General features: G+C 49.7%; 50 protein-coding genes, 2 tRNA genes, 4 rRNA genes and 1 pseudogene (2 of these 57 running past the window's edge). 30 read left to right on the forward strand and 27 right to left on the reverse strand.

The features are described from left to right. Nucleotides 1–1,134 carry the 3' portion of an AtzE family amidohydrolase gene (locus E2566_RS16515; protein WP_107171010.1) on the forward strand. The gene continues 357 nt to the left of window position 1, outside the view, so 1,134 of the gene's 1,491 nt are visible here — the last part of the coding sequence; its start codon lies beyond the left edge, outside the window; its stop codon occupies nucleotides 1,132–1,134. A 43-nt stretch (nucleotides 1,135–1,177) separates the two neighbouring features. After that, complete coding sequence (hpxZ, locus tag E2566_RS16520) at nucleotides 1,178–1,564, forward strand: oxalurate catabolism protein HpxZ (protein WP_107171011.1); 387 nt, start codon at nucleotides 1,178–1,180, stop codon at nucleotides 1,562–1,564. Nucleotides 1,565–1,602: 38 nt separating this feature from the next. Here the strand turns inward: hpxZ and E2566_RS16525 are convergent, their stop codons facing one another. Together E2566_RS16525 and E2566_RS16530 are read right to left on the reverse strand one after the other, a co-directional pair. After that, nucleotides 1,603–1,800 (reverse strand): hypothetical protein, encoded by a 198-nt coding sequence (locus E2566_RS16525; RefSeq protein ID WP_107171012.1) that lies wholly within the window; start codon nucleotides 1,798–1,800, stop codon nucleotides 1,603–1,605. A gap of 322 nt (nucleotides 1,801–2,122) precedes the next feature. After that, the gene (locus E2566_RS16530) at nucleotides 2,123–2,296 is read right to left on the reverse strand and encodes a hypothetical protein (RefSeq protein WP_165800682.1); all 174 of its coding nucleotides are present in this window, start codon (nucleotides 2,294–2,296) and stop codon (nucleotides 2,123–2,125) included. A 657-nt stretch (nucleotides 2,297–2,953) separates the two neighbouring features. Here E2566_RS16530 and proV point away from each other — a divergent pair. Genes proV through proX form a run of 3 tightly spaced genes read left to right on the forward strand, consistent with a single transcriptional unit; the run spans nucleotide 2,954 to nucleotide 6,464 of the window. Next, complete coding sequence (gene proV / locus E2566_RS16535) at nucleotides 2,954–4,156, forward strand: glycine betaine/L-proline ABC transporter ATP-binding protein ProV (protein ID WP_107171013.1); 1,203 nt, start codon at nucleotides 2,954–2,956, stop codon at nucleotides 4,154–4,156. After that, a complete protein-coding gene (gene proW / locus E2566_RS16540; RefSeq protein ID WP_107171014.1) occupies nucleotides 4,149–5,432 on the forward strand; it encodes a glycine betaine/L-proline ABC transporter permease ProW in 1,284 nt (427 codons plus the stop codon). The genes proV and proW overlap by 8 nt, the downstream gene beginning before the upstream one ends. A 27-nt stretch (nucleotides 5,433–5,459) precedes the next feature. Further along, complete coding sequence (gene proX / locus E2566_RS16545) at nucleotides 5,460–6,464, forward strand: glycine betaine/L-proline ABC transporter substrate-binding protein ProX (RefSeq protein ID WP_107171015.1); 1,005 nt, start codon at nucleotides 5,460–5,462, stop codon at nucleotides 6,462–6,464. 59 nt (nucleotides 6,465–6,523) lie between these two features. Here the strand turns inward: proX and E2566_RS16550 are convergent, their stop codons facing one another. Continuing rightward, nucleotides 6,524–7,684, reverse strand: a complete 1,161-nt coding sequence (locus E2566_RS16550; protein WP_107171016.1) for a lactonase family protein — start codon at nucleotides 7,682–7,684, stop codon at nucleotides 6,524–6,526. Nucleotides 7,685–7,984: 300 nt separating this feature from the next. Here E2566_RS16550 and E2566_RS16555 point away from each other — a divergent pair, with 300 nt between their 5' ends. The 13 genes from E2566_RS16555 to E2566_RS16615 all read left to right on the forward strand — a co-directional run bounded on the left by E2566_RS16555 (nucleotide 7,985) and on the right by E2566_RS16615 (nucleotide 22,361). Further along, a complete protein-coding gene (locus E2566_RS16555) occupies nucleotides 7,985–8,590 on the forward strand; it encodes a GTP cyclohydrolase II (RefSeq protein ID WP_240618667.1) in 606 nt (201 codons plus the stop codon). A 12-nt stretch (nucleotides 8,591–8,602) separates the two neighbouring features. Further along, complete coding sequence (locus tag E2566_RS16560) at nucleotides 8,603–10,273, forward strand: WD40 repeat domain-containing protein (RefSeq protein ID WP_107171018.1); 1,671 nt, start codon at nucleotides 8,603–8,605, stop codon at nucleotides 10,271–10,273. Nucleotides 10,274–10,280: 7 nt separating this feature from the next. After that, on the forward strand, nucleotides 10,281–11,315 hold the full coding sequence (locus E2566_RS16565) for a formylglycine-generating enzyme family protein (RefSeq protein WP_240618666.1): 1,035 nt from the start codon (nucleotides 10,281–10,283) through the stop codon (nucleotides 11,313–11,315). Nucleotides 11,316–11,328: 13 nt separating this feature from the next. Beyond that, a complete protein-coding gene (locus E2566_RS16570) occupies nucleotides 11,329–13,170 on the forward strand; it encodes a WD40 repeat domain-containing protein (RefSeq protein WP_107171019.1) in 1,842 nt (613 codons plus the stop codon). Between the two features lie 179 nt (nucleotides 13,171–13,349). Next, complete coding sequence (locus E2566_RS16575) at nucleotides 13,350–14,585, forward strand: MFS transporter (RefSeq protein ID WP_107171020.1); 1,236 nt, start codon at nucleotides 13,350–13,352, stop codon at nucleotides 14,583–14,585. Further along, nucleotides 14,578–15,177, forward strand: coding sequence for an NADPH-dependent FMN reductase (locus E2566_RS16580; protein WP_107171021.1), 600 nt, complete (start codon nucleotides 14,578–14,580; stop codon nucleotides 15,175–15,177). Before E2566_RS16575 ends, E2566_RS16580 begins: the two co-directional genes overlap by 8 nt. Before the next feature lie 4 nt (nucleotides 15,178–15,181). Then, nucleotides 15,182–15,799: a class I SAM-dependent methyltransferase gene (locus E2566_RS16585; RefSeq protein ID WP_165800683.1), complete on the forward strand. Its 618-nt coding sequence runs from the start codon at nucleotides 15,182–15,184 to the stop codon at nucleotides 15,797–15,799. Between the two features lie 415 nt (nucleotides 15,800–16,214). Continuing rightward, a complete protein-coding gene (locus tag E2566_RS16590; protein WP_107171023.1) occupies nucleotides 16,215–16,946 on the forward strand; it encodes an AzlC family ABC transporter permease in 732 nt (243 codons plus the stop codon). Further along, nucleotides 16,943–17,272, forward strand: coding sequence for an L-valine transporter subunit YgaH (ygaH, locus tag E2566_RS16595; protein ID WP_107171024.1), 330 nt, complete (start codon nucleotides 16,943–16,945; stop codon nucleotides 17,270–17,272). Before E2566_RS16590 ends, ygaH begins: the two co-directional genes overlap by 4 nt. Nucleotides 17,273–17,461: 189 nt before the next feature. Then, a complete protein-coding gene (gene mprA, locus E2566_RS16600) occupies nucleotides 17,462–17,977 on the forward strand; it encodes a transcriptional repressor MprA (RefSeq protein ID WP_107171025.1) in 516 nt (171 codons plus the stop codon). Nucleotides 17,978–18,243: 266 nt separating this feature from the next. Beyond that, nucleotides 18,244–19,419, forward strand: coding sequence for a multidrug efflux MFS transporter periplasmic adaptor subunit EmrA (gene emrA / locus E2566_RS16605; RefSeq protein WP_107171026.1), 1,176 nt, complete (start codon nucleotides 18,244–18,246; stop codon nucleotides 19,417–19,419). 17 nt (nucleotides 19,420–19,436) lie between these two features. Further along, the gene (gene emrB, locus E2566_RS16610; protein ID WP_107171027.1) at nucleotides 19,437–20,972 is read left to right on the forward strand and encodes a multidrug efflux MFS transporter permease subunit EmrB; all 1,536 of its coding nucleotides are present in this window, start codon (nucleotides 19,437–19,439) and stop codon (nucleotides 20,970–20,972) included. A gap of 204 nt (nucleotides 20,973–21,176) precedes the next feature. Continuing rightward, nucleotides 21,177–22,361, forward strand: coding sequence for a NupC/NupG family nucleoside CNT transporter (locus tag E2566_RS16615; protein ID WP_107171028.1), 1,185 nt, complete (start codon nucleotides 21,177–21,179; stop codon nucleotides 22,359–22,361). A 183-nt stretch (nucleotides 22,362–22,544) separates the two neighbouring features. Here E2566_RS16615 and E2566_RS16620 read toward each other — a convergent pair whose 3' ends face one another. Both E2566_RS16620 and E2566_RS16625 read right to left on the reverse strand, forming a co-directional pair. After that, nucleotides 22,545–22,994: a DUF3574 domain-containing protein gene (locus tag E2566_RS16620; protein ID WP_107171029.1), complete on the reverse strand. Its 450-nt coding sequence runs from the start codon at nucleotides 22,992–22,994 to the stop codon at nucleotides 22,545–22,547. 69 nt (nucleotides 22,995–23,063) lie between these two features. Further along, a complete protein-coding gene (locus E2566_RS16625; protein ID WP_107171030.1) occupies nucleotides 23,064–24,215 on the reverse strand; it encodes a tRNA/rRNA methyltransferase in 1,152 nt (383 codons plus the stop codon). A gap of 249 nt (nucleotides 24,216–24,464) precedes the next feature. Here E2566_RS16625 and trxC point away from each other — a divergent pair, with 249 nt between their 5' ends. The 5 genes from trxC (at nucleotide 24,465) to E2566_RS16650 (ending at nucleotide 30,372) form a co-directional block, all read left to right on the forward strand. Further along, complete coding sequence (trxC, locus tag E2566_RS16630; RefSeq protein WP_107171031.1) at nucleotides 24,465–24,884, forward strand: thioredoxin TrxC; 420 nt, start codon at nucleotides 24,465–24,467, stop codon at nucleotides 24,882–24,884. A gap of 135 nt (nucleotides 24,885–25,019) precedes the next feature. After that, entirely contained in the window at nucleotides 25,020–25,754 is a 735-nt protein-coding gene (locus tag E2566_RS16635; RefSeq protein WP_107171032.1) for a tRNA-uridine aminocarboxypropyltransferase, read from the forward strand. 32 nt (nucleotides 25,755–25,786) lie between these two features. Next, nucleotides 25,787–28,435 (forward strand): bifunctional acetate--CoA ligase family protein/GNAT family N-acetyltransferase, encoded by a 2,649-nt coding sequence (locus E2566_RS16640; protein WP_107171033.1) that lies wholly within the window; start codon nucleotides 25,787–25,789, stop codon nucleotides 28,433–28,435. A gap of 198 nt (nucleotides 28,436–28,633) precedes the next feature. Next, complete coding sequence (pssA, locus tag E2566_RS16645) at nucleotides 28,634–29,989, forward strand: CDP-diacylglycerol--serine O-phosphatidyltransferase (RefSeq protein ID WP_107171034.1); 1,356 nt, start codon at nucleotides 28,634–28,636, stop codon at nucleotides 29,987–29,989. Between the two features lie 59 nt (nucleotides 29,990–30,048). Next, on the forward strand, nucleotides 30,049–30,372 hold the full coding sequence (locus E2566_RS16650) for a YfiM family lipoprotein (RefSeq protein WP_107171038.1): 324 nt from the start codon (nucleotides 30,049–30,051) through the stop codon (nucleotides 30,370–30,372). Here E2566_RS16650 and E2566_RS16655 read toward each other — a convergent pair. From E2566_RS16655 to gmhB, 8 genes are all read right to left on the reverse strand, one after another. Further along, on the reverse strand, nucleotides 30,369–31,649 hold the full coding sequence (locus E2566_RS16655) for an MFS transporter (RefSeq protein ID WP_107171035.1): 1,281 nt from the start codon (nucleotides 31,647–31,649) through the stop codon (nucleotides 30,369–30,371). The genes E2566_RS16650 and E2566_RS16655 overlap by 4 nt on opposite strands. A gap of 300 nt (nucleotides 31,650–31,949) precedes the next feature. Continuing rightward, nucleotides 31,950–32,065 (reverse strand): 5S ribosomal RNA (rrf, locus tag E2566_RS16660). A 37-nt stretch (nucleotides 32,066–32,102) separates the two neighbouring features. Beyond that, nucleotides 32,103–32,178, reverse strand: a tRNA-Thr gene (locus E2566_RS16665). A gap of 18 nt (nucleotides 32,179–32,196) precedes the next feature. Then, a 5S ribosomal RNA gene (gene rrf / locus E2566_RS16670) occupies nucleotides 32,197–32,312 on the reverse strand. Nucleotides 32,313–32,446: 134 nt separating this feature from the next. Then, nucleotides 32,447–35,345, reverse strand: a 23S ribosomal RNA gene (locus tag E2566_RS16675). A gap of 227 nt (nucleotides 35,346–35,572) precedes the next feature. Then, nucleotides 35,573–35,647 (reverse strand) — tRNA-Glu (locus E2566_RS16680). A gap of 140 nt (nucleotides 35,648–35,787) precedes the next feature. Continuing rightward, nucleotides 35,788–37,320 (reverse strand): 16S ribosomal RNA (locus E2566_RS16685). The 16S, 23S and 5S rRNA genes sit together here with 2 tRNA genes alongside, the layout of an rRNA operon. 381 nt (nucleotides 37,321–37,701) lie before the next feature. Further along, nucleotides 37,702–38,265, reverse strand: coding sequence for a D-glycero-beta-D-manno-heptose 1,7-bisphosphate 7-phosphatase (gmhB, locus tag E2566_RS16690; RefSeq protein ID WP_107169056.1), 564 nt, complete (start codon nucleotides 38,263–38,265; stop codon nucleotides 37,702–37,704). A gap of 180 nt (nucleotides 38,266–38,445) precedes the next feature. Here gmhB and metN point away from each other — a divergent pair, with 180 nt between their 5' ends. The 6 genes from metN to proS all read left to right on the forward strand — a co-directional run bounded on the left by metN (nucleotide 38,446) and on the right by proS (nucleotide 44,106). Next, nucleotides 38,446–39,477, forward strand: a complete 1,032-nt coding sequence (gene metN / locus E2566_RS16695; protein ID WP_107169055.1) for a methionine ABC transporter ATP-binding protein MetN — start codon at nucleotides 38,446–38,448, stop codon at nucleotides 39,475–39,477. Next, entirely contained in the window at nucleotides 39,470–40,123 is a 654-nt protein-coding gene (locus tag E2566_RS16700; protein WP_107169054.1) for a methionine ABC transporter permease MetI, read from the forward strand. The genes metN and E2566_RS16700 overlap by 8 nt, the downstream gene beginning before the upstream one ends. A 61-nt stretch (nucleotides 40,124–40,184) precedes the next feature. Continuing rightward, a complete protein-coding gene (locus E2566_RS16705; RefSeq protein WP_107169053.1) occupies nucleotides 40,185–41,000 on the forward strand; it encodes a MetQ/NlpA family lipoprotein in 816 nt (271 codons plus the stop codon). A 119-nt stretch (nucleotides 41,001–41,119) separates the two neighbouring features. Beyond that, the gene (gene rcsF / locus E2566_RS16710) at nucleotides 41,120–41,530 is read left to right on the forward strand and encodes an Rcs stress response system protein RcsF (RefSeq protein WP_107169052.1); all 411 of its coding nucleotides are present in this window, start codon (nucleotides 41,120–41,122) and stop codon (nucleotides 41,528–41,530) included. Continuing rightward, the gene (gene tsaA / locus E2566_RS16715) at nucleotides 41,527–42,243 is read left to right on the forward strand and encodes a tRNA (N6-threonylcarbamoyladenosine(37)-N6)-methyltransferase TrmO (RefSeq protein ID WP_107169051.1); all 717 of its coding nucleotides are present in this window, start codon (nucleotides 41,527–41,529) and stop codon (nucleotides 42,241–42,243) included. Before rcsF ends, tsaA begins: the two co-directional genes overlap by 4 nt. Before the next feature lie 144 nt (nucleotides 42,244–42,387). Continuing rightward, nucleotides 42,388–44,106 carry a proline--tRNA ligase gene (gene proS, locus E2566_RS16720; RefSeq protein WP_107169050.1) on the forward strand — a complete coding sequence of 573 codons (1,719 nt, stop codon included), beginning with the start codon at nucleotides 42,388–42,390 and terminating at the stop codon, nucleotides 44,104–44,106. Between the two features lie 103 nt (nucleotides 44,107–44,209). Here proS and rpoS read toward each other — a convergent pair whose 3' ends face one another. From rpoS to ftsB, 7 genes are all read right to left on the reverse strand, one after another. Then, entirely contained in the window at nucleotides 44,210–45,202 is a 993-nt protein-coding gene (rpoS, locus tag E2566_RS16725; RefSeq protein ID WP_107169049.1) for an RNA polymerase sigma factor RpoS, read from the reverse strand. Between the two features lie 53 nt (nucleotides 45,203–45,255). Then, nucleotides 45,256–46,278 carry a murein hydrolase activator NlpD gene (gene nlpD, locus E2566_RS16730; protein ID WP_205942473.1) on the reverse strand — a complete coding sequence of 341 codons (1,023 nt, stop codon included), beginning with the start codon at nucleotides 46,276–46,278 and terminating at the stop codon, nucleotides 45,256–45,258. A 472-nt stretch (nucleotides 46,279–46,750) separates the two neighbouring features. Then, the gene (locus tag E2566_RS16735; RefSeq protein WP_107169047.1) at nucleotides 46,751–47,377 is read right to left on the reverse strand and encodes a protein-L-isoaspartate(D-aspartate) O-methyltransferase; all 627 of its coding nucleotides are present in this window, start codon (nucleotides 47,375–47,377) and stop codon (nucleotides 46,751–46,753) included. A gap of 140 nt (nucleotides 47,378–47,517) precedes the next feature. Then, entirely contained in the window at nucleotides 47,518–48,564 is a 1,047-nt protein-coding gene (gene truD / locus E2566_RS16740; protein WP_107169046.1) for a tRNA pseudouridine(13) synthase TruD, read from the reverse strand. A 117-nt stretch (nucleotides 48,565–48,681) separates the two neighbouring features. After that, nucleotides 48,682–49,179, reverse strand: coding sequence for a 2-C-methyl-D-erythritol 2,4-cyclodiphosphate synthase (gene ispF / locus E2566_RS16745; RefSeq protein ID WP_107169045.1), 498 nt, complete (start codon nucleotides 49,177–49,179; stop codon nucleotides 48,682–48,684). Nucleotides 49,180–49,219: 40 nt separating this feature from the next. Continuing rightward, nucleotides 49,220–49,933, reverse strand: a complete 714-nt coding sequence (gene ispD / locus E2566_RS16750) for a 2-C-methyl-D-erythritol 4-phosphate cytidylyltransferase (RefSeq protein ID WP_107169044.1) — start codon at nucleotides 49,931–49,933, stop codon at nucleotides 49,220–49,222. Between the two features lie 3 nt (nucleotides 49,934–49,936). After that, complete coding sequence (gene ftsB / locus E2566_RS16755) at nucleotides 49,937–50,272, reverse strand: cell division protein FtsB (RefSeq protein WP_107169043.1); 336 nt, start codon at nucleotides 50,270–50,272, stop codon at nucleotides 49,937–49,939. A gap of 224 nt (nucleotides 50,273–50,496) precedes the next feature. Here ftsB and E2566_RS16760 point away from each other — a divergent pair. Then, nucleotides 50,497–50,670: pseudogene (locus E2566_RS16760) on the forward strand (polar amino acid ABC transporter ATP-binding protein); the annotation flags it as partial. Nucleotides 50,671–50,726: 56 nt separating this feature from the next. Here E2566_RS16760 and E2566_RS16765 read toward each other — a convergent pair. The 7 genes from E2566_RS16765 to cysI form a co-directional block, all read right to left on the reverse strand. Continuing rightward, nucleotides 50,727–51,059 carry a DUF3561 family protein gene (locus E2566_RS16765; RefSeq protein ID WP_205543196.1) on the reverse strand — a complete coding sequence of 111 codons (333 nt, stop codon included), beginning with the start codon at nucleotides 51,057–51,059 and terminating at the stop codon, nucleotides 50,727–50,729. A gap of 58 nt (nucleotides 51,060–51,117) precedes the next feature. Continuing rightward, nucleotides 51,118–51,798 carry an adenylyl-sulfate kinase gene (cysC, locus tag E2566_RS16770; protein ID WP_205942472.1) on the reverse strand — a complete coding sequence of 227 codons (681 nt, stop codon included), beginning with the start codon at nucleotides 51,796–51,798 and terminating at the stop codon, nucleotides 51,118–51,120. Beyond that, a complete protein-coding gene (cysN, locus tag E2566_RS16775) occupies nucleotides 51,737–53,164 on the reverse strand; it encodes a sulfate adenylyltransferase subunit CysN (RefSeq protein ID WP_107169058.1) in 1,428 nt (475 codons plus the stop codon). Before cysN ends, cysC begins: the two co-directional genes overlap by 62 nt. 74 nt (nucleotides 53,165–53,238) lie before the next feature. Continuing rightward, nucleotides 53,239–54,147 (reverse strand): sulfate adenylyltransferase subunit CysD, encoded by a 909-nt coding sequence (gene cysD, locus E2566_RS16780; protein WP_107169040.1) that lies wholly within the window; start codon nucleotides 54,145–54,147, stop codon nucleotides 53,239–53,241. A 9-nt stretch (nucleotides 54,148–54,156) separates the two neighbouring features. Continuing rightward, entirely contained in the window at nucleotides 54,157–55,599 is a 1,443-nt protein-coding gene (cysG, locus tag E2566_RS16785; RefSeq protein ID WP_107169039.1) for a siroheme synthase CysG, read from the reverse strand. A 310-nt stretch (nucleotides 55,600–55,909) separates the two neighbouring features. Beyond that, complete coding sequence (locus tag E2566_RS16790; protein WP_107169038.1) at nucleotides 55,910–56,644, reverse strand: phosphoadenylyl-sulfate reductase; 735 nt, start codon at nucleotides 56,642–56,644, stop codon at nucleotides 55,910–55,912. Between the two features lie 12 nt (nucleotides 56,645–56,656). Continuing rightward, a protein-coding gene (gene cysI / locus E2566_RS16795) for an assimilatory sulfite reductase (NADPH) hemoprotein subunit (protein WP_107169037.1) crosses the window boundary here: on the reverse strand, nucleotides 56,657–57,671 show its 3' portion. Its footprint extends 719 nt past the window's final position; only the last 1,015 of its 1,734 coding nucleotides appear in the window; its start codon lies off the right edge, out of view; its stop codon occupies nucleotides 56,657–56,659.

The following is a 57,671-nucleotide window of genomic DNA, read 5'->3' on the forward strand; positions in this document are numbered from 1 at the left end:
AGTCAAGGCGCACTGCTATCCGGCATGTTGAATATGGACGCCTATGCCTACGGCTTTACCACCGAAAACAGCCATTACGGCCCCACACGTAATCCGCTCGACACGCAGCGTATTGCCGGCGGGTCGTCTGGCGGATCGGCGTCAGCCGTCGCCGCAGGACTGGTTAACTTTACACTGGGCAGCGACACGAATGGCTCTATCCGCGTGCCGTCGTCGCTCTGCGGCATTTTCGGGCTGAAGCCGACATTTGGCCGTTTATCACGCCACGGTAGCCACCCGTTTGTCGCCAGCCTCGACCACATCGGCCCGCTGGCACGTAGCGCAGACGATCTGGCATTAGTATTCGATGCCTTACGAGGTCGCGATGAACACGATCGTTTTCAGGCCAAGAGGGAAACGCAGCATACCGCCGCACAGTTGGAAGCAGGCAGCGACGGACTGCGCTATGCGGTGCTTGGTGGCTACTTTTCCACATGGAGTAGCGAGGAGGCAAAAACCGCCGTCAGTCAGATCGCACAAGCGCTGGGCGCACAGAGCAGCCTGACACTCACCGATGCCGCACTGGCGCGCAGCGCTGCCTTTATTCTGTCGGCCAGCGAAGGCGGGAACCAGTATTTGCCTGACTTACGTACTCAACCTGAACGCTTCGAGCCACTATCACGCGAGCGGTTGCTGGCTGGCGCGATGATCCCCGCCGCCTGGTATGTACAAGCACAGCGCTTCCGTAACTATTTTCGTCACCAGACGCTGGCGCTGTTTGAACACACCGATCTGCTGATCGCCCCCGCAACCCCCTGCTCTGCCACGCTGATTGGTCAGGAAACCATGCGCATTAATGATACCGACCTGCCCGTGCGCGCCAATATGGGCATGCTGACACAGCCAATCTCCTTCGTCGGACTACCGGTCGTGACGGTACCCGTGGCAACCGCCAGCGGCCTGCCGATAGGTATTCAGATTATTGCCGCGCCGTGGCGCGAGGATCTTTGTTTGCGGACGGCGTGGGCGCTTGAGCAGCAGGGCATCACGTATACCCGTCATACTTCAAGTTGCATGTGCGTTGGCTGCGCTCAGTCACCCGAATCACTTACCAGTGTAAGCTCATCGGGACTCCCTCCCTTGCCGCCTGCCTGAAACTCGAATTATTTAGGGTATATACCTTATGAGGAAAGAAAATATGTTGCCTGAAGATATTAACCAGCCGGATGTGCTGGCCGACGTGACCGCTGCGTTCTATCGCTATGAGAAAGCCTTAACGGGTAATGACGTTGCGGTACTGGATGAACTGTTCTGGCACGATGAAAAAACGGTGCGCTACGGTGCGGGAGAAAATCTGTACGGGATCGAGGAAATCCGTGCCTTTCGCCTCGCTCGCCCCTCTTCCGGTCTGGACAGAACCCTGCGTAATACGGTCATCACCACCTACGGCCATGATATGGCTGTCGCCAGTACCGAATTCACCCGCACAGGCAGCACGAAAGTTGGCCGCCAAATGCAAACCTGGGTAAAAATGCCCAAAGGCTGGCGCGTTGTCGCCGCCCACGTCAGCCTGATGAACGAATGACAATAAAAGACACAAACGATCCGCATGTAGCGTTTGTGTCAGTTGTCAGCCATCGATTTATCTGCTTGTTTCGGTGCGTCTGAAGCCAAATAATATTTGCCATCAATAAGCACATATTCACCTGAAGTCAGCTTACGCTCGATCACCTCACGCGCCGCCATTTGCAGCTTTTTCCCCAAGGCGAAAAATGCCTGTTCCTGAAGACTTAACGTCGTAATATCGTGTGAGGATGACATAGCTTCTCCTATCTGAACCAAGTCGATTAAATGACTGCATACCTGGGATACGAATGTTAAATCTGCTTTTCCCTGCTAACCCCAGTAAGCCATCATATAAATCCGTGAGATCAATTTTCCTTTTCCCCGAAAGGTCGGGGGCGGCGCACCAATAGTAAGCACCCGATCGGGAAACATTGTAGTGGTCAAAAATTGCTCTGGCAACCGATGTAATCACCTTTAGAATTTGCCCAGAATTGAGCTCAACATGCCGATAAGCTTCCAAATGCCCTTGATTCTCAACTTTATCAAAAGCCACCGTCCAAAGACCCGACTGGGGCATTTAAAAACCAGGTATGTTATGTTTCTCATCAATCCCTTTATTAAGCAATTCGTCCGCTGACTGGAGTTTCTGGAAACCAATGGCATATACCATGCCACCAACGATAAACTGACGCATGAGCAACTCACCATTCCCTGTATAGTCTTCGAAATCATGGTATTCCCAAGTGACCACGTTTAGCTTTTCCTTAGCAGAAATCAGATGAGCAGATAACCAAAATACCTTTCTTGTGACAATGTCCTTATTTCTCTTTCTGGTTTTGCTTCGCAATTTTTAAAAACACTCAAAATCCCCACTTACCGATGGTTGTTACTCCCTAAATATGACAGATATATTATTCAGAACACTCTCATTTATTGGTGGGAATTAACGCAATCATTTTACCCGCAATATCTTTGCTATACTGTATAAAATACCGACAGATATCATAAGTAAAAAATGTACCTACGTCGGTCTATTTGAGTGTCTATAACCCAAAAAATGTGATTTATTTATCATATTATTCGATTAGTGAAATTCACTATAAATCGCGGCTTATCCATCATCAGAAAAGGTTATATCAGCCGTTAATTCAGCACGTAAAAACCAACAGCTAACACACTGTTATAAAAAGAATTACACCGTAAAACGAAAATCATAAAGATCACATAAATCATGAAGATAAGACAACAATAATAACGTTGACGATATCGACTATATTGGCTAAAAGAGAAACATCCATGGGGCAATAAAGGGTTGTCTCAGAATCTGAGTATGGTAGGGTAGATTATGTTTAATCATTATCAGGGCTAGGTTATAGAATTATAAACGACACAGGAAAACAATAATTTCATGGCAATTAAACTTGAAGTAAAGAATCTTTATAAGATATTTGGCGAGCACCCAGACAGAGCATTTAAACTGATTGATAAAGGCCTGAGCAAAGATCAGGTATTTGAAAAAACAGGGCTTACTGTCGGGGTAAAAGATGCCAGTCTGGCCATTGAAGAAGGCGAGATATTTGTCATCATGGGATTATCCGGCTCCGGTAAATCCACCATGGTACGCCTTCTCAATCGTCTGATCGAACCCACTCGGGGTCAGGTACTGATCGACGGTGAAGATATCTCCAGAATATCTGATACCGCGCTGCGCGACGTGCGCCGCAAAAAGATCAGTATGGTGTTTCAATCCTTTGCGCTGATGCCGCATCTGAATATTCTTAACAATACCGCGTTTGGTATGGAACTGGCTGGCGTACCGAAAGCAGAGCGTGAGCAAAAAGCGCTGGATGCCTTGCAACAGGTCGGGCTTGAAGCCTACGCGGCGTCTTACCCTGATGAGCTGTCTGGCGGGATGCGGCAGCGTGTCGGTCTGGCGCGTGCGTTAGCGAATGACCCCGATATCCTGTTGATGGATGAGGCATTCTCCGCGCTCGATCCGCTGATCCGTACTGAAATGCAGGATGAATTAGTCAAACTCCAGTCCCGTCATCAACGCACTATCGTCTTTATCTCGCACGATCTGGATGAAGCAATGCGCATCGGTGACCGGATTGCCATCATGCATGGCGGTGAAGTGATTCAGGTCGGTACGCCCGATGAGATCCTGAATAATCCAGCCAATGACTATGTGCGCACCTTTTTCCGCGGTGTCGATATCAGCCACGTGTTTAGCGCCAAAGATATCGCCCGTCGTCGCCCAGTCACCTTAATCCGTAAAACTCCCGGCGTGGGACCGCGTTCCGCGCTGAAAATCCTTCAGGACGAAGACCGTGATTACGGCTACGTACTGGAAGGGGGAAAACGCTTCATTGGCGTCGTGTCTATTGATTCACTGAAGCAGGCGCTGAAAGAACAGCAGCCGCTGGAACAGGCGTTACTGCCTGAACCTGCTCCCGTGCCCGCAGATATGTCACTCAACGAGCTGATTTCTCAGGTCGCACAGGCTCCCTGTGCCGTCCCTGTCGTCGGCGAAAACCATGAGTACATTGGCATCATTTCCAAAGGAATGTTGCTACAGGCACTGGATAAGGAAGGAGTGACCAATGAGTAAATCAACCTCAAATCCGTGGGATACCACCGCGGCACAACATCAGCCTGCCGAGCAAAACGCAACGTCTGAGCAGGGTAATAACACCGCGCAAAACGATCCGTGGGCAACCAGCTCGCAGAACGCGCCAGCCGATCACGGTGCTGATAGTGCTACGTCAGCACAGCACGGTTCGACGCCTGACAGCACATCGCAAAGCGATCCCTGGTCTACCGGCGCACCTGCTCAAGATGCACCGACTAACGGCAGCGACGCCTGGAGCAGCGCTCCAGCTCCCGATGGTTCAACCGATGCCGCTCATCAGGCTGCACAATCCGGCAGTGACTGGTTAAACAGCGCGGCTCCTGCGACACCCGAGCATTTCAACCTGCTCGATCCGTTTAAGGACACGCTGATCCCGCTGGACAGTTGGGTCACCCACGGCATCGACTGGGTTGTGCTGCACTTCAGACCGATCTTCCAGGGCATTCGCGTGCCGGTCGATTTTATTCTGGGCGGCTTCCAGCAATTTCTACTGGGGATGCCTGCGCCGATTGCCATTCTGGTGTTTTCACTGATTGCCTGGCAGATGTCCAGCCTCGGCATGGGCGTGGCAACCCTACTATCTCTGATTGCGATTGGCGCGATTGGTGCCTGGTCGCAGGCCATGATCACGCTGGCATTGGTACTGACCGCGCTGTTCTTCTGCGTACTCATCGGGCTCCCCATGGGGATCTGGCTGGCACGTAGCGAACGAGCCGCGAAGTTTATCCGGCCACTGCTCGATGCCATGCAAACCACGCCAGCGTTCGTTTATCTGGTGCCTATCGTCATGCTGTTCGGTATCGGTAACGTGCCGGGTGTCGTGGTGACCATCATCTTTGCCCTGCCGCCGATTATTCGCTTAACGATTTTGGGTATTCGCCAGGTGCCAGCAGACTTGATTGAAGCCGCAGAGTCATTCGGTGCCAGCCCGCGCCAGATGCTGTTTAAGGTTCAACTGCCGCTGGCCATGCCAACCATCATGGCCGGTGTTAACCAGACGCTGATGCTGGCGCTGTCGATGGTGGTTATCGCCTCGATGATCGCTGTCGGAGGTCTGGGTCAGATGGTACTGCGCGGTATCGGCCGTCTGGATATGGGTCTTGCTGCCGTCGGCGGCGTCGGGATTGTTATTCTGGCCATTATTCTTGACCGTCTTACCCAGTCTCTGGGGCGCGATCGCCGCAGCAAGGGCAACAAAAACTGGTACGCCAGCGGCCCAATTGGCCTGCTGACCCGTCCTTTCATCAAGCAGTAACGCACGATAAAAACAGAGGGAATCATGATGCGTAACACCAAACTTTGGGCCGCCGCCCTGACTACCGCACTGTTGAGTACACACGTTTACGCCGCCGACACCCCCCAACCCGGTAAAGGTATCTCCGTTATTCCAGTGCAAAGCACCATCTCCGAGGAAACGTTCCAGACGCTGTTGGTCAGCCGCGCGTTGGAAAAGCTCGGCTATGACGTGCAACCTCCGCGTGAAGTGGACTACAACGTCGCTTACACCTCGATCGCCTCTGGCGATGCGACGTTTATTGCAGTGAACTGGGACCCGCTGCACGCCGATCAATATAAAGCCGCCGGTGGAGACGAAAAATTTTACCGTCAGGGTGAATATGTCTCCGGTGCTGCACAGGGTTATCTGATCGATAAGAAAACAGCTGAGAAATACAAAATTACCAATATTGCGCAGCTAAAAGATCCGAAAATCGCCAAGCTGTTTGATACCAATGGTGACGGCAAAGCCGATCTGACGGGCTGTACGCCGGGCTGGGGATGTGAAGCCGCTATCAATCATCATCTTCCCGCCTATGGCTTAACCAACACGGTAGAGCATAATCAGGGTAACTATGCGGCGATGATTGCCGATACCATCACCCGTTATAAAGAAGGCAAGCCGATTCTTTACTACACCTGGACGCCGTATTGGGTGAGTGATGTGTTGGTGCCGGGACGTGACGTGGTGTGGTTGCAGGTGCCTTTTTCTTCTCAACCGGGTGAAATGAAGGATGTCAGCACCAAGCTGCCAAACGGTGCCGACTATGGCTTCCCGGTTAATACCATGAAGATTGCCGCGAACAAAGCATGGGCCGAGAAAAACCCCGCAGCCGCGAAGCTATTCGCCATCATGAAGCTGCCGATCGCCGATGTGAATGCGCAGAATCTGCGTATGCATGAAGGTCAGGGTTCACAGAAAGATATCGAACGTCATGTTGATGGCTGGATTAAAGCTCACCAACAGCTGTTTGACGGCTGGGTGAAAACCGCTGCCGATGCCGCGAAATAATCACCAGTAGACGAGCGCCCCTTTCACAAAAAGGGGCGTTTTTTATTGATGAGCGGCAATTACGGCAGTTTAACGATTTCGACCCAATTCGCGCCTTTTCCAGTCGGATAGCGCCCTACTCGCACTAAATCCCCGTTATCCTGATTGATACGATACACTGACAGCGACGTCGATTTTTCACCGCTGGCAATAAGGAATTGCCCGCTTGGATCGATCTGAATACCGCGCGGCTGCGTTTCCGTCGGGTAGCGTGTAATGTATTTCAACTGACCCGTTTTCGGCTCAACCCGCAACAGCGTAATCGTGCTTTTGGTACGTTCCGATATGTACAGAAATTTTCCATTTGGCGTCAAACGCAAATCGGCGCTCCATATCTGCGGCCGACCATCGGCGTTATTTTTATCCGGCGCACTCGTTCCCGCTCTCATCCCAGCCTCAGCAGGAATGGTGTCGGTGTAATCCAACAGCGTAAGCTGCCCTGTCTTTTCATCCAGCGCCAAACGCGCGACTTTACCGGACAATTCGCTGCTCACGTAAAGCGTTTTATTATCGGGCGATAACACCAGATGACGTGGCCCATTTCCTTCGGGCAGTTTAATTTCTGCTGGCTCATTCGGCGTCAACGTTCCCGTTTTCGCATCAAACCGGAACTGCACAATTTGATCGCTGCCTAGATTGCTGGCAAAGACGAACCTATTTTTGCGATCGGCAATAATGCTGTGCGCTTTCTCCCCCGTTGACACCACCGTGACCGCACTCGCGTTCACCTTGCCCTCGTTATCGATACCATTAACCGCGATTTTATTGCCGCCGTAAGACGCACTGAACAACCATTTCCCCGTGAGATCCGTCGAAATGTAAGCCATGCTGTCCGGTAATTCTGCTTTGCCTAACGGGCTCAGCACACCACTCTTGGCGTTGATGTTATAGCTGACCGCCGAGTAAGGAATACCGCGCGTAGCAGCATAGAGGTGCGATTTATCTGGGCTAACGGCCAGCGGCATCACTTTCGCACCAGCGGCTGATTTCCCGATGGCGGTCAATTCGCCGCTTTGCATATTGAGCGTGTAGGCATCGATTGCGCCGTCACCAGCAGCAGAGACATAAACCGCCGTCACCGCCTGCGCGCTCATTGACCACAGCGCCGCTGCTGGCAGAAGTGCACATCCCATTAGCACCGCAATACTTTTTTTCTTAAACACCTGATAATGCTTAAACATACTGTCCCCTGTCGAAAGTGGTATGACGCTGGCGATAAGCTAAATCAATCTCATTAAAAACAAAACAAACTAATCGCGGGATGCAGGAAACGATCTCGCTGTTATAGGCAGTTGTGATTCTTCAATGAAGTAAGTGAACGCGTTGAAATAGGATGGCACCGCCTATTTAGTTCAAAAAACAACCTATTCATGTGATGAAATTAAATACCTTTTATATAAAAATAAATCATGCTTAATTATTGACAACATAATTAATCGTTAGTATAAATGCAACCTGGACGCAACAAATCATTAACAAGGATGTTTAATGTGAATAATCTGTCGATCAGGAACCGCGCGCTAATTCCATTAAAAGGAATCAACAGTAATGTTGAATTTATTACTTTTCATGGTCTATCAGATGGAAAAGAACACATTGCCCTAAAATTCTCCCACTGTGATGGAAATTCAGATCCTTTAGTCAGAATTCATTCTGAGTGTATGACCGGGGATGTATTCCATTCTCTTCGATGTGACTGCGGTGAACAATTGACAGAAGCTCTCTCTTTGATGGATAAAAAGGGAGGGATTTTGCTTTATCTAAGACAAGAAGGCCGTGGTATTGGCTTATACAACAAAATAGACTCTTATCAATTACAACGTTCAGGTATGGATACTTACCAAGCGAATATAGAGCTTGGCTTTCCTCAGGATGTCCGCGACTTTTCAATTGCCGCTCAAATGTTATATGCCTTGGATGTTAAATCAATAAAACTGTTAAGTAATAATCCAGAAAAAAAGATTCAGCTTGAGCTTCATGGAATTTCGGTTTCTCAACTCATCAATACTGGTACTTTTTTAAATGAGTTCAACAAAGATTATTTAACTACAAAAAAGTATAAAACAAACCATATTCTTAACGTATAAAGGCATATATACATGTACAAACATACTGCACCAATCAGTGGGATTGCTACTGCCCAAAATAAATGGGTATTGACAGCAGGATATGATAACCGGGTTATTTTGTGGGATGCCAATACAAAATCCCCGATTAGTCGTGTATTTCATGATCATTTAGTTAACCAGTGTACTTTCAGTCCACGTGGAAATTTTATAGCCACTGTTAGTAGCGATTATAGTTGCAGAATATGGTCTTTTCCTGAAATGGGTTTAACAGGGATCATCAATTCACATAAAGATGATGTAGAGTCTGCCGCATTTCACCCTGAAGAAAATTTAATTGCTACTTGCTCTAGGGATAAAACAATTCTTATTTCCGATTTCCAAGGAAATACCAAACATCATCTTAAAGGCCATAAGGCTGATGTTATTTCTGTAGAGTGGAGTGCAAATAATAATCTGATAAGTTCTAGCGATGATGGAACGATCAGGGTATGGAACACTCAGACAGGAGAGGAAGTTGAGTGCATTGACCTCGATGAGGTCGAGACTGACACTATCGTTATTGCATCTTGCGGAACTATTTATGCTGGCAATGATAACGGCGAAATTATTACTATTTCCCAAGGTAAAATAAAAACCACGCCAGCACATGAAGCGGGGATAAAACGCCTGATATATGATAACAATAGAGAAGTTATTGTTAGCCTGAGTTACGACCGAAAAATGAAACTATGGCGTCGGTATGATGATGGGCTTGAGAATTATCACACAACAGATTTGCCTTCTATCGTTTGGCCACGTTCCTGTGCATTTTTGGATGAAGACAACCTTGTTTTCGCATCATTTGGTGATAGCTATGCTCAATACAATATTTCCGAAAAAAAATGGCAACTGGCACATATCAAGCCGACTCATGGACTGAATGCGGTTCAGTTATTAAACGGGAAGTTATGGAGCGTGGGCGATGCAGGAACTGTTTTCTGTGAAGAGAACAAAGTTGCGGAGATGGGCAGTTTATGCAATTTCCTATGTGAGTTTAAAGGAACACTGCTAACGGGTGGTCAGATGGGAACTTTATTTGATGCAAGAACAGGGGAAGTGGTTTATCAGCACCATTCTCCACTTAATTGTGCATATAGTTCTAGCGGAGATAATTCGTTATGCGTGGTCGGATCTTACACAGGAGAAGGTATTATTCTCCGTGAAGTGAATAATCGTATCCAAGTCACTGATATCGTCAGCCTCCATCATAATGCAATTAAGGGTGTTGCCTTGTCAGACTCACTCATATTTTCTGTCTGTGCAGATTCGGCAGCGGCGTTTCACAAAATATCAGATTTAAGCTGCCATAAATACATTCCCAAAGCGCATGACAAGATAGCTAATGGCTGCGATGGAACGGATTCGGGAACGTTTGTCAGTATAAGCAGAGACCTAAAATTACGTATTTGGAACGATGAGAAAGCAACGATAATTGAGACGCCAAGCCAGAATTCAATCAAGTGTGTAGCACTGAGCAAAAATAATAAATACATAGCCATCGGTAATTATACCGGTTGGGTAGGTATTTATGATTTAACAACAGAAAGATGGTCTTATTGGCATCGACGCTCTTTTTCCGGCATTTCAAGCATTAAATCCACTGCGGATAATTTTATTTTTTCAACATATGAAGGCATATGTGAATATGTAATATCGGAATAATTACGTGATGAGCCAGTTACCGAAAAACCTAACTCTAACGGGAATAGTGACAGAACACGCGGAATTTTTAGATAAGAAAATCAACGCTCTTAATTCCCGAGAAGCAATGGGGTTGCCTTCGCATATCTGTATGAGCGAACTGGATAACCTTGGTTCAGATTATCAATCACTTGCACCAGCAGACAGCTCTTTTCTGGTTGCCATTACTGCGGATAAAAATCGTACCTTTAGAGAAAGGTACGTAGCAGGAAATTTGTTAGCTCTGAAAGGTGATCCACGGATCAGTGTTTATGAGCCAGAAATGATAACGCTGCCTGCAGCAGATGTAGAAATTGGATTGCCTGAAAACATGGTAAAGAGCGTGACAGAACTTTTCAGTCAATATGGTGTGGAAGAGGACTGGATAAGAAAAGAATGCCCCGTACATACCGTTAGACTAGAGCATTTTGCATTAGGAAAATTTTGCGTCACTAACTGGGAATATCATTGCTTTCTTATCGATACTGGCTATGACGAACTACCCGATCGCTGGCCGTTCGGGATATATCCTCACCAGCGTGCAAACTATCCTGTCTTCACCGTTTCGTTTGAAGCAGCAACAGCTTATACAGAATGGTTGAGCCGCAAAACAGGTCGATGTTTTCATTTACCCTCTGAAGCACAATGGGAATATGCAGCTTCAGGTACAGATGGTCGGGAATATCCATGGGGAAACGAGTTCCATGCTGGCTGTTGTAACTCTGTTGAAAGCGGCATTATTGATGCAACACCTGTCGGCATATTTCCTCATGGTACAGGACCATTTGGGCATTTGGACATGGCTGGCAACGTTGAGGAATATACCGCAGGCGGTTACAAACCTTACGGCGGTTATTCAGAAATTAAAGATGATCTCTGGATTACGCAGGGAAGTGATTATCCGGTCTCACGCGGCGGAAGTTTCACCCGATTTCGTGATCTTTGCAGAACACGTAGGCGTCACGGCAGATACGACTCGGAGCTTTACGCAATGGGTTTCCGACTGGCTGAAAAAATAGCATAACAAGGAATGTAAAATGAATATTCAAAACAGACTGTTACGTATTTTTTACTCAGATAATGAAATTATCTGCTCTGATGTTAAGGGACGCTTGCATAAATTCGATGTTGAACTTAACTTGATCTGCTCGTCACCGGCGTTAGGTTTTAATAAACCAATCAATGCTGTTGTATTACATAGTGATTATATTTTTACCAAAGATCGTTTTGGAACTGTCGGAAAATGGGATCGTAGTACCCTAGAACCAATCGATTTTTATCAGGCAGAAAATTTATGCGACAGAGAGAAATTATTTGAAGATGAGGAACCATCCCCATCGCCAAATAGAGCTATCGCTATTTTAAATGATCGTCTTTATACTAACAATGGATATGGTCAAATCGCTGTAATCGACATCCATGATTTTAGTTTGCTAGATATTAGAGAATCACCTTCCTCATCATTTTTCGATGCCATATGTATTGAAAATTCAAGTATACATGCACTTTCTGATGTAGAAGGAAATGTTTATATAGGTAACATTGAAGAAAACAGTTTTCTGATAAAAAGAAAACTCGACAACAATGTTATTCATGGTGTTATCTATGATAAGAAACATGACCGTTTTTGCACCACACAAGATGGTGGATTAGGTGATGATGAATGTGTACATACGGGTATAATATCAATAGATAAAGATGGAGAAAACATCAAGGAATTCAAAATATCTCATGAAGATAACGAATTCATCTGTTTTTCTCATAATTATGAGAAAATATTTATTGGTGGCTTTAACGGTAAAATATCTGTTTTCGATAACAGCGAGAAAGACTTTAAACTTGAAAAAGTATTTGGTCCTTTAGAATTTCAAATAATACATGCATCTGTAGACGAAAAAAATAATATCTATGCATTGCTTCAAACTGGAGATATATTTAAATTAGATTCGAATGGGAAAATCGTCAACCGTACCCATTTTTCTAATAAATGCATCTGGATACTTGAGCCTCATCCAAATGATGAACACTGCCTTTATGCAGGAACCGACGCCGGAGTAGCTATATTCTCGTGGGAAAATGGAAAGTTTGATAGTATTCAAATTCGTCAAAGAATGCATCATCGACACGGTTTTGGCATAGTAAAAGATATTAAGCCGCTAAACGATGGTTCTTATATAGGTATAAGCCGGAAAGGAGATTTTTTCCGTTGTACTCAGGAAGGACACATCATGTGGGTTAAAAAAGTGCATGGTGTTCCTAGAGGCTTGGCTGTCAACTGTCAACAATCTCGATGCATGCTTTCTTCAGATGCCAATGTTGTGTATGAATTTGATGTTAAAACTGGAGACTTATTAGATACTATTAATATTAGCGGCCCTTCTTACGCCTGCGCCTATACAAAAGAAGGTCTGCGAATCTTTACATGTGACTTTCATCAACAGATTATATTTATGCCTGGTGATTCACAAAAAATACTGGGTTCCATTAAATTAGAATCTCGCCTGAAAAGGTTAATTACAGATAAACATGGACATCTCTTCGTCACAGGACCAGGCGGAGTCTTTGAAATTGACACCGCGAATATGACAGTAAAATCGGAAGCTGGAGAGTTCCTTGTTAGCACTAAAGAAACCTGTGTTTATTGTAATGATTATATCTTTGCAGGTGGTTATGGTTATCAGGTTGGTGTTTATCAATATAGCGATGGTGATATTGTCGATCTTGAAGAAAACCTACCTGATTATACTAAAGCTTTTGCAGCCTTTCCCGGTGATAATGAGGAAGTTATATTATTTGTCGGTGGTAGAGGCGGCTTTATAAATACTTATCGAGTTCGCTCTGGAAAATTACATAAAATTAGAGAAACGTATGTTTCCTAATTCACGTCGAGGCCTCGACCTTGACACCCACTGCCAACCTTGTTGGTTCACTTAAATCAGGAGAATATACGATGACTAAGCCTAAGCGCCGCATTGTTCAGTCTAAAGGCTAATTCTTTAGAAACGGTTTATTGACTTTATAGCCGAGGTGGCGAAAGCCACCTCTCAAGGAGACTGTCGTGAATTCAATATTTCACAATTCAAGATTTACGGCATGGGCTATTGGATTAGCTTTTGATCGACTAGGTAATGCAATGTATATGGTGGCTTTGCCTCTTATGGTCTACCATATGACATCGTCCCTTAAGAATATGGCGATCGTAACTGTTTGTCAGTTTTTACCACGAATTTTCCCAGGGATTTATGTCGGAAGCATGGTTGATATATCCAATAAAAAAAATATTTTTTTTATTTCCCTGCTTCTACAATGTTTTATCGGAATTATCATTGCAACTCTTTACAGCATGCAGTTATTGCCATTTATTTTACTATGCATCCTTGGCGCGATTACAAGCGTCTGCTTTGAAATATCGCGTACAACTGAAATGACACTTGTTCCGGTTATATTCGCCAAAGAACGGGTGAAAGCCACCACAGCCTTGGCATCAATCCATACCGCAATGTTCATGGTTGGTCCCTTACTTGGTGCCCTATTACTTAAGTATTTTAGTTATACATCATTGCTACTGCTTAATGCACTCACGTATCTTGCCCCTATAGTCGCTAATTATTGGACGAAAATTCCTTCCCTTCAGTCTGTCCAACACCGGACAAAAGGGCTAAGAGAAAAGCTTGCACTGACTAATCATTCACTCAAAGAATCTCTCGCTACGGTGCGTAGTAGCAAAGCTTTGAAATTGCTTATGATGTTTATCACCTGCATCACACTAGCAACTGGTGGACTGGAGTTATTAATCATCTTTTACATTAAAAACAGGCTCCACGTAAGCGATCAATTCGCCAGCTTGATGTATGCAATAGGGGCTGTCGGAATGTTTCTGGGATCGATCCTTGTTCCTCTATTTAGGAAAATAAAAAGAAAAATTTTCCTTTTTATAACATTGTTAATGATTGCAGGCGGGATCTCACTTTTTCAGATTGGTTCCATACCAGCTCTGATATCAGGTCAATTACTCATATTTATGGGAATATTCGCCTGTAGTGTCACACAGGATCTGATAATTCAAGAAAGTGCACCTCCCACAATGCTGGGAAGAATCAGCGGTATTTTACGTATTATTAATAGTACGATGATATCCCTATCTACGTTTTTTCTTACCTCCCTTACAGCATTTCTAAGTTTTAAATACATAGCCTTGATAGTGATACTCCTGGTTCTGTTAGCACTCATTTTAAGCCAAAATCCGCATTTTTCTTCCACACATTATGAGCACAGTGAGCACCAAAATGAATAACTATGTCATTATCAGCGGAAGTACCCAACAAAAAAGCCAATCATCTCGGCTGTCAAAGGTGATAAAATCACTGATCGATACCATTGATATTGATTCGCACATCGCACTGATTGATTTGGCAGAAATCAAGCATCAGGAATGGAATAAAGAGTTCTGGAGCGACGAGATTCCTTGCCCTGAATGGAAAAAAACATCCTCTATTCTGGCGAAAAGTGATGCTATTATTTTCGTTGTACCAGAGTGGCACGGAATGATTCCACCAGCATTAATGAATCTATTAATTCTATCTGAACGTAACGAGCTTTCACATAAACCAGCCTTAATTGTCAGCGTTTCTGCCGGTAATGGAGGTGCATATACGGTTGCACAACTTAAAGGCTTTTATTCCAAGAATAATAGACTTTGCTTTATCCCCGACCATGTCATCATCCGTAATATTCGAGATAAAGAATTTGATGGTGATAAGAATAGCGCAGAAGACTATGAACGCTTAACGTATTCTCTCAGTGTACTTAAGGCTTACATCCCCGGACTGGCTCATGTACGTCAGTGCGGTGTGCTAGATTATGATACCTGGCCTTATGGGATGTGATCGTATGCTAAATTCTAAAGACTATAATATGGTGATAGAGCAGGCATTCCAGCAGCATTATACCGAACAATCCGATGTCTGGACTACTGACATTGGCATGCGTATTCTGCCGTTATTGATACAAGGAAAACTTCGCTTATCAGGACACAGTAGAGTATTGGATATCGGTTGTGGTAGCGGACTTGATACCCTTATTTATAGTGAACTGAGTAGTCAGGTGACCGGAATAGATATCTATGATCATCCTGAATGGCGGTCGATACAAGAACAATTTGATAATATCACTTTTTATCGCGCCAACTTTCTTCAGCATCCTATAGATGAATATGATCTTGTCATTGACAATGGCTGCTTTCATCATCAAGCAAATGAAAATTTGTTGACCTATCTATTAAAAGTAAAGGAAATACTGTCAGATAATGGTCACTTTATTCTTTCGACATTTTACGATCCAGCGACACTGACGTATGTAGATAATTATGAAAGAATACACCATTATTTTAGCGATCAAGATATTGAGCAGAAACTAAATAGTGCAGGATTTAACATTATGGACACAGTTTATATCTATCGAAAAAGATATAAGAATTACTATAGAATTTCATTTTGCAAGAAGATATAGCAATAACTAGGATGTTATCCTAATAGACAATCACGTAGCGATATTATAGTCGTAACGCTGATACAGCTCGTCCTAAATTATCGATGAACAGCATCACCCAATCAGGTTGGTAATTTTCACTGGCTCAGACTCGGCAATATCCCTTTCTCAAAAACAACCTGATGGCGCCCAGCTTAAACGTACTCAGAAAAGACAGGCTTCCTGTCTTTTCTGAGCGCATAGCAATATGACGCTTCTCTTTTAGTACCGCAAAGCAACACTCAGCTACCGTTTGCGACGCGCTCATTTGAGACCGTCGCAAACGAAAAAATTTCGCGCGAAATCATCACATCCGTTCCGCAATAGCGTGAAATTCTGGTAACGCTTTGCTAGTGTTACCGGTTAATTTCCTTTAAGTGCAAAAATTATCAGGCCAGTGAATACATTAACCACCGCGATATCGAAAAAACCGGCGTCTTTTAGCGAAGGCGTATTTGATAGTCTGCCAATTGTTATCGGCTACATGCCTGTAGCATTCGCGTTTGGCATGAATGCTGTCAAATTAGGGTTTACCCCGTTGGAAGGCATTTTCCTTTCGTGCATCATTTACGCTGGCGCCAGCCAGTTCGTCATCACCGCGTTGCTCAGCGCAGGTATGTCCATCTGGGTAGCCGCGTTGACCGTCATGGCGATGGATGTTCGCCATGTGCTATATGGGCCCGCACTACGGCATCGCATTACACAGCGACTGCCGACCCGGAAAACCGCACTGTGGGCTTTCGGCTTGACGGATGAAGTGTTTGCGGCTGCAGCCACTCGATTGGCGAAAGATAACCGACGTTGGTCAGAAGAGTGGATGATGGGCGTATCGCTTTTAGCCTGGCTCTCTTGGGTACTCGGCACGGTGATAGGTGCCGTGTTCGGTAACGGCCCATTGGATAACTACCCTGCCGTCGAAGCGGCGCTATCCTTCATGCTTCCCGCACTTTTCCTGAGTTTTTTGCTCGCCTCCTTCAAACGGAAACAGAGTCTGGTTGTAGCCTGCGCGCTAGGAGGCGCACTGCTTGGGCTGCTGCTCTCCTCCATCCCGGCCGCAATACTGCTCGGTATCCTCAGCGGCTGTCTGGCGTCGCTGGTTAATACCGCTACACCGCAGGTGAACACATGAGTACAGAAGTCATTCTTATCGGGCTGATTGTGGGGTTAGTGAACTATCTCTTTCGTTATTTACCTCTGAGACTCAGCGCCTCACGCGCTTCCGGTTCGCTGCAACGCGGCAAAAAGGCTTTGTTGCTTGATAGCATCGGCATTGCTTCGATCTGTGCGCTGCTGATCGTTTCCAGCGTGCCGGATATTCTCGCGCATCACGAAAAGCTACTGCCAACATTGACGGGTTTTATTACGCTGACAGCCTGTTTTTATAAAACCCGTAGTATCGTTTTATCGACGCTACTGGGGGCGCTGTGCTACGGCATTGCTTTTAAACTGCTCTGAACACGCAGCGAAAATTATCAAATAAGATTTTGATTTAAATAAAGTAAGCGGCAAATAATCCTTACCCTCGACTATTCTCCGCTTACTTTCTGTCACATAAATAAGCACAATTTCCCACCCGAATGCCGTTTACCCATTTAGTAACATTAGTTACTATGCATACCGTGATTAATGAGGTTTATATAAAAAATGGACAGTTCATTCACTCCTATAGAACAAATGCTCGATCTGCGTGCTTCACGCAAACCCGGTTTCCCACGTCAGGAAGTTTTATTACTGCGTCTATTCATGCATGTTCAAGGGAAAATCCTGGAACACAGAAACAGAATGCTGAAAGATCAAGGTATTAATGAAACCCTTTTTATGGCATTGCTGACGCTGGAATCCCAAGAATCTTACAGTATTCAGCCGTCCGAACTCAGTGCTGCGCTGGGGTCGTCACGCACGAATGCGACACGCATCGCTGACGATCTGGAAAAAAGGGGCTGGATAGAGCGACGCGAAAGCAATAGCGACAGGCGCTGCCTGCACCTCCATCTAACAGAAGAAGGCAAAGCCTTTCTTGGCCAACTGATTCCGCCACAGCATGACAGTCTCCATGTGCTTTGTTCAGCACTTGAATCCGGCGAGCAAAAGCAGCTTGAAACGCTGATGAGAAAGCTTCTGGTTCGGCTGGATGAAATGGACGATTTCGGCAACGTATAGCAGAAAAACAACAACAAAAATCATAACCAGCACCTTTTTTTTTCACCCGGAACGACCCGATGCCTAGGTATCGGGCAGGTGAATTTTGCTGCAAAAAATACACATGATCTTTCCGCAGCAGCAGCGTGCGACTTAGCGCAACAGCAATCTCACGCTCCGGTGGAGCCTCCCTCGGGCTGCGCAGCAATATGAATTCGTGACTATCGCCAGACGACGCTGTCTGGCGCAATGGCCGATACAAAGAAAATAAGAAGAGAGAGAACAGCATGAGTGAAAGTGTGGAAAATCAGGTGCCGCAGACGCCTCAAAGAAACAAGAAACAGCAGCGCAAGCGTGTGTTATCGCTGCTGACATTTATTTTCGTCGTGCTGGGCTGTGCCTGGCTGGTTTACTGGTTCCTGGTGCTCAGGCATCACCAAAGCACTGACGACGCCTACGTCGCAGGCAACCAGATTCAGATCATGGCGCAGGTTACGGGTAGCGTCACTCATGTGAACGTCGACAACACGGATTTTGTGAAGCAGGGACAGGTGTTAGTGGAGCTAGACCCCACCGATGCACAGCAAGCATTCGAGCGCGCAAAAACCGCATTGGCTAATAGCGTACGCCAAACGCATCAGCTAATTATCAACAGCAAACAATATCAGGCCAACATTGAACTGCGTCAGACTGAACTGAACAAGGCACAAAGCGACTTAAGCCGCCGTGAAGCACTGGGCAGCGCAAATGCTATCGGGCGTGAAGAAGTACAGCATGCTCGCGATGCCGTCGCAACCGCCAAAGCCGCGCTGGAAGTTGCCAGGCAACAATATCAAGCGAATCAGGCAATGATTCTGGATACGCCGCTTGAGAAGCAACCCGCTATACAGCAAGCTTCTGTAGAAATGCGCGATGCCTGGCTGGCGCTACAGCGCACCAAAATCGTCAGCCCGATTGACGGCTACATCTCACGCCGCAGCGTGCAGATTGGTGCCCGGATTTCCTCGACCTCAGCATTGATGGCTGTGGTGCCCGCCAATCATCTGTGGATCGATGCTAACTTCAAAGAGACACAGTTAGCCAACATGCGCATCGGCCAACCCGCTACCGTGATCGCGGATATCTACGGTGACGATGTCGTGTATCAGGGAAAAGTGGTCGGCCTCGATATGGGGACCGGTAGCGCGTTTTCTCTGCTGCCAGCCCAGAACGCGACCGGAAACTGGATTAAAGTCGTCCAGCGCCTACCTGTGCGTATTGAGATCGATCCGAAGCAGGTCGCCGAGCATCCGTTACGTATCGGCCTGTCTGCTTTAGTGAATGTCGATACCGCCAATACCGAAGGCAGCGCGTTAGCAGAAACGTCACGCACCACACCAGCCTACCAAAGTGATGCGCTGACGTTGGATCTCACCCCCGTTAACCAAGACATTAGCGCCATTATTCAGGCGAATGCCGGTTAATCGACCAGGAGAGAAACGTGCAGAGAAAACCGCTTAAAGGCGCGAGTCTGGCCTGGATGACCGTTGCGCTGTCGCTGGCAACGTTCATGCAGGTACTGGACTCCACCATCGCCAACGTCGCTATTCCGACCATCGCCGGTAATCTGGGTGCGTCCAACTCACAGGGAACGTGGGTTATCACCTCGTTCGGGGTCGCTAACGCCATCTCTATTCCTATCACTGGCTGGCTAGCCAAGCGGTTCGGTGAAGTCCGCCTTTTTCTATGGTCAACCGCGCTCTTCGCCCTGACCTCCTGGCTGTGTGGTGTGTCCACCAGCCTGGAAATGCTGATTTTCGCCCGTGTATTACAGGGGATCGTTGCCGGGCCGCTGATCCCGCTGTCACAGAGTTTATTGTTAAGCAATTATCCTCCCGCGAAACGCAGCATCGCGCTGGCGCTGTGGTCAATGACCGTAGTCGTTGCGCCGATCTGTGGCCCCATTCTGGGCGGCTGGATTAGCGATAACTATCACTGGGGCTGGATATTCTTCATTAACGTCCCACTCGGTATCGCGGTGGTGTTTATCGCGCTGCAAACGCTGCGCGGGCGGGAAACCAAAACCGAGATCAGGCCTATCGATACCATCGGGCTGGCGTTGTTAGTTGTCGGCATCGGTAGCCTCCAGATGATGCTCGACCGCGGCAAAGAGCTGGACTGGTTTAACTCGACGGAAATCATCACCCTCACCGTGGTGGCGGTGATTGCGATCGCGTTCCTCATCGTCTGGGAACTGACAGACGACCACCCGGTGGTGGATTTGTCGCTGTTTAAATCGCGTAACTTCACCATTGGCTGTCTATGTATCAGCCTCGCCTATATGTTTTACTTCGGGGCGATCGTACTCTTGCCGCAGCTATTGCAGGAAGTGTATGGCTATACCGCCACCTGGGCTGGACTGGCATCCGCGCCCGTTGGGCTGATGCCAGTAGTGCTGTCGCCGATCATCGGTCGATTCGCACCGCGTCTGGATATGCGCAAACTGGTGACGTTCAGCTTTATTATGTACGCCGTCTGCTTCTACTGGCGTGCATATACCTTCGAGCCGGGCATGGATTTCGGCGCGTCAGCCTGGCCGCAGTTCGTGCAGGGGTTTGCCGTCGCCTGCTTCTTCATGCCGCTGACGACCATCACGCTGTCTGGCCTTCCGCCTGAACGTTTGGCTGCCGCATCAAGTCTGTCGAACTTTGCCCGAACGCTGGCAGGCTCGATCGGAACCTCACTGACCACCACGCTCTGGACGCAGCGGGAATCGCTGCACCACGCGCACCTGACGGAATCGATCACACCGTATAATCCGATAGCGCAGGAAACGTACCAACAGCTTCAGGCAATGGGGATGAGTCAAACGCAGGCCTCGGCTTACATCGCAGAGCAGATTACGGCGCAGGGGCTGATTATCTCTGCCAACGAGATCTTCTGGGCTGCTGCGGGCGTATTTCTGGTGCTGCTGGTGCTGGTCTGGTTCGCTAAACCGCCTTTTACCACCGGTGGCGGAGGCGGTGGCGCGCACTAACCTATCAGAATCCCCCTCCCCTTTCGGCCAGTCATTGGCCGAAAGGGAACTCTCTTGCCACATCCTACCTTTCCCTGATTAATCGACTGTTTCCCCAATTGTTATAGCGCGATAGCGAATAAGGATTTACAGATTCGGGATAAACATATTTTCACATTCCGATTACAATGCGCCTCTTTTATTCGGGGATTGAGTGGTTCTTCTATGTCACAGGTTTTACATTTCATTTTGGCAACGACCGCCATTTTTTTACTGGCCTTACTCGTCAGTCACGACAGAAAACGCATCCGACTGCGTTTTATTGTGCAACTGCTGGTGATTGAAATTTTACTGGCCTATTTCCTTTTGCATTCCAGCATCGGGCTTAACGCGATTAGCTCCTTTGCCGGTTTGTTTGAAAAGCTATTATCTTTCGCCAACCAGGGGACCGATTTTGTGTTTGGCGGGATGAACGCACAGGGACTTTCCTTTATTTTCCTCAACGTACTCTGTCCTATCGTCTTTATTTCCGCGCTGATTGGAATTTTGCAGCACTGGCGCATTTTACCGCTAATCATCAAAGGCATCGGCACACTGCTGTCCAAAGTTAACGGAATGGGGAAACTGGAGTCATTTAACGCCGTGAGTACGTTGATGCTTGGGCAATCGGAGAACTTTATCGTCTATAAAGGCATCATCGCTGATATGTCACCACGGCGGATGTACACGATGGCCGCGACAGCGATGTCAACGGTTTCCATGTCAATCATCAGCGCCTACATGACTATGTTGGACGCTAAGTATGTCGTTGCAGCACTGATTCTGAATATGTTCAGTACCTTTATTATTCTGTCGATCGTCAACCCTTACCAGCCTGACGACGAACCGGAGCTGAAGCTGGAAAAGCTGCATGAAGACCAGAGCTTCTTTGAAATGCTGGGGGAATATATTCTTGCTGGTTTTAAAGTCGCGATGATTATTATGGCGATGTTAATCGGTTTTGTGGCCTTGATTGCCGCCGTTAATGCGCTGTTCAGCACCGTCTTCGGCATTAGTTTCCAGGCTATCATGGGCTATGTTTTTTCACCGCTGGCCTGGCTGATCGGCATTCCGTCTTCCGATATTCTGAATGCGGGCAGTATTATGGCAACCAAACTGGTGGCCAATGAATTCGTTGCCATGATTGAACTGAAGAAAATCGCGGCAGAGATGTCGCCACGCGGCTTGGGCATTTTGTCCGTATTCCTGATTTCCTTCGCCAACTTTGCGTCAATCGGCATTATCGCGGGCGCCATCAAAGGACTGAATGAAGCACAGGGCAACGTGGTATCGCGCTTCGGTCTGAAGCTGGTTTACGGTTCTACGCTGGTGAGCTTACTGTCTGCGGCAGTAGCGGGACTGGTGCTGTAGTCCTTTATCATAAATAGATAGGTTAAAAACCATCATACTAATGACAGAGTCACATATTAGGGGAAACACGGGGATGAGGTTCCCGCAGGGACGCCTCACCTCGTGGTAGCCCCGAGTATCTCGATCTCATCGCGATGATTTTTGACAATATCATCAGCCCCTGAAAAGGGGCTGATGAAAAAATCAGAACGCGACGCAGACGGGTGCATCAATCCGCATGACGGATTCCTGCGCAAAACGTGATTTGTAGGTAGTACGTAACGCTTCAATATCACGTTCTTTACCGGCGCCGTGAATCAACATCAGCGCCTTGCTGTTCTCTCTGGCAACCAGTCCATTGTTCCCCAGCCATTGTCCTTTAGCATCAAACACCGTCAGCCCTTCTTTAAAACGTGGCGTCACCTCACCGTCCAGAAATGCTTTCCACTCGGCATCAGAAATCACCGGGCCAGCAGGACGATTCAAACCAAAATACAGCGTAGTTTGTACCTGTTTGTCGCCAATCTGGCATACATCAGCGCTTGGTGCTGCGGCAACAGCAGTGGATGAACGTGGCAACGAACTGCAACCACTTGCCAGCAATGCACCCAACAGTAACGATATCGCGACAACTTTCTGCTTTTTCTGCTTCATCGATCGTTCTCTCATCCGTGGTGATGCCTTCTCAGAGGGGGATTGCCCTCTGAGAATCGGCACGTGATATCAAGCTTGGTTCTGCCGCCACCACTCGGACAGCAAAATGCCCGTTGCGACTGAAATGTTCAGGCTTTCAACCTTACCAGTACCGCCGATAGAGACTTTCACGTCCCCTTGTTGCCAAGCGCTATCCGACAGACCATCGCCTTCCTGACCCAGCACAATCACGGTTTTCGCCGGAAGCGTCGCTTTCGACAGTGCGGTCCCTTTATGGCTCGAGGTGGTCACGATGGTGTAGCCTGCGTGACGGAATTCAGCGAGTACAGACAGGAAATCGTCAGCGTTGATCGCTTTAACGTGTTCCGCACCGCCTTCTGCCGTGCGTACCGCCGCACCGGATTCCAGCAGTGCAGCATCCTGAACCAGCACGCCTTTCACACCGAAATGCGCGCAGCTACGCATAATACCGCCGAGGTTGTGCGGGTTACCCACATCTTCCAGCGCCAGCACACAGTCACTCTCGCCAACCGTTTTCAGATACTCTCGCACATCCAGTCCCTGACGCTTTTTAATTAGGAAACAGACGCCACCGTGGTGCTCAGTACCGGAAGCCTTAATCAGCTCTTCCTCTTCCACAACGTGATAAGCCTTGCGGTTTGCCGCCATCCAGCGCAGTGCATCGCGGAAACGCGGCGTCACTTCTTGCAGGAACCAGGCACGAACGATCACTTCAGAGCGGTTTTTAAACAGCGCCTGACAGGCATTTTCACCGTAGACACGCGTTTCTTCCTGACGCTGGCGACGCAGTTGCTCAGGATCGATCTGGCTCTTGCCAGTAATACCGCCATGATCCGGCGTATCGCTATCGCTTGGCGCACGAGACACGGTTTTCCACGGTGATTCATAACCCCCCGTATCTTCACCGCGCGGGCGACGAGGACGATCGCCGCTGCGTTCGTTACGATCTTTATTGCCCCATGGCGTTTTAGCACTGCTATCACCGTCGCGGGACGGGTTTTCCCGGGCATAACGCGGGTTAACATCACGCGGATGCTTCGGCTTTTCACGCTGATCGCGAGAGCCACCACCATCACGCCGATCGCCACGGCGATCTTTGTCAGCAGGGCGCTTGTTTTTATTCTCTTTCTCGCCCTCATCATCACTGCGGACGTACATCACACGGACTTTGCCGCTTTTACTATTGAATGAATCGCTCATTGTTCTCTCCACCTACGCGCTGGGCGCGAAGATTACCTTATGTACACCCGCTTAGCCACACGCTTGTGGTAAAAGAGCGCTAACAGTCAGAAGCTATTGTAGCTATTGGGCAAACCACGTTGTTGCCATAATGTCTCCCCACCATAATTTATTCACTCTTAAGCAACATGCCGTTGACGTTCCAATGCCGTATTACGCGCATTTTATCAGCGACATCTTTATTTTAGCCCTTTTATCTGAGGCCCTGTTATGAATACGGTATGTGGATCTTGCCAAACAACCAATCGCCTGCCTGAAGCGCGTATTGATGACCATGCAAAATGTGGTCGTTGCGGAGAAACCTTATTCAGCGGTGACGTCATCAATGCGACAGAAACAACGCTCGATAAGCTGTTACAGGACGATCTTCCCGTTGTGGTCGATTTCTGGGCACCCTGGTGCAGCCCTTGCGTTAACTTTGCCCCTGTGTTTGAAAACGTCGCACAGGAGCGGAGCGGGAAAATCCGCTTTATTAAGGTCAATACTGAAGCCGAACCATCACTCAGCGCACGTTTCCGTATCCGCAGTATCCCTACACTCATGATCTTCAAACAGGGTCAGATGGTCGACATTCTCAACGGCGCGCTGCCGAAAGCGCAGTTTGAGGAGTGGTTGGATGAATCACTGTAGAAAACTGTGAGGCATTATTGCCTCGCCTCTTTTGGTCAACCCGTCTGTCGATTAGAATGTCGTCTTTCTGAACCTGCTTCCCAATAATTAAAATGGAGCGGGTTCGTTGCAGAATCTCATGGCGTCATCTATTTCATGCTCAACCGCCCTTTCGTGAACAACAATGCCGTACTCCGCCTGCGTCAGCAACGTCTTGAGCAGTCAACCAAACCGTTTCGCGCCCGTGGCTGCCGCGTAGTTCGTTGTCAGCAGTGTTTATTACCCGAAACTAACTGCCTGTGCCACACCGTTCAGGCACAGCAATCCCGCAGCCGTGTGTGTCTGGTGATGTTTGATACCGAGCCATTAAAACCAAGCAATACCGGACGTCTCATCGCCGATATTCTGCCCGATACGCAGGCGTTTCGCTGGTCACGCACCGATCCCGATCCCGAGTTGCTTGCAACGCTGCAAGACCCAGATGTTCAGCCCTATCTGGTCTTCCTTGCCGATGCGGCGGAAGAAGGACGTCAGGTACTTCAACAACTTCCCGCAACAGAAAAGCCGGCCCTATTTGTCTTGCTCGACGGCACCTGGCCGGAAGCACGTAAAATGTTCCGCAAAAGCCCTTACCTGGATAACCTGCCAATTCTGTCGCTGAATGTAGAGGCACTTTCCCGCTATCAACTGCGTGAGGCCAGCAGCGCCGGGCAGCACTGTACCGCCGAGATCGCCATTGCCCTGCTCGCACAGGCGGGGGATCTTGTCGCGGCCGACGCGCTATCACAGCATTTTGATCGTTTCCGACAGCATTACCTGGCGGGGAAATCGCACCACCGTTTGCGGGAAAGTTTACCCATCGTCACAGCACAAGCGGCAGAAAGCGTTTAGTATCAAAGGGGATTGATGTGAAGGAGTGACGCATGAGCCAGCGCGGATTGGAAGCACTGTTACGCCCTAAGTCTATCGCCGTTCTCGGCGCATCAGAAAAACCGGGAAGAGCCGGTTTTCTGATGATGAAAAATCTGCTGGACGGCCATTTCAGCGGCCCCGTACTACCTGTTACGCCAAAATATCGTGCCGTTTGTGGCGTGCTGGCCTACCCCACTGTCGCCAGCCTGCCCATGACGCCTGACCTTGCTGTAATTTGTACAAACGCCAGCCGCAATCTGACGCTGTTGGAAGCGTTGGGGCAAAAAGGCTGTAAAACCGTCATCATCCTCTCCGCACCGCCGACCCAGTTCAGCGAGTTAAAGGCCTGCGCCGTGCGCTACCACATGCGCTTGCTTGGTCCTAACAGTCTCGGGCTACTCGCTCCCTGGCAAGGCCTGAACGCCAGTTTCTCTCCCGTTCCCATCATGAAAGGCAAGCTGGCATTTATTTCGCAGTCGGCCGCCGTTTCCAATACGATACTGGACTGGGCGCAGCAGCGCGGTATTGGCTTTTCCTATTTTATCGCGTTGGGCGACAGCCTGGATATCGATGTCGATGACCTGTTAGATTTTCTGGCACGCGACGGCAAAACCAGTGCGATCTTGTTGCATCTGGAACACATCTGCGATGCGCGTCGCTTTCTTTCCGCTTCCCGCAGCGCCTCCCGAAATAAACCGATACTGGTGATAAAAAGCGGTCGTAGCCAGCAGGCGCAGCAGTTGTTGAATGACCAGCGCCACGGCCTGGATGCCGCCTATGACGCCGCCATTCAACGCGCAGGCTTACTGCGGGTACGGGATACGCATGAGCTTTTTTCCGCGGTGGAAACCTTAAGCCACCTGCGGCCGCTGCGCGGTGAACGCTTGATGCTGGTGAGCAACGGTGCGTCGCCCGCCGCACAGGCGCTGGATCAGCTCCTCAGCCGACAAGGCAAGCTGGCACAGCTCAGCAAGGCGACCCAACAAGCACTACAGGAAGCGCTACCGCCAACCGTCACTATTGGCAATCCACTCGATCTGCGTGATGATGCGACCGCAGCCCGCTATCAGGCAGCAGTTTCGGTATTACTGGACAGCGATGAAGTCGATGCACTCTTGATCATTCACGCCCCCAGCGCCGCCGCACCCAGTACCGATAGCGCTGCGCAATTGATTACGCTCTTCCAACAACATCCGCGTGGGAAAAGAATTACGCTGCTGACCAACTGGTGCGGTGAATTCTCCTCGCAGGAAGCACGACGCTTGTTTAACGACGCAGGCATTCCGACCTATCGTACGCCGGAAGGCGCAGTTACGGCATTTATGCATATCGTCGAATATCGGCGTAATCAGAAACAGCTAAAGGAAACCCCAGCACTGCCGCTGAATTTAGGCATCAACGCCAGTCAGGCACATGCGCTGATTCATCAGGCGCTGTCAGACGGCGTGACTCAACTCGATACGCATGAAGTCCAGCCGATCCTACAAGCCTATGGTTTGGATACGTTACCCACCTGGATTGCTGGCGACAGTGCAGAAGCCGTTCATATCGCCGAGCAAATTGGCTATCCGGTCGCGATTAAGCTGAGATCGCCAGATATTCCACATAAATCGGAAGTTCAGGGGGTCATGCTCTACCTGCGAACGGCCACAGAAGTCCAACAGGCGGCAGAGGCGATTCTTGACCGGGTGAAGCGCACTTATCCGCAGGCGCGCATTTACGGCCTGTTGGTGCAGAGCATGGCAAATCGTGCTGGTGCGCAAGAACTTAGGATTGCCGTTGAACAAGATCCCGTTTTCGGCCCATTGATTATGCTGGGAGAAGGTGGCGTTGAGTGGCGAGAAAAGCAGGCTGCCGTCGCACTGCCCCCACTGAATATGACGCTGGCTCGCTATTTGGTATTGCAGGCAGTGAAAGGCGGCAAGATTCGGGAATACAGCGCGTTGCGCCCGCTCGATATTCCCGCGCTCAGCCGCTTGCTGGTTCAGGTTTCCAATCTGATTCTCGACTGCCCTGAAATTTCCCGGCTAGATATTCATCCTCTGCTCGCGTCAGGAGATACCTTTACGCTACTGGATGTCACACTGCATCTGACGCCGTTCAGTGGCGATCCGCAGTCGAGGCTGGCAATCCGCCCTTATCCCCATGAGCTAGAAGAAACGGTCGTCCTTAAAAATAGTGATGTTTGCCTGTTCCGGCCAATTTTGCCGGAAGATGAACCGCTGCTCAGCGCGTTCATTGCCAGAGTGACGAAGGAAGATCTGTATTACCGTTATTTCAGCGAAATTAATGAATTTACTCACGAAGACTTAGCCAATATGACACAAATTGACTACGATCGTGAGATGGCATTCGTTGCTGTGCGCCAGATCGGAGAAGAGACTGAGATTATAGGCGTAACGCGCGCGATTTCCGATCCAGATAATACGGATGCGGAATTTGCCGTGCTGGTACGATCCGATCTAAAAGGACTCGGCCTTGGCAGACGACTACTGGAAAAGCTGATTGATTACGCTCAAGCACATGGCCTCTCACGCTTGACGGGCATTACCATGCCGCATAATCAAGGTATGATTCAGCTTTCCAAAAAACTCGGTTTTCACATCGACGTACAATTAGAAGAAGGCATTGTGACGCTGGAATTACCGTTGAAGGAGTGAGCGGAAGACGTAACATGGCTCTTACAATGGGAATGGGATATCGGCCAACGGCAAAACAGACTCACTACAGCCGAAAAGTAATGGTATTATCGCCTATTCGGCTACTCCTTAACTTTTGATAATGACCAGAAGGTCATATACCCTGGCACAGCTCGAAGTATGATGGGTATAAACTGATGAGAGAAGAAACGCACTGTGATGCTGTCAAATTTTAAACGCAATAAATACCAACAGCACCTTGCACAACTGCCCAGAATTCCTCAGAACGCAGATGATGTTCAGACATTGCATTCGCCTGAGCTTTTCCGCACGACACTGATTAACGCCATTTTAAGCGCCAAGAAACGCATCTATATCGTGGCGTTGTATCTTGAGCGTGATGATGGCGGCATGGGAATTCTATCCGCAATTTATGAAGCCAAACGGCAGTGCCCGGAGCTGGATGTTCGCGTTCTGGTAGACTGGCATCGTGCTCAGCGTGGCAGAATCGGTGCGGCAGCAGAAAATACCAATGCCGATTGGTATTGCGATATGGCGAAAAAACATCCAGATACGCATTTCCCTATCTACGGTATTCCGGTCAACACACGTGAAGCGTTGGGCGTGCTGCACCTGAAAGGGTTCATTATCGATGACACTGTCATCTACAGCGGAGCCAGCCTGAATGATGTTTACCTGCATCAACATCAGAAATACCGTTATGACCGCTATCAGCTAATTCATAACCCAGTATTGGCTGAGACGATGGTGCAATATATCCAGACAATGCTGTCGGCTCCGGCAGTACAACGGTTAGATCATACCGATCGTCCGAAGAGTCTGGAGATCAAAAATGATATCAAACAATTCCGTCAGGCGTTACGTACCGCCAATTATATCGCCCCTGAACACAGCGCAAATGCGAACGAATTAACCGTCACGCCACTGGTCGGGTTAGGTAAGCAAAGCCCGTTGAATAAGACCATACATCACCTGATGTATTGCGCTAATGAACATTTGGTCATCTGTACCCCGTATTTCAACCTACCCGCTCTGCTGGTCAGAAATATCATCCGACTATTGCGGGACGGCAAAAAAGTAGAAATTATTATCGGCGATAAAACCGCTAACGATTTCTATATTCCAGAAGACCAGCCCTTCAAAATCATCGGCGCATTGCCGTATCTCTACGAGATCAACCTTCGCCGTTTCCTGAGTCGTCTGGAGCGCTATATTGAGAATCAGCAGCTTGTTGTGCGGCTATGGAAAGACGGTGATAACAGCTTCCACCTGAAAGGCATGTGGGTGGATGATAAGTGGCAGTTGCTGACGGGAAACAACCTTAACCCACGCGCGTGGCGCTTGGATCTGGAAAACGCCATACTGATTCACGATCCTCAGCAAGTACTGTTGCAGCAACGTCTGGATGAGCTGGACACGATAAGAACGCACACCCAGGTTGTAAAAAGCTATATGGAACTGGAAAGCATCGCGCAATATCCAGTGAAAGTCCGTAAGCTTATACGACGTCTGCGCCGTATTCGTATCGACCGGCTCATTAGTCGTATTCTCTAAAACTCGCGCTATACTTTAAAAAACCTCGGCTTCCGGGGTTTTTTATTATGGGGAAAGCTATGCGCGTACTATGTATTGCCGCAATACTTTGCTGCTCGGGATGTAGCCATATCGCGCAAGATCGTTGGACAGGGCAGGATAAAGCCCAACACTTTCTCGCCTCAGCCGCCATCAGCGCAGCCGGGTATGAATATGGTACTCATCAGCGCTGGAGTGCAGATCGTAGCGGGGGATTCGGCATTATGGTGGCAATCAGCGTAGGCATGGCAAAAGAGCTTTATGATAGTCGGGAAGGCGGGACAGGATGGAGCTGGCAAGATCTTGTTTGGGATATAGCCGGTGCAACCACCGGCTATGCATTATGGCAATTATCTGAACACTAAAGCTTCATCCCTTTGCCTTTACGATGTAGCGTTAATGACACAATAAACGCAACCGCCCCCATCGCTGAGACATACCAAAAGAAAGCCGTTTCCATACCAAATGATTTCAGCGAAAGTGCAACATATTCAGCAGACCCACCAAACAGTGCATTAGCCACTGCATAAGATAAACCTACGCCTAACGCACGGACTTCTGGCGGAAACATTTCTGCTTTTAAAATGCCGCTGATCGACGTGTAGAAACTGACGATAATCAGTGAGAGCATCACCAGAGAGAAAGCAAGAACAGGGCTCGTCACACTCTGTAAAACCGTCAGAATGGGAACCGTCAGCAGTGCAGCAAGCCCACCGAAGCAGAGCATTGAACTACGGCGCCCCATTTTATCCGACATCGCACCAAAGAACGGTTGCAGCAGCATAAAGATAAACAGAGCAAGCGTCATTAGCCCGCTGGCGGTTTTCGCATGCATCCCCGCGGTATTCACCAGATACTTTTGCATATAAGTGGTGAACGTATAAAAAGCTAAAGAACCACCGGCCGTAAACCCCAGAACAGTAATAAAGGCGCGGCGATGTTTCCACAATCCAGCAAGAGAGCCGGCATCTTTGTGTTCGCGAGTTGATTTATCAGATGTTTCATTGAGAGAGCGGCGTAAATAAAGTGCAACAATTGCCAAAATAGCGCCGAGAGCAAAAGGAATACGCCATCCCCACGCCCGTAAGTCTTCATCGCTCAGAATCTGCTGCAATATGACAACCACTAACAGCGCCAACAATTGACCGCCAATCAGCGTGACATATTGGAAAGAAGCATAGAAACCCTTTCTTCCCTCAACCGCGACTTCACTCATATACGTTGCACTGGTTCCATATTCTCCACCAACAGAAAGTCCCTGAAATAAACGGGCTAATAACAGTAAAAACGGTGCCCAGGTACCAATACTTTCATATCCCGGTAGGCAGGCAATAACCAGAGATCCAAAGCACATCATGCAAACCGAAATTAGCATTGAATTTTTACGACCATGCTTGTCAGCAATATAACCGAAAAGCCAACCGCCTATCGGTCTCATTAAAAAGCCTGCTGCAAAAACCCCTGCGGTTTGTAGTAGTTGAGTCGTGGTATTTCCCGAAGGGAAAAAGATATGGGCAAAATAGATTGAGCAAAAGGAATAAACATAAAAATCAAACCACTCAACCAAATTACCCGATGAAGCGCCAACTATAGCTCGGATGCGCTGGCGCGTATCTTTTGCATTTTCTGTTAGTTCAGTCATCTTATTTTATTCTCCTATTTTTCCGGGCATAAAACGATGCCCGCTATAGTAAAACAGTACTTAAACCCTGAGGCAAAAAGTTCCTGATTGTAATAATTTATTAATGTAGCGACGTAACTCTGCGGCTTTATTGTATTTAGCGGGGATATAGATAAATGAATCTTTAATAAACAATACGTTAATTATTAATTTGACAGCGAAGAAGATAAATAGAGGTTTTATTTAGGTAAAAAGAAGGATCTAATATATTGAAATAGAAAAAAGGCCATCCTTAATAGGATGGCCTTCTTCTTAATTGAAACCTGGCAGTTCCCTACTCTCACATGGGGAAGCCCCACACTACCATCGGCGCTACGGCGTTTCACTTCTGAGTTCGGCATGGGGTCAGGTGGGACCACCGCGCTATCGCCGCCAGGTAAATTCTTTTTTAAGCCGAACATTAACCCAAATAACTGGTGCTGATACCCAGAGTCGAACTGGGGACCTCACCCTTACCAAGGGTGCGCTCTACCAACTGAGCCATATCAGCGCACCTGTATAATTTGATGCCTGGCAGTTCCCTACTCTCACATGGGGAAGCCCCACACTACCATCGGCGCTACGGCGTTTCACTTCTGAGTTCGGCATGGGGTCAGGTGGGACCACCGCGCTATCGCCGCCAGGCAAATTCTGTTTCATTCCAACCGTTATGCTCTACTTTTCTTTTGTATCGCACAACCATCAGAACCAATCTTCGAACAAGCTGAATATCGTTCTCTATGAGTCTTTCATCACCCACAAAACACCTTCGGTGTTGTAAGGTTAAGCCTCTCGGGTCATTAGTACTGGTTAGCTCAACGTATCGCTACGCTTACACACCCAGCCTATCTACGTCGTCGTCTTCAACGGCCCTTCAGGGACATCAAGTGTCCAGGGAAGACTCATCTCGAGGCAAGTTTCCCGCTTAGATGCTTTCAGCGGTTATCTCTTCCGCACTTAGCTACCGGGCAATGCAATTGGCATCACAACCCGTACACCAGTGGTGCGTTCACTCCGGTCCTCTCGTACTAGGAGCAACCCCTCTCAATCTTCCAACGCCCACGGCAGATAGGGACCGAACTGTCTCACGACGTTCTAAACCCAGCTCGCGTACCACTTTAAATGGCGAACAGCCATACCCTTGGGACCTACTTCAGCCCCAGGATGTGATGAGCCGACATCGAGGTGCCAAACACCGCCGTCGATATGAACTCTTGGGCGGTATCAGCCTGTTATCCCCGGAGTACCTTTTATCCGTTGAGCGATGGCCCTTCCATTCAGAACCACCGGATCACTAAGACCTGCTTTCGCACCTGCTCGAGCTGTCACTCTCGCAGTCAAGCTAGCTTATGCCTTTGCACTAACCTCCTGATGTCCGACCAGGATTAGCTAACCTTCGTGCTCCTCCGTTACGCTTTGGGAGGAGACCGCCCCAGTCAAACTACCCACCAGACACTGTCCGCAACCCGGATTACGGGCCTACGTTAGAACATCAAACATTAAAGGGTGGTATTTCAAGGTTGGCTCCATGCAGACTGGCGTCCACACTTCAAAGCCTCCCACCTATCCTACACATCAAGGCTCAAGGTTCAGTGTCAAGCTATAGTAAAGGTTCACGGGGTCTTTCCGTCTTGCCGCGGGTACACTGCATCTTCACAGCGAGTTCAATTTCACTGAGTCTCGGGTGGAGACAGCCTGGCCATCATTACGCCATTCGTGCAGGTCGGAACTTACCCGACAAGGAATTTCGCTACCTTAGGACCGTTATAGTTACGGCCGCCGTTTACCGGGGCTTCGATCAAGAGCTTCGCCTTGCGGCTGACCCCATCAATTAACCTTCCGGCACCGGGCAGGCGTCACACCGTATACGTCCACTTTCGTGTTTGCACAGTGCTGTGTTTTATTAAACAGTTGCAGCCAGCTGGTATCTGCGACTGGCTTCAGCTCCATCCGCAAGGGACTTCACCTACGCGCCAGCGTGCCTTCTCCGAAGTTACGGCACCATTTTGCCTAGTTCCTTCACCCGAGTTCTCTCAAGCGCCTGAGTATTCTCTACCTGACCACCTGTGTCGGTTTGGGGTACGATTTGATGTTACCTGGAGCTTAGAGGCTTTTCCTGGAAGCGTAGCATTGGTTACTTCATCACCGTAGTGACTCGTCATCACGCCTCAGTGTTAACGATGACCCGGATTTACCTAAGTCACCCACCTTCACGCTTAAACCGGGACAACCGTCGCCCGGATAACCTAGCTTTCTCCGTCCCCCCTTCGCAGTAACACCGAGTACAGGAATATTAACCTGTTTCCCATCGACTACGCTTTTCAGCCTCGCCTTAGGGTCGACTCACCCTGCCCCGATTAACGTTGGACAGGAACCCTTGGTCTTCCGGCGTGCGGGTTTTCACCCGCATTATCGTTACTTATGTCAGCATTCGCACTTCTGATACCTCCAGCAACCCTCACAGGCCACCTTCAACGGCTTACAGAACGCTCCCCTACCCAACAACGCCTAAGCGTCGCTGCCGCAGCTTCGGTGCATGGTTTAGCCCCGTTACATCTTCCGCGCAGGCCGACTCGACCAGTGAGCTATTACGCTTTCTTTAAATGATGGCTGCTTCTAAGCCAACATCCTGGCTGTCTATGCCTTCCCACATCGTTTCCCACTTAACCATGACTTTGGGACCTTAGCTGGCGGTCTGGGTTGTTTCCCTCTTCACGACGAACGTTAGCACCCGCCGTGTGTCTCCCGTGATAACATTCTTCGGTATTCGTAGTTTGCATCGGGTTGGTAAGTCGGGATGACCCCCTAGCCGAAACAGTGCTCTACCCCGAAGATGAATTCACGAGGCGCTACCTAAATAGCTTTCGGGAGAACCAGCTATCTCCCGGTTTGATTGGCCTTTCACCCCCAGCCACAAGTCATCCGCTAATTTTTCAACATTAGTCGGTTCGGTCCTCCAGTTAGTGTTACCCAACCTTCAACCTGCCCATGGCTAGATCACCGGGTTTCGGGTCTATACCCTGCAACTTAACGCCCAGTTAAGACTCGGTTTCTGCGGCTCCCCTATTCGGTTAACCTTGCTACAGAATATAAGTCGCTGACCCATTATACAAAAGGTACGCAGTCACCTAACAAGTAGGCTCCCACTGCTTGTACGTACACGGTTTCAGGTTCTATTTCACTCCCCTCGCCGGGGTTCTTTTCGCCTTTCCCTCACGGTACTGGTTCACTATCGGTCAGTCAGGAGTATTTAGCCTTGGAGGATGGTCCCCCCATATTCAGACAGGATGTCACGTGTCCCGCCCTACTCATCGAACTCACAACTTGTGCATTTTGTGTACGGGACTATCACCCTTTACTGTGCGACTTTCCAGACGCTTCCACTAACACACAAACTGATTCAGGTTCTGGGCTCCTCCCCGTTCGCTCGCCGCTACTAGGGGAATCTCGGTTGATTTCTTTTCCTCGGGGTACTGAGATGTTTCAGTTCCCCCGGTTCGCCTCATTACGCTATGTATTCACATAATGATAGTGTGTCGAAACACACTGGGTTTCCCCATTCGGGTATCGTCGGGTATAACGCTTCATATCAGCTTACCGACGCTTATCGCAGATTAGCACGCCCTTCATCGCCTCTGACTGCCTAGGCATCCACCGTGTACGCTTAGTCGCTTAACCTCACAACCCGAAGATGTTTCTTTCGATTCATCATCGCGCTGCGATTATTTGAGAGACTCATTGACAGACTGACTCACCACGACACACCCGAAGGCCGTCATGCATGTTCAGCTGTCATGTTTCAATTTTCAGCTTGTTCCAGATTGTTAAAGAGCAATATCGTAAACATGACTCCGAAGAATCATCTTTAAGATATTCATGATAATGTCTTTCACTCATTATCGGATTGGCGTCCCCAAGGGGATTCGAACCCTGTTACAGCCGTGAAAGGGCAGTGTCCTAGGCCTCTAGACGATGGGGACACGAAAAATCCGTACCGAATTAAAAATCCGGCACTATCGCGTCAGCATGAGTTAACACTCATTACATCAACAGGTGCGCTTGCTCAGTATTTTCATCAGACAATCTGTGTGAGCACTTCACTTAACACACATCTTCTTGGTAAGGAGGTGATCCAACCGCAGGTTCCCCTACGGTTACCTTGTTACGACTTCACCCCAGTCATGAATCACAAAGTGGTAAGCGCCCTCCCGAAGGTTAAGCTACCTACTTCTTTTGCAACCCACTCCCATGGTGTGACGGGCGGTGTGTACAAGGCCCGGGAACGTATTCACCGTAGCATTCTGATCTACGATTACTAGCGATTCCGACTTCATGGAGTCGAGTTGCAGACTCCAATCCGGACTACGACGTACTTTATGAGGTCCGCTTGCTCTCGCGAGGTCGCTTCTCTTTGTATACGCCATTGTAGCACGTGTGTAGCCCTACTCGTAAGGGCCATGATGACTTGACGTCATCCCCACCTTCCTCCGGTTTATCACCGGCAGTCTCCTTTGAGTTCCCACCATTACGTGCTGGCAACAAAGGATAAGGGTTGCGCTCGTTGCGGGACTTAACCCAACATTTCACAACACGAGCTGACGACAGCCATGCAGCACCTGTCTCAGAGTTCCCGAAGGCACTAAGCTATCTCTAGCAAATTCTCTGGATGTCAAGAGTAGGTAAGGTTCTTCGCGTTGCATCGAATTAAACCACATGCTCCACCGCTTGTGCGGGCCCCCGTCAATTCATTTGAGTTTTAACCTTGCGGCCGTACTCCCCAGGCGGTCGATTTAACGCGTTAGCTCCGGAAGCCACGCCTCAAGGGCACAACCTCCAAATCGACATCGTTTACAGCGTGGACTACCAGGGTATCTAATCCTGTTTGCTCCCCACGCTTTCGCACCTGAGCGTCAGTCTTTGTCCAGGGGGCCGCCTTCGCCACCGGTATTCCTCCAGATCTCTACGCATTTCACCGCTACACCTGGAATTCTACCCCTCTACAAGACTCTAGCCTGTCAGTTTTGAATGCAGTTCCCAGGTTAAGCCCGGGATTTCACATCCAACTTAACAGACCGCCTGCGTGCGCTTTACGCCCAGTCATTCCGATTAACGCTTGCACCTCCGTATTACCGCGGCTGCTGGCACGGAGTTAGCCGGTGCTTCTTCTGCGGGTAACGTCAATCGATGAGATTAATCTCACCGCCTTCCTCCCCGCTGAAAGTGCTTTACAACCCGAAGGCCTTCACACACGCGGCATGGCTGCATCAGGCTTGCGCCCATTGTGCAATATTCCCCACTGCTGCCTCCCGTAGGAGTCTGGACCGTGTCTCAGTTCCAGTGTGGCTGGTCATCCTCTCAGACCAGCTAGGGATCGTCGCCTAGGTGAGCCATTACCTCACCTACTAGCTAATCCCATCTGGGCACATCCGATGGCAAGAGGCCCGAAGGTCCCCCTCTTTGGTCCGAAGACGTTATGCGGTATTAGCTACCGTTTCCAGTAGTTATCCCCCTCCATCAGGCAGTTTCCCAGACATTACTCACCCGTCCGCCGCTCGTCACCCGGGGAGCAAGCTCCCCTGTGCTACCGCTCGACTTGCATGTGTTAGGCCTGCCGCCAGCGTTCAATCTGAGCCATGATCAAACTCTTCAATTTAAGATTTGTTTGATTTGCTGAACTCGTCAGCGATGCTCAAAGAATTAAAACTGTTTATTCGTAATGAATTTACTGTTGTTCACTCTTCAAGACTTTTTTATATCGTTAAGATACGGTCTTGTGAGTGCCCACACAGATTGTCTGATTATATTGTTAAAGAGCAGTGCGTTGCGGCCTTAACCGCTTCGCGAGGTGGCGTATGTTACGCTTTCCACCTTGAGAGTCAACGTTTATTTTAAAGCGTTTTCTCTTTCTTTATCGACCCGGTTGTGTGTTCACAGCGCCGTGTTGATGGAGGCGCATTATAGGGAGCCAATTCAGAAGCGCAAGCAAATCTAGTAAACTTTTTTCCGTTTGCGCATCTTTCATTCGTTCCGCTTGTTAACTGCGCGTTTTTATCCATTTTGGCAGCTCTGCGAGGCTTTCCAGCACACCATCAGCCAGCGCTTCGCCCTGCTCAGTAACCGGTTTACCGGTGCGAACCAGTAATTTATTTCCCACACCAGCGCCAATGGCAGCCTGCATATCCTCTACCTTATCCCCCACCATATAAGATGCTGCCATATCAATGTGCAGTTCACTCTGTGCGGAAAGCAACATACCCGGCTCAGGCTTACGACAATCACAGACCTGCCGATACTCATCTTCGCCAGCTTCAGGGTGATGCGGACAAAAGTAGATGCCATCCAGATCAACACCGCGGTCTGCCAGCGACCAGTCCATCCATTCTGTCAGTCGCATAAACTGATCTTCTGTAAATTTACCGCGGGCGATGCCGGACTGATTCGTCACTACAACCAGCGCGAACCCCATGCTCTTCAACTCGCGCATAGCATCGATAACACCATCTATAAATTGAAAATCGTCAATCTCATGGACATAACCGTGATCGACATTGATCGTACCGTCACGATCAAGAAAAATTGCTGGAACGCTTTGTGCCACTGACTTTGCTCCTGAATGGCGGAAATTGCGCAGTAGTATCGCATGTTTTCTCCCACAGAGAGAATGTAGAGCCATGACAATCCCGATTGACTTAGCCGTCTAGACGCCCTAACATCCATTTCATATTCTGTTGATACAGAAACTAATTTATCCAGCCATAGGCACTTACGATAAAAACATATGATTGAACTTTCTAATATTACTAAGGTTTTCCAGCAGAATGGGCGGGCCATTACCGCACTTTCTGATGTCAGCCTTCACGTCCCCACCGGGCAAATCTATGGCGTTATCGGTGCATCGGGCGCAGGTAAAAGCACACTGATCCGCTGCGTCAATTTATTGGAACGCCCAACAGAGGGGAAAGTGCTGGTCGATGGGCAAGAGTTGACCCAGCTATCCGATAGCCAACTGACACGCGCTCGCCGTCAAATCGGCATGATTTTTCAACATTTCAACCTGCTCGCTTCGCGTACCGTTTTTGGCAACATTTCGCTACCGCTGGAATTGGATAACACACCAAAAGCGGATATTGCCAAGCGCGTGAATGAATTATTGGAGCTGGTTGGGCTAGCAGATAAACATGACGTGTACCCAGCCAACTTGTCCGGCGGACAAAAGCAGCGTGTCGCTATTGCCCGCGCGCTGGCGAGCAATCCCAAGGTTCTGCTGTGTGACGAAGCAACCAGTGCATTAGATCCTGCAACGACGCGTTCGATTCTTGAATTACTGAAAGACATCAATCGCCGTCTTGGCCTCACCATTCTTCTTATTACACATGAAATGGATGTGGTGAAACGCATTTGCGATCAGGTTGCGGTGATCAGTGACGGACGGCTCATCGAGCAGGACACCGTAAGCGAAGTCTTCTCGCATCCCAAAACGCCGCTGGCGCAGAAATTCATTCAGTCAACGTTACATCTGGATATCCCTGACGATTACCTCACTCGTTTGTCACCAGAGCCTCGTCCAGAAACTACGCCATTATTACGGATGGAATTTACCGGCAAATCAGTGGATGCCCCACTGCTGTCCGAGGTTGCTCGGCGCTTTAACATTAACAACAACATTATTAGTGCTCAGATGGATTATGCCGGTGGCGTCAAGTTCGGCATCATGCTGACAGAAATGCACGGCAATGATGCAGATATCAAAGCCGCAATCCAATTCCTGCAGGAAAGTCACGTTACAGTTGAGGTTCTGGGTTATGTCTGAAGCAATGATGTGGTTAATGGCCAAGGGAGTATGGGAAACCGTCGCGATGACGTTCGTTTCTGGTTTCTTTGGCTTTGTGCTTGGCTTACCTGTAGGCGTTTTATTGTATACCACGCGTCCGGGGCAAATCATTGCCAATCCAAAGCTGTACCGGATCGTTTCTGCACTGGTAAACATTTTCCGTTCGATTCCGTTCATTATTTTGCTGGTCTGGATGATTCCCTTTACCCGCATCATTGTCGGAACCTCTATTGGTCTGCAAGCGGCGATCGTTCCTCTCACCGTAGGTGCAGCCCCGTTTATCGCCCGCATGGTCGAAAATGCACTACTTGAAATTCCAACTGGCCTGATCGAAGCCGCCCGTGCAATGGGTGCGACGCCGATGCAAATCATTAGAAAGATATTACTGCCGGAAGCGTTACCGGGGCTAATTAATGCTGCAACCATCACTCTCATTACGCTCGTAGGCTATTCTGCTATGGGTGGTGCCGTCGGCGCAGGCGGCTTAGGTCAAATTGGTTATCAGTATGGTTATATTGGTTATAACGCGACGGTCATGAATACGGTATTAATATTACTGGTTGTTTTGGTTTACCTGATTCAATTCTGCGGCGACAGAGCAGTAAAAGCTGTCACACATAAGTAATCACCACAATACGCATTTGCCTGAGGGCATCTGCCAAAAACAGTTAATTAGGGGTAAGGATATGGCGATTAAACTGAAATCTATTGCGACCATTGGCGCACTTATTGGTGCGCTGGCGCTAGCGGGATGTGGGCAGGAAGAAAAAAATCCTAATCATATTAAAGTCGGCGTTATTGTTGGCGCAGAACAACAAGTTGCGGAAATCGCGCAAAAAGTGGCGAAAGACAAATATGGCCTGGACGTTGAGTTAGTCACATTTAACGACTACGTGTTGCCAAATGAAGCCCTGAGCAAAGGTGATATCGATCTGAATGCTTTCCAGCACAAACCTTATCTGGATCAGCAGATCAAAGATCGTGGTTATAAACTGGTTTCTGTCGGCAACAGCTTTGTCTACCCGATTGCCGGTTACTCCAAAAAAATCAAATCGCTGAATGAGCTGCAAGATGGTGCGCAAATTGCGCTGCCAAACGACCCGACCAATCTGGGCCGCTCCCTGCTGCTGCTACAAAAAGTCGGCTTGATTAAACTGAAAGATAACGTTGGCCTGCTGCCAACGGTACTGGATGTCACTGAAAATCCGAAAAATATCAAACTGGTTGAACTGGAAGCGCCACAGCTGCCACGTTCTTTAGATGATGCGCAAATCGCGCTGGCTGTCATCAACACCACTTACGCTAGCCAGATTAACCTGACGCCAACTAAAGATGGCCTGTTTGTTGAAGAGAAAGATTCTCCGTATGTAAACCTGCTGGTTTCACGCGAAGACAACAAAGACGCTGAAAGCGTGAAGAAATTCGTTCAAGCTTACCAGTCTGACGAAGTCAATGACGCAGCAAATAAAATCTTTAATGGCGGCGCAGTGAAAGGCTGGTAATCCTGCCCTAATGTGTTTAATTAAAAGATATCTGCAAGACGGGCTACGGCCCGTCTTGTTATTTGTGCAATTGCTTGCTTCAATACTCGCTCTTTGAGAAAAAGCAGAGGAATCCTTTAATGCGTGCTGTTCCCTTTATATTGTTAGCCATGTCGCTGACAGGCTGTTCTTTATTTCAGAAGCCACAGGCACCCGTTCCTCAACCTGTTGTTGAAACCAAAGCCGTAGAGCCCGCACCGAAACCAAAGCCACCCGTTCGCCCTGCTCCAGCCGTGCTATATAAAAGCGCTGAAGAATTAGTCGGTAAACCTTTCCGCGATATGGGTGAAGTTTCAGGCTCTTCATGTCAGGTCAGCGCTCAGGACTCACCTCCCAACACGGCAAATGCACGTAAAAGAATGCAGAACCGCGCAACGGCAATGAAGGCCAATGCGGTTTTACTGCATGAATGCCAAACCGTTAGCGGCGTAGCGGGTTGCTATAGCCAAGTCGTTTGCCAAGGAACCGCGCTGAAAGTCTCTGCACAATGAGTCAATTTGTTTTCAATCAGATCGGGATTATCCGCTCACCGTATAAAGAAAAATTTGCCATTCCGCGGCAACCGGGTCTGATTGAAGATGGAGGTGGAGAACTTCAGCTATTACCGCCCTATAACCAAGCCGACTGTGTGCGGGGACTAGAGAATTTCAGTCATATTTGGATACTGTTCATCTTTCATCAAACGATGGAAGGCGGCTGGCGCCCAACGGTTCGACCACCGCGTCTGGGAGGAAATACTCGTACAGGCGTTTTCGCTACGCGCTCCACTTTTCGCCCCAATCCTGTCGGTATGTCGCTGGTTGAATTAAAAGGAATCCGCGCAAAAGGCGAAGCCATTACGCTCGAATTAGGCAGCCTTGATTTGGTCGATGGCACACCAGTCGTCGATATCAAGCCTTACCTGCCTTTTGCAGAAAGCCATCCTCAGGCGCGAGCGGGTTTTGCCCAAATGGCTCCCGATGCCACGATGCCGGTATTTTTTTCGCCGTATGCAGAAAACCAGATTGCCGAACACCAAAAGAAATATCCTCAGTTGAAACGCTTTATCTCGCAGGTATTGGCGCAAGATCCGCGCCCCGCCTACCGCAAAGGGGAAAGCGCCACGCGAGAATACGCCGTTTTACTGTTAGAATTCAATGTGCGCTGGCGCGTCTGTGGAGAACAAACCGAAGTGTTAAGCCTCGACCCGTCTCACGCGTGTTAAGACACGAGTCCAGCAATATATTCTAAAATTGTTCCTACTCTCTTTTGACACGCAGCCCACGCTGGTAAACTAAACCACTTTTTATGCGCCTTCGGCTGCGCGGCAGCCCTATGCTATTTGTTGTTCTAACGGAACTAAAACCCCATGCGTACTAGCCAATACATGCTCTCCACCCTCAAGGAGACACCAGCCGATGCGGAAGTCATCAGCCATCAGTTGATGCTCCGTGCAGGAATGATTCGTAAACTGGCCTCCGGCCTTTACACCTGGTTGCCGACCGGTTTACGTGTTTTGAGAAAAGTTGAAAACATCGTGCGCGAAGAGATGAACAACGCGGGCGCCATTGAAGTCTCAATGCCGGTTGTTCAACCTGCCGATTTATGGGTGGAAAGTGGACGTTGGGATCAGTATGGCCCAGAACTGCTACGCTTTGTCGATCGTGGCGAACGCCCGTTCGTACTCGGCCCAACACACGAAGAAGTGATTACAGACCTGATTCGTAATGAAATCAGCTCTTATAAGCAGTTGCCGCTGAATTTCTTCCAGATTCAGACCAAATTCCGTGATGAAGTTCGTCCACGTTTTGGCGTGATGCGCTCGCGTGAGTTCCTGATGAAAGATGCCTACTCTTTCCATACTTCACAGGAATCGTTGCAGGTCACCTACGACGCCATGTACGCCGCTTATAGCAAGATTTTCAGCCGTATGGATCTGGATTTCAGAGCGGTTCAGGCAGATACGGGTTCTATCGGTGGCAATGCATCCCATGAGTTCCAGGTACTGGCGGCCAGCGGTGAAGACGATATCGTTTTCTCAACGGAGTCCGACTACGCGGCAAACATTGAACTGGCAGAAGCTGTCGCGCCGAAGTTAGGCCGTGCCGAAGCGACGGAAGAGCTGCGCGTGGTGGATACGCCAAACGCCAAGACCATCGCCGAACTGGTCGAGCAGTTTAAATTGCCGGTAGAAAAAACAGTAAAAACGCTGCTGGTGAAAGCTACGGAAGAAAGCGGGCATAAACTGGTTGCATTGCTGGTGCGCGGCGATCACGAACTGAACGAAATCAAAGCTGAGAAAATTGCTCAGGTCGCAAGTCCGCTGACGTTTGCAACGGAAGAAGAAATTCGTGCAATCATCGGCGCAGGCCCAGGATCATTGGGCCCGGTCAAACTGTCGATTCCTGTCGTTGTCGATCGCACCGTTGCGGCCATGAGCGACTTCAGCGCTGGCGCGAACATTGATGGCAAACACTATTTTGGCATCAACTGGGAGCGTGATGTGGCACTGCCGCAGGTTGCAGATATCCGCAACGTGGTTGAAGGCGACATCAGTCCAGACGGTAAAGGCACGCTGCAAATTAAACGCGGTATCGAAGTGGGTCACATCTTCCAGTTGGGCAGCAAGTATTCTGAAGCGTTGAAAGCGACCGTTCAGGGCGAAGACGGCCGTAACCAGACTCTGACGATGGGCTGCTACGGTATTGGTGTAACGCGTGTTGTCGCGGCAGCGATTGAGCAAAACCATGACGAACGCGGCATCATCTGGCCAGACGCGATTGCACCTTTCCACGTTGCCATTCTGCCAATGAACATGCACAAATCTTTCCGCGTTAAGGAAGTCGCTGAGGATATCTATCAGCAGCTGCGCGCTAAAGGTATTGAAGTTCTGCTCGACGATCGTAAAGAACGTCCAGGCGTGATGTTCGCCGATATGGAATTGATTGGCGTGCCGCACACTATCGTCATTGGCGATCGCAATCTGGATAGCGAAGAGATTGAATACAAGAATCGCCGGATCGGTGAAAAGCAAATGATTAAAACCAGCGACATCATCGATTTCCTGCTGGCGAATATCGTACGCTAATCGCCATCAAACCGCCCTTTCGTGTGAAAGGGCGAGTGACAGACATAAAAAATGGTGGGTTTCCCCACCATTTTTATTCCAAGACATCAGTAACCGTCACGAATTATTCACGAAACAGTTCTTCAATGCTCAAGCCCTGAACCTGCAAAATTTCCCGCAGGCGGCGTAAACCTTCGACCTGAATCTGACGAACACGCTCGCGCGTTAAGCCGATTTCACGACCCACATCTTCCAGCGTAGCCGCTTCATACCCCAACAGGCCGAAACGACGCGCCAACACCTCACGCTGTTTGGCATTAAGCTCAAACAACCATTTAACGATATTCTGCTTCATATCGTTATCCTGCGTGGTGTCTTCAGGTCCGTTATCTTTTTCGTCAGCCAGAATATCCAGCAGCGCCTTTTCCGAATCCCCACCCAACGGGGTGTCGACAGACGTAATGCGCTCATTCAAGCGCAGCATGCGGTTGACGTCATCAACGGGCTTATCGAGCTGTTCGGCAATTTCTTCCGCACTCGGCTCGTGATCCAGTTTATGAGACAGCTCGCGCGCGGTGCGCAGATAAACGTTGAGTTCTTTGACAATGTGAATAGGCAAACGGATGGTGCGGGTTTGATTCATGATCGCCCGCTCTATCGTCTGTCTAATCCACCACGTCGCGTAGGTTGAAAAACGGAATCCTCTTTCTGGATCGAATTTTTCAACCGCACGGATCAGACCAAGATTTCCCTCTTCAATCAGGTCCAGCAACGCCAGACCACGATTGTTGTAACGGCGGGCAATTTTCACTACCAGCCGCAGGTTACTCTCGATCATTCGGCGGCGCGATGGGATATCACCGCGCAGCGCGCGTCGTGCAAAATAAACTTCTTCTTCTGCGGTTAAAAGCGGCGAATAGCCGATTTCTCCCAAATAGAGTTGCGTTGCGTCTAGAACACGCTGTGGGACCCCTTGCGATAACAGCTCGTCTTCCGCCGAGTCACTATCATTGGTATCTTCCTCTGCCAGCGCTTTATCGTCAAAAACGTCAAGTCCATTTTCGTCGAAATCGGTATCTTCATGTAACTCGTTAACTTTCAGCGTACTTTGGCTCATAAGTGGCTCCTACCCGTGATCCCTTGGCAGAATACCGAAATACTCTGCCCGATTTATCGCTGCGGCAGAAAACGCAGCGGGTTTACGGATTTCCCCTTGTAACGAATTTCAAAGTGCAAGCGAACTGAGCTGGTGCCTGTACTGCCCATCGTAGCGATTTTTTGTCCTGCCGTGACATCTTGCTGCTCACGGACTAGCATCGTATCGTTATGGGCATAGGCACTGAGGTAGTCATCATTATGCTTGATGATTATCAGATTTCCGTAACCACGTAGTGCATTGCCCGCATACACCACACGCCCACTGGCAGTTGCGGTGATCGGTTGCCCACGTGAGCCGGCGATATCAATCCCTTTATTTCCCCCTTCGGAATCGGAGAAACTATCTATGACTTTCCCATCGGTAGGCCAACGCCAACTGGCGACAGCAGCCGTATTGCTGCTGGCAACAGCCGCTGGTGCGGAAACAGGAGCGGTTGTTGTTGCCCCTGCCGTAGGTAACATCTTACCTACATTCTGTTTACCCTGGTTACCAGAATACGCATTAGTTGACTGAGAATCAACCAATGTAGATTGTATTTGAGCACTTGATGGCGGCGTCGGTACTCCACCTCGGGTGGCATCGGTTGTTGCCAACATTCCGCCGCCGCTCGTCAGGCCACTGCCCGACGTATTGTTACCGACCCCGTTGCCTAAGCTCAGCGATTGCCCCACATTCAGGCTATATGGCTCAGGAATATTGTTGCGCTGCGCCAGATCCCGGTAGTCATTACCAGTAATCCAGGCAATATAAAACAGGGTATCTCCCCGCTTAACGGTGTAGGAGCTTCCGCCGCTGTAGCTGCCTTTCGGGATATTACCGTAGCTGCGGTTATAAACGATCCGGCCATCGGACGTTGTTGCTACATTTTCACCCGCCGTTGAAATGCGCGGTGGTGGCGCAGATAACATCCCCCCTCGGCTGCCCGTATTTCCGTCAACGCTGCTGATCGGTGCGGATTTGGAATTATTGTTGGAGCATCCAGCCACCCCAAAGACAACCACCATACACGCAGCAATGTGACGCAAATTCATCATTCGGCTTCCCATGCGCCTTACTCCCCTATAACTATAGCGTTCAAAAAAGTCACTATATCCATCATACTTCAAGTTGCATCGATGCTGGCAATACTCGGCTCATCTGCGAGTTTCGTCCTAGCAGGTCAACGTTTTGCGTTGTTCAAGACGCCCATGTTTTGTCCTGCAACTCGAATTATTTAGGCTATATAACGTTCAAAAAAACAGTAATACTCAGAACTCAATTTGGACATGTCTGCTTCACATCTGCTGTCGCTTAACTGACCGTAGCGTAAATGATTGTAGCGTAACCGATATTTTATTCGTTAAGTTGGAACGAGAAAGATCGCTACTTCACCATCGCTGGTGCATAAGCAAAACAGGAGAGGCACCACGATGATTGGATGCTAACAACACCAACAAGTTCGCACCATAAAACCGTTGTATTGAAATTTTAAAGACTTAGCAACACATGCACACCATTGCCACGGTATCAGGCTAATTCGCCTTTGACTAGCGGAACAAACCGAACGGCTTCAACCGTTTGAATAATAAATTCGCCAGCACGGCGCTGAACAACTTGCAGTATTTGCGACTGTTCGCCAACGGGCAACACCATTACACCGCCCTCATCAAGCTGTCCCAACAGGGCCTGGGGAATTTCCGGCGGTGCAGCCGTAACGATAATGGCATCAAATGGCCCACGCGATGCCCACCCTTGCCATCCATCGCCATGCCGGGTTGAAATATTATGCAAATCAAGCTGCTTTAAACGACGTTTAGCCTGCCATTGCAGCCCTTTGATGCGTTCAACGGAGCAAACGTGACGAACTAAATGCGCTAAAATCGCCGTTTGGTAACCTGAACCGGTGCCAATCTCAAGCACGCGGGATACCGGTGTCAGGTTGAGCAGCTCCGTCATCTTCGCGACCATATAAGGTTGCGAGATAGTCTGGCCGGAGCCGATAGGTAGAGCAGTGTTCTCATACGCTTTATGTTCGAACGCCTCGTCAACAAAGCGTTCTCTGGGTACGGCTTCTATTGCTTTCAGCAGACGTTCGTCCTGAATGCCTTGCTGGCGCAGTTGTGCCAGCAACGTTTCTATACGTTTGTTTACCATTCCCCGCCGACCTCAGCTCTGGTTAACCTCGCCACCAATACAGCAATTTTCCCGCACAGGGGTAAACCAGCCGCCGCTATCACGCAGTGACTAGCATTGATTCTCTTCAACTATTTTCTGCAAAAAAGCTTCACTGCGCATCAAGCACCGAGATCGGTATCCTGCTGAGCATGCAGTAATTCACGTACCACACTGGTCGCAAAGCTGCCCGCGGGTAGCCAGAATTTCACGTCGACTGTCGCATCATCCTGCCATTCCCACTGCATTTGCTGCGGATACAGCAGTACAGCGCGCCGGGCAGGTTCAACCCGCTCACGTTTGACCAAAGACCATAGCGTTTCTTGTCCGCTCAAGGCCTGTTCTTCAAATACTCGCGCGTCATCCTGCGTACCCAGTTCACCATCACCGGGCAACGGTGCAGTAATCTGGAGCTCGCCAGCATCAAGACGCGCCTGCAAGGTTTCCAATTCATCAGGTTTAGCAACAAACCAACTACCGCGACCCGTTAGCTGTAATGCGTCGCCACACAAAACGGTTTTCGTTTGCTGTTGCGCCAGTCTCGCACTGGCAACCTGATTAAACATCGCACTGCGGCTGGCAGAAAGATAAAAGCTACGCTTACTACGTTCTTTTACCCGAATATCATTATTTGCCCAAAGACGTGCCTGCTCAAGATTATTCCCGTTCCGTCCAAAACGCTGACTACCGAAATAATTAGGGACGCCATTGGCGGCTATCAGCGCCAAACGCGCTTCCACCTCGTGTCGATCGCTCACCTGACGCAACACCAGAGTAAAATGGTTACCCCGTAGCGCACCAATGCGCAATTTGCGGCGGTGGCGAGTCACCTCAAGTACGTCACAACCGTCAAGTTCCAGCAAGGAGAAATCTGGCGTCTCTTTTCCCGGCATATGCAGGCAAAACCACTGTTCGGTGACAGCATGGCGATCTTTCAGACCCGCATAGCTGACGGCACGCAGCGGCAGACGGGCAAATTTTGCCAGCATCTCAGCCACGAATTGCGTATTGCAGCCGCGCTTACGTACGCGCACCAAAACCTGTTCACCATCACCATCTGGCTGAAATCCCAGATCTTCCACCACCAGAAAATCTTCCGCGGCGGACTTCAATGAGCCAGTAGCCTGTGGTTCACCATGCAGCCAGACGAGCTGTTCGCTATTTTCCATCGTTATCCCACAAGGTGCATAACTGGATAATACGCAGTCATGACATTGTTTCTTATACTGTTAATTTTCTATTATTGACAAGGTGTTGTTGATAAAACATGGCTTATAAAGAACGGCTTACCACGCAACAATTTCGCCCGTTCCTTTTTTCACGAGTAAGGCAACGGCTTCGCAGGCAATGCCTTCGCCACGACCGGTAAAACCCAGCTGTTCTGTCGTGGTGGCTTTCACATTGACGTCATCCATGTGGCACTGCAAATCTTCCGCCAGATTCACGCGCATTTGCGGAATATGCGGGGCCATTTTCGGTGCCTGCGCAATAATCGTAACGTCCAGATTACCTAGCTGATAGCCCTTTTCATTGATACGACGCCAGGCTTCACGCAGTAGGCCACGGCTGTCCGCACCTTTAAAAGCCGGATCGGTATCAGGAAACAGCTTGCCAATATCGCCCAACGCAGCGGCACCTAACAGGGCATCGGTCACCGCGTGTAACACCACATCCCCATCGGAATGCGCCAGCAGGCCTTGAGAATAAGGAACTCGAACGCCACCGATCACCAGCGGACCTTCTCCACCAAACTTATGGACATCAAAACCGTGACCGATACGCATCGCGCGTTCTCCTTATCTGTATTTAACGAATAAAATGAGGTTACTGCAAACGGGTTAAATAGAATTCGGCCAATGCCAAATCCTCTGGACGCGTGACTTTTATATTATCCGACCGCCCGCTGACAATTTGCGGGCGATAGCCACAATATTCCAGCGCAGAGGCTTCGTCCGTAACGGTAACACCATCCTGAAGCGCACGTTGCAAACACTGTTTCAGCAGCGCCGCAGGGAAAAGCTGTGGCGTCAACGCATGCCATAAATCGTTACGCTCTACCGTGTGGCCGATCAACCCGCCCGTACCACGTTTCATGGTATCACGAACCGGTGCGGCCAGAATTCCACCGACCTCAGTCTGCTCAACAATCGCCAGCAAGCGCGTCAGATCGTCCTGATGCAGGCACGGACGCGCAGCATCATGCACCAGCGCCCACGCCGTATCGGAAACGGTAGCTAGCCCTGCAAGTACGGAATCCGCACGCTGCTGCCCGCCTGTCACGGCACAAATACGAGGATCGTTGGCAATCGCCAAGGTATGAAAAAATGCGTCATTTGGGCTAATGGCAACGACGACACGCTGTACGCGTGGATGGCGCAAAAGCGCATCGATAGTATGTTCAAGAATGGTTCTATGGCCGATCGCATTATTGCCAATCGTCAGGTACTGTTTAGGACGATCGTTCTGCATCCGGCTACCGTTACCCGCAGCGGGTAAAACAGCAACAATTTCAGGCGGGGAAAGGCGTGGTGTCTGCATGCGTCAACGTTGTGTATTATTGGATGAAGTCGAATTGGGTGAAGTTGTATTCGCGCCACGATGCCCCGATTCTGGCACCAGACGATAAAAGCTTTCACCGGGCTTGATCATACCCAGTTCATTACGCGCACGCTCTTCTATCGCCTCTTGTCCGCCATTGAGGTCGTCAATTTCAGCAAACAGTTGTTCGTTGCGGTCTTTTAATTTGGCATTGTTACCCAGTTGGACAACAACATCATCGTTCACCCGAACATAATCGTGAATGCCATTTTTGCCCAGCCACAGTGAGTACTGAAGCCAGCCAAGCAATATCAATAATAACAGCGTAAGCTTTCCCATCCCGCCCCCTGAAAAACCGCTTAATCATCCCATAACTTTTGTTTCGACTCCACTGTGTCCGGTAGTGGAAGGCAAGATTCACCTCGTTGCGTCCCCAAATAGGGATATTTCTGGCAAAAATCACGCTCAATGCGCTCTCAGGTAACTTATGTCGGTCGATTTATCCTGCACATTTACGCTCAGACTACGGCGCGTTCCTCTCTTGCGTAGTAGCCATCACACTGAACGAAGGCATGACTATAGTCATCGTAACCCATGAAATGGCCTTTGCCAGAGAGGTCGCGGATAGAGTGATCTTTATCGATCAGGGGATTATTCAGGAGCAGGGGACACCAGAGGCGATCTTTACTCATCCGAGTAACCCGCGCACACAGGCTTTCTTGAGCAAGATTCTGTAACATTGAACGCTGTAAAATAATGGGCTGTCAGCATCCACGCTGGCAGCCTTTTCCCTTTACCACCCCGTCAGAAAAGAAAAAACCAGCCAGAACAGACATATTACCGTCAGCCCTGTCGCAAAAAGCGTGTAAAAAAGATAGCCTCTCAGCAGAAAGCTAAACCCGACGCCAACCAGCACTGAAAACGGCATCAGCGCCAAAAAGAACGGCCACGTGTAAAGCATGAAGAAAAACGTAGTATTAGAGCCATACACCAGAAAAGGGATGCTAAAAGCCAGCCAATAAAAGGAGAACCCCGTCACCGCTCCCATAAACAGATAGGAAACGCTGTCATCCTCTTCTTGCGCTGGACGAGTCTTGCTAATCGTTAACTGCGTGGCATTTTGCATAATCTTTCCCATTATTCCCCTGCATCACCCAACAACTCGGTGAAAAAAAGCGGGGACATCAGAGCTTGATAATAGCTCGCTTGCCAAGCAGATCTAACAATTGGCCGGTCAAAGTTGTTACGAATTGTTCACCATCCAGATGACTATCCGGCGCTTCCGGCGCCTCATACACCGAGTCGATCCCCGTGAAATTGCGCAACTCCCCCGCGCGGGCTTTTTTGTACAACCCTTTAGGGTCACGCGCTTCGCAGGTCGCTAAAGGTGTATCCACAAAAACTTCAATAAACTGCCCGTCACCGAGCAAATCCTGCACCATTTTGCGCTCGGCGCGATGCGGAGAAATAAACGCGGTCAGTACCACCAGCCCCGCATCCACCATCAGTTTGGCAACTTCACCCACGCGGCGGATATTCTCGCGCCGCTCGTCGTCAGTGAAGCCGAGATCCCGGCATAGGCCGTGCCGAACATTGTCGCCATCCAGCAGGTAGGTGCTGACACCACGCTGGTGCAATGCCTGCTCCAGCGCGCCTGCTAGCGTGGATTTACCGGACCCAGACAGCCCGGTAAACCAGATAACGACGCCCTGATGACCATGTAGTTTCTCGCGCGACTCACGGGTGACATCGTGCGCATGCCAAACCACGTTATCGTCAGTCGGTTCATCGCGTAAAGACACGTTATTTGCCTCCCAACAAATCGCGCGCACCCCAATGCGGGAAGTGGCGGCGCACCAGTGCATTCAGCTCTAGTTCAAACGCACTGTACGCACCCGGTTCCTGATACACCTGTTCGATAGGTTCGCGTACCAGGCCAGCGCCTACCGTGACATTACTCAGACGATCGATAAAGATCATCCCGCCTGTCACTGCATTATGTTGATAATTGTCCAGCACCAGCGGCTCATCAAAAACCAGCTCAACGGAGCCGATACCGTTCAGCGGCAGATTTTCGGCGACGCGCTGCGTCAGCGTATTGATCTCAACCTGATATTGAATATTCTCAACCCGGGCGCGCGTTTTCTTACCGCCAATCTTGATGTCGTAGCTCTGTCCCGGCACCAGCGGCTGTTCCGCCATCCAGACAACATCCACCAGCGCATGCTGCACCGCTTTCAGCGATTCGCCGCTATCGACCAGCAGATCGCCACGGCTGATATCCACTTCATCCGCCAGTACCAGCGTAATCGCTTCACCGGCCTGTGCCTGCGGCAAATCACCGTCAAAGGTCACAATACGGCTGACGGTGGATTCTACGCCAGACGGCAGTACTTTGACCCGCTGCCCGACACGGATAATGCCGGATGCCAGCGTTCCTGCGTAGCCACGGAAATCCAGATTCGGGCGATTGACATATTGCACCGGGAAGCGCATCGGCTGTTCCAGCGTACGCTGTGCCACATTGACCGTTTCCAGCACGTCCAGCAGTGTCGGTCCGGTATACCAGCCCATCGTCGTGCTTGGCGTTGCAACGTTGTCACCATCCAGTGCAGAAATCGGCACGAAGGTAATATTCAGGTCGGCAGGCAGTTGCTGAGCAAAATCCAGATAATCCTGCTTAAACTGTTCAAATACCGTTTGCTGGTAATCCACTAAATCCATCTTGTTCACCGCCACCACCAGATCGCGAATCCCCAGCAGGGTCGCGATGAAGCTGTGACGACGAGTTTGATCCAATACACCTTTACGGGCGTCAATCAGCAGGATTGCCAGCTCACAGGTTGATGCACCCGTTGCCATATTGCGGGTGTATTGCTCGTGTCCTGGCGTATCCGCGATGATAAATTTGCGTTTTTCCGTCGAGAAATAGCGGTAGGCCACGTCAATCGTAATGCCCTGTTCACGCTCGGCCTGAAGCCCATCGACCAACAGCGCCAAATCCAATTTTTCGCCCTGCGTGCCCAGACGCTTGCTGTCGTTGTGCAGCGTACTGAGCTGATCTTCATAAATCTGGCGCGTATCGTGCAGCAAACGGCCAATTAGCGTACTTTTCCCATCGTCAACGCTGCCACAGGTCAGAAAACGCAGCAGCGTTTTATCCTGCTGCGCGTGTAAATAGGCTTCCACACCGCCTTGCTCGGCGATCTGCTGTGCAATCGCATTATTGATAACGACTGCATCTTTCTCAGCCGCATTTTCTGCCGCTGCATCTTTTAAAGAAATTTGGCTCATTCGACGATTCCTCAGAAATACCCTTGACGCTTTTTCAGCTCCATTGAACCGGCCTGATCGCGGTCAATTACCCTTCCCTGACGTTCACTGGTTGTGGAAACCAGCATCTCTTCGATGATCTCCGGCAGCGTTTGCGCATCCGATGCCACCGCACCAGTCAGCGGCCAACAGCCCAGCGTGCGGAAACGCACCATGCGCTGTTCGATCACTTCACCCGGTTGCAGATCGATGCGATCGTCATCCACCATCAGCAGCATGCCATCGCGTTCTACCACTGGACGCGGAGCAGCCAGATATAGCGGAACAATATCGATATTTTCCAGATAGATATATTGCCAGATATCCAGCTCGGTCCAGTTAGAAAGCGGGAAAACGCGGATGCTCTCGCCTTTGTTAATCTGACCGTTGTAGTTGTGCCACAGCTCTGGGCGCTGGTTTTTTGGGTCCCAACGATGGAAACGATCGCGGAAGGAGTAAATACGCTCTTTGGCACGCGACTTCTCTTCATCGCGACGTGCCCCGCCAAATGCGGCATCAAAACCGTATTTGTCCAATGCCTGCTTCAGTCCTTCGGTTTTCATGATGTCGGTGTGTTTGGCGCTACCGTGTACAAAAGGGTTAATTCCTAGCGCTTCACCTTGCGGGTTGCGGTGCACCAGCAGTTCACAACCGTAAGCTTTCGCCGTACGGTCGCGGAATTCGTACATTTCACGAAATTTCCAACCGGTATCAACATGCAGCAGCGGGAAAGGCAGCGATCCCGGATAGAACGCCTTGCGCGCCAAATGCAACATCACCGAAGAGTCTTTACCGATGGAATACATCATCACCGGGTTACTGAACTCGGCCGCCACTTCGCGGATGATGTGAATGCTTTCGGCTTCGAGCTGCCGTAAATGCGTGAGTCGTTTCTCGTCCATACCCTTTCCTTAAGCCAAGTTTACTACCGCTGGGCGGCTGTCTTGCGGCACCGTCGGCGTTGTCTGACCAAACCAGGCAATCTGGTGATGTAAATCCACCACCTCGCCAATCACCAGCAGCGCCGGCGTCGGCGCTTGCCGTGCCAAATGTTCCAACTCTTGCAGCGTACCGATTTGTACCTGCTGATCGTGTCGAGTACCGCGGCTAATCACGGCAACGGGCGTCTGCGATGAACGGCCATGCGCAATAAGCTGCTGTGAAATCTCTGCGGCTTTCATCGTTCCCATATAAATCGCCAGCGTCTGACGGCCACGCGCCAGCGTTGACCAGTCCAACGCATCGCCATCGGGGCGACAGTGGCCAGTAATAAACAGTACGCTCTGCGCGTAATCACGGTGCGTAAGCGGAATCCCCGCATACGCCGTGACGCCCGCGGCGGCCGTCACACCGGGTACCACCTGAAACGTGATCCCCGCCTGTGCCACCGCCTGTAGCTCTTCGCCGCCGCGGCCAAAAATAAAGGGGTCGCCGCCTTTCAGACGCACCACCCGCTTGCCTTCCTGCGCCAGCGTCACCAGCAGTTGATTAATCTCATCCTGTGGCAACGAATGCGCGCTGGCACGTTTTCCGACGCAGATGCGTTCGGCATCTCGGCGCACCAAATCCAGCACATCGGCACTGACCAGATGGTCATACAACACCACGTCAGCCTGCTGCATCACCTGCAATCCACGCAGCGTAAGCAACCCAGCATCGCCGGGGCCTGCACCAACCAGCGCCACTTCACCGCGTACTGCCGCAGGCAATTGTTGCTCGTCTTGCTGATTAACCAGTTGCTGTTGCAATTCGTCTTCGGCCTGCCCCAACTGTCCGGCAGAAACCAGCGATGCAAAGCGTCCGACAAACAGCCGTTCCCAAAAACGGCGGCGTGCTGACATCGAATGCAATCGGGTTTTAATCCTGTCGCGCCAGCTTCCGGCGATATCCGCCATCGTACCCAAACTGGCAGGCAGTAATGATTCCAGCTTTTCACGCAGCAGACGCGCCAGCACCGGGGCCTGTCCCCCCGAGGAAATAGCCACCACCAGCGGAGAGCGATCGACAATCGAGGGGAAAATAAACGAGCACTTCGGCTGATCGTCCACCACGTTCACCAGCAAATGACGCTGATTCGCCGCCTCAAACACCGCGGCATTCAACTCGGCGTCATCCGTGGCAGCAATCACCAAAAACACACCGGATAACAGCTCGGGCGTAAAAGCGTGCGCCAGCCATTCAACCTGTCCGGCCTGATGCTGTGCAGCCAACGGTTCCGCCAGCGCCTGTGCGACAATTTTTACCTCCGCGCCCGCGCGTTGCAGTAGATCGATTTTGCGCGTGGCAACCTCGCCGCCGCCAACAACCAATACCGGGCGCTGACGAAGATCGGCAAATATAGGGAGATAGTTCACAATCGCCTTAACTAAGCAAAAAAGTAGATAATGCGACTATACGGTGAGGACAGAACACTTATGAAATGCCGAATTGGAATGACAAGTTCCGTAATGGAATAACAACACGTTTACAACTGAGATTGGGATGATAACGGCGGTAAAAAATGACGGTGATAAAAAAGTGGGCGATGCCCTAATGCCTATCGCTTAAGCATTGAGATACACGGGGCGACCACAGGGGTGAGGCGTCCCTACGGGAACCTCCCCCTGTGTTTCCCCTAATAACGGGCTTAAGTAACCCGTATTAGACGATATCCAGTTTTTTCTTTTACCCTTCGTGCAGCCCGCATTCGCGTTTCAGGCCGAAGAAGCGGGTTTCTTCTTCGCTCATGCCCGGTTCCCATTTACGGGTGGTGTGCGTATCGCCGACGGATAAATAGCCCTGATCCCACAGCGGATGATAGCTCAGGCCGTTTTCTTTCAGATATTGATACACCGTCCGGTTATCCCAATCGATAATCGGCAGGAATTTGAAGACGCCGCGCTGAATCGCCAGCACCGGTAATTCCCCCCGGCTGCCAGACTGCTCACGACGCAGGCCAGCAAACCAGGTCCCTGCATTTAGCTCGCTCAGTGCCCGATTCATCGGTTCGACTTTATTCAGCAGGTTATAGCGCTCAATACCTTCCACGCCCTGCTCCCAGAGCTTGCCGTAGCGCGCTTCTTGCCAGGCCGCGGATTCAGCGGCGCGATACACTTGCAGGTTCAGTTTAAGCTGTTCCGTCAGTGCATCAATAAACTGATAGGTTTCAGGAAACAGATAACCGGTATCCGTGAGGATGACCGGAATATCCGACCGCTGTTGCGTCACCAGATGCAGCGATATCGCAGCCTGAATACCGAAGCTGGACGACAACACAAAATTGCCCGGCAGATTCTCTAGCGCCCAGCTCACCCTTTCCTGTGCAGACAGTTGCTCAAGCTGACCATTCACAGCAGCCAACGCGGCCACCTGTTCCGCTTTCGGTAACGCGTTGAGCACCTCAAGGTTAAATTCGGCCATCAGGATCTCCTGTCAATCATAAAAATCGCGGGCGGGGTCCAGCACCGGTTTAATGATGTTGGTACGAATGACGAAATCACCGAAGCCTTCATTCGGCTGGCGATCTTGCGCCCACAGCCCGATAAGCCTGTCGATTTCTGCAAGGATCTCAGTTTCATTAATGTTTTCGCGATACATACGGGGAATACGTGTTCCTTCTCGATTCCCACCGAGGTGCAGGTTATAACGCCCCACCGCTTTGCCCACTAAACCAATTTCCGCCAACATCGCGCGGCCACAGCCGTTCGGGCAGCCCGTCACGCGCAGGACAATGTGTTCATCGCCCACACCATGCTGCTGCATAATACCTTCCACTTTCGTGACAAATTCCGGCAAGAAGCGCTCGGCTTCTGCCATCGCCAGCGGACAAGTTGGAAATGACACGCAGGCCATTGAATTCTTGCGCTGCTCGCTGACGCTGTCATCAATCAGGCCGTGCTCACGCGCTAGCGCATCAATCTTCGCTTTGCTACGCGCAGGAACGCCTGCCACGATCAAGTTCTGATTCGCCGTTAAGCGGAAATCCCCTTTATGGATCTTGGCAATTTCCGCCAGGCCGGTTTTCAGCGGACGGCCTGGATAATCCAGAACACGACCGTTTTCGATAAACAGCGTCAGATGCCATTTATTGTCGATACCTTTAACCCAGCCGATGCGATCGCCGCGCCCAGTGAATTCATAAGGGCGCACGGCTTCAAACTTCACACCAGCACGCGCCTCCACTTCCTGCTTAAAGTTATCTACCCCCACGCGTTCCAGCGTGTATTTGGTTTTCGCATTTTTACGGTTGGTACGGTTACCCCAATCACGTTGCGTGGTCACCACGGCTTCCGCGATGGCCAACGTATGCTCAACGGAAATATAGCCCAGTTCACTGGCGGTACGCGGATAGGTTTCTTTATCGCCGTGCGCGATAGAGAGTCCACCGCCCACCAGCACGTTAAAGCCCACCAGACGGCCGTTATCGGCAATCGCAACGAAGTTAAGA

The sequence above is a fragment of the Pectobacterium punjabense genome, from assembly GCF_012427845.1.
Classification (GTDB): domain Bacteria; phylum Pseudomonadota; class Gammaproteobacteria; order Enterobacterales; family Enterobacteriaceae; genus Pectobacterium; species Pectobacterium punjabense.

What these genes read in the sequence shown, in the direction of transcription:
- rpoS (WP_107169049.1), bottom strand. Translation starts at nt 45,202, where the DNA reads ATGAGCCAAAGTACGCTGAAAGTTAACGAGTTACATGAAGATACCGAT.
- E2566_RS16615 (WP_107171028.1), top strand. Translation starts at nt 21,177, where the DNA reads ATGTCACAGGTTTTACATTTCATTTTGGCAACGACCGCCATTTTTTTA.
- E2566_RS16550 (WP_107171016.1), bottom strand. Translation starts at nt 7,684, where the DNA reads ATGTTTAAGCATTATCAGGTGTTTAAGAAAAAAAGTATTGCGGTGCTA.
- nlpD (WP_205942473.1), bottom strand. Translation starts at nt 46,278, where the DNA reads ATGATGAATTTGCGTCACATTGCTGCGTGTATGGTGGTTGTCTTTGGG.
- emrA (WP_107171026.1), top strand. Translation starts at nt 18,244, where the DNA reads ATGAGTGAAAGTGTGGAAAATCAGGTGCCGCAGACGCCTCAAAGAAAC.
- E2566_RS16700 (WP_107169054.1), top strand. Translation starts at nt 39,470, where the DNA reads ATGTCTGAAGCAATGATGTGGTTAATGGCCAAGGGAGTATGGGAAACC.
- E2566_RS16570 (WP_107171019.1), top strand. Translation starts at nt 11,329, where the DNA reads ATGAATATTCAAAACAGACTGTTACGTATTTTTTACTCAGATAATGAA.
- proS (WP_107169050.1), top strand. Translation starts at nt 42,388, where the DNA reads ATGCGTACTAGCCAATACATGCTCTCCACCCTCAAGGAGACACCAGCC.
- E2566_RS16625 (WP_107171030.1), bottom strand. Translation starts at nt 24,215, where the DNA reads ATGAGCGATTCATTCAATAGTAAAAGCGGCAAAGTCCGTGTGATGTAC.
- E2566_RS16655 (WP_107171035.1), bottom strand. Translation starts at nt 31,649, where the DNA reads ATGACTGAACTAACAGAAAATGCAAAAGATACGCGCCAGCGCATCCGA.
- ygaH (WP_107171024.1), top strand. Translation starts at nt 16,943, where the DNA reads ATGAGTACAGAAGTCATTCTTATCGGGCTGATTGTGGGGTTAGTGAAC.
- mprA (WP_107171025.1), top strand. Translation starts at nt 17,462, where the DNA reads ATGGACAGTTCATTCACTCCTATAGAACAAATGCTCGATCTGCGTGCT.
- proX (WP_107171015.1), top strand. Translation starts at nt 5,460, where the DNA reads ATGCGTAACACCAAACTTTGGGCCGCCGCCCTGACTACCGCACTGTTG.
- E2566_RS16555 (WP_240618667.1), top strand. Translation starts at nt 7,985, where the DNA reads ATGTTTAATGTGAATAATCTGTCGATCAGGAACCGCGCGCTAATTCCA.
- E2566_RS16620 (WP_107171029.1), bottom strand. Translation starts at nt 22,994, where the DNA reads ATGAAGCAGAAAAAGCAGAAAGTTGTCGCGATATCGTTACTGTTGGGT.
- E2566_RS16565 (WP_240618666.1), top strand. Translation starts at nt 10,281, where the DNA reads ATGAGCCAGTTACCGAAAAACCTAACTCTAACGGGAATAGTGACAGAA.
- E2566_RS16765 (WP_205543196.1), bottom strand. Translation starts at nt 51,059, where the DNA reads ATGCAAAATGCCACGCAGTTAACGATTAGCAAGACTCGTCCAGCGCAA.
- hpxZ (WP_107171011.1), top strand. Translation starts at nt 1,178, where the DNA reads ATGTTGCCTGAAGATATTAACCAGCCGGATGTGCTGGCCGACGTGACC.
- pssA (WP_107171034.1), top strand. Translation starts at nt 28,634, where the DNA reads ATGCTGTCAAATTTTAAACGCAATAAATACCAACAGCACCTTGCACAA.
- E2566_RS16525 (WP_107171012.1), bottom strand. Translation starts at nt 1,800, where the DNA reads ATGTCATCCTCACACGATATTACGACGTTAAGTCTTCAGGAACAGGCA.
- E2566_RS16640 (WP_107171033.1), top strand. Translation starts at nt 25,787, where the DNA reads ATGAGCCAGCGCGGATTGGAAGCACTGTTACGCCCTAAGTCTATCGCC.
- E2566_RS16705 (WP_107169053.1), top strand. Translation starts at nt 40,185, where the DNA reads ATGGCGATTAAACTGAAATCTATTGCGACCATTGGCGCACTTATTGGT.
- ftsB (WP_107169043.1), bottom strand. Translation starts at nt 50,272, where the DNA reads ATGGGAAAGCTTACGCTGTTATTATTGATATTGCTTGGCTGGCTTCAG.
- metN (WP_107169055.1), top strand. Translation starts at nt 38,446, where the DNA reads ATGATTGAACTTTCTAATATTACTAAGGTTTTCCAGCAGAATGGGCGG.
- E2566_RS16635 (WP_107171032.1), top strand. Translation starts at nt 25,020, where the DNA reads ATGCTCAACCGCCCTTTCGTGAACAACAATGCCGTACTCCGCCTGCGT.
- ispF (WP_107169045.1), bottom strand. Translation starts at nt 49,179, where the DNA reads ATGCGTATCGGTCACGGTTTTGATGTCCATAAGTTTGGTGGAGAAGGT.
- E2566_RS16735 (WP_107169047.1), bottom strand. Translation starts at nt 47,377, where the DNA reads ATGGTAAACAAACGTATAGAAACGTTGCTGGCACAACTGCGCCAGCAA.
- E2566_RS16560 (WP_107171018.1), top strand. Translation starts at nt 8,603, where the DNA reads ATGTACAAACATACTGCACCAATCAGTGGGATTGCTACTGCCCAAAAT.
- cysD (WP_107169040.1), bottom strand. Translation starts at nt 54,147, where the DNA reads ATGGACGAGAAACGACTCACGCATTTACGGCAGCTCGAAGCCGAAAGC.
- trxC (WP_107171031.1), top strand. Translation starts at nt 24,465, where the DNA reads ATGAATACGGTATGTGGATCTTGCCAAACAACCAATCGCCTGCCTGAA.
- E2566_RS16585 (WP_165800683.1), top strand. Translation starts at nt 15,182, where the DNA reads ATGCTAAATTCTAAAGACTATAATATGGTGATAGAGCAGGCATTCCAG.
- tsaA (WP_107169051.1), top strand. Translation starts at nt 41,527, where the DNA reads ATGAGTCAATTTGTTTTCAATCAGATCGGGATTATCCGCTCACCGTAT.
- ispD (WP_107169044.1), bottom strand. Translation starts at nt 49,933, where the DNA reads ATGCAGACACCACGCCTTTCCCCGCCTGAAATTGTTGCTGTTTTACCC.
- rcsF (WP_107169052.1), top strand. Translation starts at nt 41,120, where the DNA reads ATGCGTGCTGTTCCCTTTATATTGTTAGCCATGTCGCTGACAGGCTGT.
- E2566_RS16790 (WP_107169038.1), bottom strand. Translation starts at nt 56,644, where the DNA reads ATGGCCGAATTTAACCTTGAGGTGCTCAACGCGTTACCGAAAGCGGAA.
- truD (WP_107169046.1), bottom strand. Translation starts at nt 48,564, where the DNA reads ATGGAAAATAGCGAACAGCTCGTCTGGCTGCATGGTGAACCACAGGCT.
- proW (WP_107171014.1), top strand. Translation starts at nt 4,149, where the DNA reads ATGAGTAAATCAACCTCAAATCCGTGGGATACCACCGCGGCACAACAT.
- cysC (WP_205942472.1), bottom strand. Translation starts at nt 51,798, where the DNA reads ATGCACTGGTGCGCCGCCACTTCCCGCATTGGGGTGCGCGCGATTTGT.
- proV (WP_107171013.1), top strand. Translation starts at nt 2,954, where the DNA reads ATGGCAATTAAACTTGAAGTAAAGAATCTTTATAAGATATTTGGCGAG.
- E2566_RS16580 (WP_107171021.1), top strand. Translation starts at nt 14,578, where the DNA reads ATGAATAACTATGTCATTATCAGCGGAAGTACCCAACAAAAAAGCCAA.
- E2566_RS16650 (WP_107171038.1), top strand. Translation starts at nt 30,049, where the DNA reads ATGCGCGTACTATGTATTGCCGCAATACTTTGCTGCTCGGGATGTAGC.